Source organism: Stutzerimonas decontaminans, from assembly GCF_000661915.1.
GTDB lineage: Bacteria > Pseudomonadota > Gammaproteobacteria > Pseudomonadales > Pseudomonadaceae > Stutzerimonas > Stutzerimonas decontaminans.
The window spans coordinates 1,418,437-1,471,645 of the sequence record NZ_CP007509.1 but is presented as its reverse complement, the minus strand read 5'-3'; the positions used below and the strand labels follow the sequence as shown (position 1 = coordinate 1,471,645).

Annotated in this window: 65 protein-coding genes (2 of these 65 running past the window's edge); 31 read left to right on the top strand and 34 right to left on the bottom strand. The window is 61.5% G+C overall.

What is annotated here, in order from left to right; all coding sequences use genetic code 11:
- From queC to aspS, 14 genes are all read right to left on the bottom strand, one after another.
- Positions 1-442, bottom strand: the 5' portion of a protein-coding gene (queC, locus tag UIB01_RS06870) for a 7-cyano-7-deazaguanine synthase QueC (protein WP_038658086.1). 233 nt of this gene lie to the left of the window's left edge; only the first 442 of its 675 coding nucleotides appear in the window; its start codon is at positions 440-442; its stop codon lies off the left edge, out of view.
- 55 nt (positions 443-497) lie between these two features.
- A complete protein-coding gene (gene queE / locus UIB01_RS06865) occupies positions 498-1,139 on the bottom strand; it encodes a 7-carboxy-7-deazaguanine synthase QueE (protein WP_038665478.1) in 642 nt (213 codons plus the stop codon).
- Positions 1,140-1,259: 120 nt separating this feature from the next.
- Positions 1,260-2,075 (bottom strand): tol-pal system protein YbgF, encoded by an 816-nt coding sequence (gene ybgF / locus UIB01_RS06860; protein ID WP_038658084.1) that lies wholly within the window; start codon positions 2,073-2,075, stop codon positions 1,260-1,262.
- 6 nt (positions 2,076-2,081) lie between these two features.
- Positions 2,082-2,585, bottom strand: coding sequence for a peptidoglycan-associated lipoprotein Pal (gene pal / locus UIB01_RS06855; protein ID WP_003280313.1), 504 nt, complete (start codon positions 2,583-2,585; stop codon positions 2,082-2,084).
- Between the two features lie 47 nt (positions 2,586-2,632).
- Positions 2,633-3,934, bottom strand: coding sequence for a Tol-Pal system beta propeller repeat protein TolB (gene tolB, locus UIB01_RS06850; RefSeq protein ID WP_038658082.1), 1,302 nt, complete (start codon positions 3,932-3,934; stop codon positions 2,633-2,635).
- Positions 3,931-4,932, bottom strand: coding sequence for a cell envelope integrity protein TolA (tolA, locus tag UIB01_RS06845; protein WP_038658080.1), 1,002 nt, complete (start codon positions 4,930-4,932; stop codon positions 3,931-3,933). The genes tolB and tolA overlap by 4 nt, the downstream gene beginning before the upstream one ends.
- The gene (tolR, locus tag UIB01_RS06840; RefSeq protein ID WP_015276364.1) at positions 4,932-5,372 is read right to left on the bottom strand and encodes a protein TolR; all 441 of its coding nucleotides are present in this window, start codon (positions 5,370-5,372) and stop codon (positions 4,932-4,934) included. Before tolR ends, tolA begins: the two co-directional genes overlap by 1 nt.
- An 11-nt stretch (positions 5,373-5,383) precedes the next feature.
- Positions 5,384-6,076, bottom strand: coding sequence for a protein TolQ (gene tolQ / locus UIB01_RS06835; protein WP_015276363.1), 693 nt, complete (start codon positions 6,074-6,076; stop codon positions 5,384-5,386).
- A gap of 2 nt (positions 6,077-6,078) precedes the next feature.
- Positions 6,079-6,522: a tol-pal system-associated acyl-CoA thioesterase gene (gene ybgC / locus UIB01_RS06830; protein ID WP_038658078.1), complete on the bottom strand. Its 444-nt coding sequence runs from the start codon at positions 6,520-6,522 to the stop codon at positions 6,079-6,081.
- A 51-nt stretch (positions 6,523-6,573) separates the two neighbouring features.
- The gene (ruvB, locus tag UIB01_RS06825) at positions 6,574-7,626 is read right to left on the bottom strand and encodes a Holliday junction branch migration DNA helicase RuvB (RefSeq protein WP_003300681.1); all 1,053 of its coding nucleotides are present in this window, start codon (positions 7,624-7,626) and stop codon (positions 6,574-6,576) included.
- A 3-nt stretch (positions 7,627-7,629) separates the two neighbouring features.
- Complete coding sequence (ruvA, locus tag UIB01_RS06820) at positions 7,630-8,235, bottom strand: Holliday junction branch migration protein RuvA (protein ID WP_038658075.1); 606 nt, start codon at positions 8,233-8,235, stop codon at positions 7,630-7,632.
- Positions 8,236-8,311: 76 nt separating this feature from the next.
- The gene (ruvC, locus tag UIB01_RS06815; RefSeq protein WP_038658074.1) at positions 8,312-8,836 is read right to left on the bottom strand and encodes a crossover junction endodeoxyribonuclease RuvC; all 525 of its coding nucleotides are present in this window, start codon (positions 8,834-8,836) and stop codon (positions 8,312-8,314) included.
- A gap of 169 nt (positions 8,837-9,005) precedes the next feature.
- Complete coding sequence (locus tag UIB01_RS06810) at positions 9,006-9,755, bottom strand: YebC/PmpR family DNA-binding transcriptional regulator (protein ID WP_038658072.1); 750 nt, start codon at positions 9,753-9,755, stop codon at positions 9,006-9,008.
- 154 nt (positions 9,756-9,909) lie between these two features.
- Positions 9,910-11,685, bottom strand: coding sequence for an aspartate--tRNA ligase (gene aspS, locus UIB01_RS06805; RefSeq protein WP_038658070.1), 1,776 nt, complete (start codon positions 11,683-11,685; stop codon positions 9,910-9,912).
- Positions 11,686-12,026: 341 nt separating this feature from the next.
- Here aspS and UIB01_RS06800 point away from each other — a divergent pair, with 341 nt between their 5' ends.
- Together UIB01_RS06800 and UIB01_RS23565 are read left to right on the top strand one after the other, a co-directional pair.
- Positions 12,027-12,497, top strand: coding sequence for a Dps family protein (locus UIB01_RS06800; protein ID WP_038658068.1), 471 nt, complete (start codon positions 12,027-12,029; stop codon positions 12,495-12,497).
- Positions 12,498-12,769: 272 nt separating this feature from the next.
- Positions 12,770-13,384: a cold shock domain-containing protein gene (locus UIB01_RS23565; protein ID WP_038658066.1), complete on the top strand. Its 615-nt coding sequence runs from the start codon at positions 12,770-12,772 to the stop codon at positions 13,382-13,384.
- Between the two features lie 65 nt (positions 13,385-13,449).
- Here UIB01_RS23565 and UIB01_RS06790 read toward each other — a convergent pair whose 3' ends face one another.
- Complete coding sequence (locus UIB01_RS06790) at positions 13,450-13,659, bottom strand: SlyX family protein (protein WP_180983554.1); 210 nt, start codon at positions 13,657-13,659, stop codon at positions 13,450-13,452.
- Positions 13,656-14,078 carry an HIT family protein gene (locus tag UIB01_RS06785; RefSeq protein WP_038658063.1) on the bottom strand — a complete coding sequence of 141 codons (423 nt, stop codon included), beginning with the start codon at positions 14,076-14,078 and terminating at the stop codon, positions 13,656-13,658. Before UIB01_RS06785 ends, UIB01_RS06790 begins: the two co-directional genes overlap by 4 nt.
- A 434-nt stretch (positions 14,079-14,512) precedes the next feature.
- On the opposite strand from UIB01_RS06785, the gene UIB01_RS06780 reads away from it, so the two are divergent.
- From UIB01_RS06780 to UIB01_RS06765, 4 genes are all read left to right on the top strand, one after another.
- Entirely contained in the window at positions 14,513-15,808 is a 1,296-nt protein-coding gene (locus tag UIB01_RS06780) for an OprD family porin (protein WP_038658061.1), read from the top strand.
- A 159-nt stretch (positions 15,809-15,967) separates the two neighbouring features.
- The gene (locus tag UIB01_RS06775) at positions 15,968-17,683 is read left to right on the top strand and encodes a proline--tRNA ligase (protein WP_038658059.1); all 1,716 of its coding nucleotides are present in this window, start codon (positions 15,968-15,970) and stop codon (positions 17,681-17,683) included.
- Positions 17,684-17,692: 9 nt separating this feature from the next.
- Complete coding sequence (locus UIB01_RS06770; RefSeq protein WP_038658057.1) at positions 17,693-18,625, top strand: hypothetical protein; 933 nt, start codon at positions 17,693-17,695, stop codon at positions 18,623-18,625.
- A 5-nt stretch (positions 18,626-18,630) separates the two neighbouring features.
- The gene (locus tag UIB01_RS06765) at positions 18,631-19,203 is read left to right on the top strand and encodes a lytic transglycosylase domain-containing protein (RefSeq protein ID WP_038658055.1); all 573 of its coding nucleotides are present in this window, start codon (positions 18,631-18,633) and stop codon (positions 19,201-19,203) included.
- Between the two features lie 10 nt (positions 19,204-19,213).
- On the opposite strand, the gene UIB01_RS06760 is transcribed toward UIB01_RS06765, so the two are convergent.
- Positions 19,214-19,672, bottom strand: a complete 459-nt coding sequence (locus UIB01_RS06760; protein ID WP_038658053.1) for a TlpA family protein disulfide reductase — start codon at positions 19,670-19,672, stop codon at positions 19,214-19,216.
- A gap of 223 nt (positions 19,673-19,895) precedes the next feature.
- Between UIB01_RS06760 and UIB01_RS06755 the strand changes: the two genes are divergently transcribed.
- Entirely contained in the window at positions 19,896-20,288 is a 393-nt protein-coding gene (locus tag UIB01_RS06755) for a hypothetical protein (RefSeq protein WP_038658051.1), read from the top strand.
- Here UIB01_RS06755 and UIB01_RS23385 read toward each other — a convergent pair.
- Together UIB01_RS23385 and UIB01_RS06745 are read right to left on the bottom strand one after the other, a co-directional pair.
- On the bottom strand, positions 20,279-20,482 hold the full coding sequence (locus tag UIB01_RS23385) for a hypothetical protein (protein WP_038658049.1): 204 nt from the start codon (positions 20,480-20,482) through the stop codon (positions 20,279-20,281). The genes UIB01_RS06755 and UIB01_RS23385 overlap by 10 nt on opposite strands.
- Positions 20,483-20,630: 148 nt before the next feature.
- Positions 20,631-21,863, bottom strand: a complete 1,233-nt coding sequence (locus UIB01_RS06745) for a YihY family inner membrane protein (protein ID WP_038658047.1) — start codon at positions 21,861-21,863, stop codon at positions 20,631-20,633.
- Between the two features lie 161 nt (positions 21,864-22,024).
- Between UIB01_RS06745 and arsC the strand changes: the two genes are divergently transcribed.
- The 3 genes from arsC to UIB01_RS06730 are packed head-to-tail and all read left to right on the top strand — an operon-like array spanning position 22,025 to position 23,383.
- Positions 22,025-22,378, top strand: coding sequence for an arsenate reductase (glutaredoxin) (gene arsC / locus UIB01_RS06740; protein ID WP_038665475.1), 354 nt, complete (start codon positions 22,025-22,027; stop codon positions 22,376-22,378).
- Positions 22,375-22,980, top strand: a complete 606-nt coding sequence (gene wrbA / locus UIB01_RS06735; protein WP_038658045.1) for an NAD(P)H:quinone oxidoreductase — start codon at positions 22,375-22,377, stop codon at positions 22,978-22,980. Before arsC ends, wrbA begins: the two co-directional genes overlap by 4 nt.
- The gene (locus UIB01_RS06730) at positions 22,973-23,383 is read left to right on the top strand and encodes a DUF2069 domain-containing protein (RefSeq protein ID WP_038658043.1); all 411 of its coding nucleotides are present in this window, start codon (positions 22,973-22,975) and stop codon (positions 23,381-23,383) included. The genes wrbA and UIB01_RS06730 overlap by 8 nt, the downstream gene beginning before the upstream one ends.
- A gap of 51 nt (positions 23,384-23,434) precedes the next feature.
- Here the strand turns inward: UIB01_RS06730 and hda are convergent, their stop codons facing one another.
- From hda to UIB01_RS06715, 3 genes are read right to left on the bottom strand one after another with little or no spacing between them, the layout of a single operon-like run.
- Positions 23,435-24,139: a DnaA regulatory inactivator Hda gene (gene hda, locus UIB01_RS06725; protein WP_038658040.1), complete on the bottom strand. Its 705-nt coding sequence runs from the start codon at positions 24,137-24,139 to the stop codon at positions 23,435-23,437.
- The gene (locus tag UIB01_RS06720) at positions 24,136-25,233 is read right to left on the bottom strand and encodes an AI-2E family transporter (protein ID WP_080695054.1); all 1,098 of its coding nucleotides are present in this window, start codon (positions 25,231-25,233) and stop codon (positions 24,136-24,138) included. Before UIB01_RS06720 ends, hda begins: the two co-directional genes overlap by 4 nt.
- 57 nt (positions 25,234-25,290) lie before the next feature.
- Positions 25,291-26,352, bottom strand: a complete 1,062-nt coding sequence (locus UIB01_RS06715; RefSeq protein WP_038658038.1) for a DUF2066 domain-containing protein — start codon at positions 26,350-26,352, stop codon at positions 25,291-25,293.
- A gap of 368 nt (positions 26,353-26,720) precedes the next feature.
- On the opposite strand from UIB01_RS06715, the gene purM reads away from it, so the two are divergent.
- Genes purM through dapC form a run of 5 tightly spaced genes read left to right on the top strand, consistent with a single transcriptional unit; the run spans position 26,721 to position 31,112 of the window.
- Entirely contained in the window at positions 26,721-27,779 is a 1,059-nt protein-coding gene (gene purM, locus UIB01_RS06710; RefSeq protein ID WP_038658036.1) for a phosphoribosylformylglycinamidine cyclo-ligase, read from the top strand.
- Positions 27,779-28,426, top strand: coding sequence for a phosphoribosylglycinamide formyltransferase (gene purN, locus UIB01_RS06705; protein ID WP_038658034.1), 648 nt, complete (start codon positions 27,779-27,781; stop codon positions 28,424-28,426). The genes purM and purN overlap by 1 nt, the downstream gene beginning before the upstream one ends.
- A gap of 8 nt (positions 28,427-28,434) precedes the next feature.
- Positions 28,435-29,145 (top strand): DUF3108 domain-containing protein, encoded by a 711-nt coding sequence (locus UIB01_RS06700; protein ID WP_038658032.1) that lies wholly within the window; start codon positions 28,435-28,437, stop codon positions 29,143-29,145.
- Positions 29,146-29,198: 53 nt separating this feature from the next.
- Positions 29,199-29,864, top strand: a complete 666-nt coding sequence (locus UIB01_RS06695) for a COG3650 family protein (protein WP_038658030.1) — start codon at positions 29,199-29,201, stop codon at positions 29,862-29,864.
- Positions 29,865-29,915: 51 nt separating this feature from the next.
- Positions 29,916-31,112 carry a succinyldiaminopimelate transaminase gene (dapC, locus tag UIB01_RS06690; RefSeq protein ID WP_038658028.1) on the top strand — a complete coding sequence of 399 codons (1,197 nt, stop codon included), beginning with the start codon at positions 29,916-29,918 and terminating at the stop codon, positions 31,110-31,112.
- 43 nt (positions 31,113-31,155) lie between these two features.
- Here the strand turns inward: dapC and UIB01_RS23225 are convergent, their stop codons facing one another.
- Together UIB01_RS23225 and UIB01_RS06685 are read right to left on the bottom strand one after the other, a co-directional pair.
- Complete coding sequence (locus UIB01_RS23225; protein ID WP_180983553.1) at positions 31,156-31,317, bottom strand: hypothetical protein; 162 nt, start codon at positions 31,315-31,317, stop codon at positions 31,156-31,158.
- A gap of 14 nt (positions 31,318-31,331) precedes the next feature.
- The gene (locus UIB01_RS06685) at positions 31,332-31,577 is read right to left on the bottom strand and encodes a hypothetical protein (protein ID WP_038658026.1); all 246 of its coding nucleotides are present in this window, start codon (positions 31,575-31,577) and stop codon (positions 31,332-31,334) included.
- 127 nt (positions 31,578-31,704) lie between these two features.
- Between UIB01_RS06685 and UIB01_RS06680 the strand changes: the two genes are divergently transcribed.
- From UIB01_RS06680 to UIB01_RS06660, 5 genes are all read left to right on the top strand, one after another.
- Positions 31,705-32,034: a thioredoxin family protein gene (locus UIB01_RS06680; protein WP_038658024.1), complete on the top strand. Its 330-nt coding sequence runs from the start codon at positions 31,705-31,707 to the stop codon at positions 32,032-32,034.
- Positions 32,035-32,169: 135 nt separating this feature from the next.
- On the top strand, positions 32,170-32,541 hold the full coding sequence (locus UIB01_RS06675; protein WP_038658022.1) for an ArsC family reductase: 372 nt from the start codon (positions 32,170-32,172) through the stop codon (positions 32,539-32,541).
- Positions 32,542-32,586: 45 nt separating this feature from the next.
- The gene (dapD, locus tag UIB01_RS06670) at positions 32,587-33,621 is read left to right on the top strand and encodes a 2,3,4,5-tetrahydropyridine-2,6-dicarboxylate N-succinyltransferase (RefSeq protein WP_038658019.1); all 1,035 of its coding nucleotides are present in this window, start codon (positions 32,587-32,589) and stop codon (positions 33,619-33,621) included.
- Positions 33,622-33,695: 74 nt separating this feature from the next.
- Positions 33,696-34,901 carry an aminotransferase class V-fold PLP-dependent enzyme gene (locus tag UIB01_RS06665; protein WP_038658018.1) on the top strand — a complete coding sequence of 402 codons (1,206 nt, stop codon included), beginning with the start codon at positions 33,696-33,698 and terminating at the stop codon, positions 34,899-34,901.
- A complete protein-coding gene (locus UIB01_RS06660; protein WP_038658016.1) occupies positions 34,898-35,305 on the top strand; it encodes a SufE family protein in 408 nt (135 codons plus the stop codon). The genes UIB01_RS06665 and UIB01_RS06660 overlap by 4 nt, the downstream gene beginning before the upstream one ends.
- Before the next feature lie 18 nt (positions 35,306-35,323).
- Here the strand turns inward: UIB01_RS06660 and UIB01_RS06655 are convergent, their stop codons facing one another.
- The 3 genes from UIB01_RS06655 to UIB01_RS06645 form a co-directional block, all read right to left on the bottom strand.
- Positions 35,324-36,445 (bottom strand): beta-ketoacyl-ACP synthase III, encoded by a 1,122-nt coding sequence (locus tag UIB01_RS06655; protein WP_038658014.1) that lies wholly within the window; start codon positions 36,443-36,445, stop codon positions 35,324-35,326.
- Between the two features lie 254 nt (positions 36,446-36,699).
- Positions 36,700-37,623 (bottom strand): c-type cytochrome, encoded by a 924-nt coding sequence (locus UIB01_RS06650; RefSeq protein ID WP_038658012.1) that lies wholly within the window; start codon positions 37,621-37,623, stop codon positions 36,700-36,702.
- Positions 37,620-38,270: a c-type cytochrome gene (locus tag UIB01_RS06645; protein WP_038658010.1), complete on the bottom strand. Its 651-nt coding sequence runs from the start codon at positions 38,268-38,270 to the stop codon at positions 37,620-37,622. The genes UIB01_RS06650 and UIB01_RS06645 overlap by 4 nt, the downstream gene beginning before the upstream one ends.
- Before the next feature lie 251 nt (positions 38,271-38,521).
- Between UIB01_RS06645 and UIB01_RS06640 the strand changes: the two genes are divergently transcribed.
- Complete coding sequence (locus UIB01_RS06640) at positions 38,522-39,052, top strand: hypothetical protein (protein ID WP_038658007.1); 531 nt, start codon at positions 38,522-38,524, stop codon at positions 39,050-39,052.
- Positions 39,053-39,079: 27 nt separating this feature from the next.
- Here the strand turns inward: UIB01_RS06640 and UIB01_RS06635 are convergent, their stop codons facing one another.
- Positions 39,080-39,310, bottom strand: coding sequence for a DUF3820 family protein (locus UIB01_RS06635; RefSeq protein WP_038658005.1), 231 nt, complete (start codon positions 39,308-39,310; stop codon positions 39,080-39,082).
- 250 nt (positions 39,311-39,560) lie between these two features.
- On the opposite strand from UIB01_RS06635, the gene UIB01_RS06630 reads away from it, so the two are divergent.
- Entirely contained in the window at positions 39,561-40,085 is a 525-nt protein-coding gene (locus UIB01_RS06630) for an ankyrin repeat domain-containing protein (protein WP_038658002.1), read from the top strand.
- A 79-nt stretch (positions 40,086-40,164) separates the two neighbouring features.
- Positions 40,165-40,557, top strand: coding sequence for a YgaP family membrane protein (locus UIB01_RS06625; protein WP_038658001.1), 393 nt, complete (start codon positions 40,165-40,167; stop codon positions 40,555-40,557).
- Between the two features lie 39 nt (positions 40,558-40,596).
- On the opposite strand, the gene UIB01_RS06620 is transcribed toward UIB01_RS06625, so the two are convergent.
- Both UIB01_RS06620 and ybaK read right to left on the bottom strand, forming a co-directional pair.
- Positions 40,597-41,679, bottom strand: coding sequence for a diguanylate cyclase (locus UIB01_RS06620; RefSeq protein WP_051605046.1), 1,083 nt, complete (start codon positions 41,677-41,679; stop codon positions 40,597-40,599).
- Between the two features lie 133 nt (positions 41,680-41,812).
- Complete coding sequence (gene ybaK, locus UIB01_RS06615; RefSeq protein WP_038657999.1) at positions 41,813-42,283, bottom strand: Cys-tRNA(Pro) deacylase; 471 nt, start codon at positions 42,281-42,283, stop codon at positions 41,813-41,815.
- A gap of 72 nt (positions 42,284-42,355) precedes the next feature.
- Here ybaK and glpD point away from each other — a divergent pair, with 72 nt between their 5' ends.
- Positions 42,356-43,900 (top strand): glycerol-3-phosphate dehydrogenase, encoded by a 1,545-nt coding sequence (glpD, locus tag UIB01_RS06610; RefSeq protein ID WP_038657998.1) that lies wholly within the window; start codon positions 42,356-42,358, stop codon positions 43,898-43,900.
- A gap of 48 nt (positions 43,901-43,948) precedes the next feature.
- On the opposite strand, the gene metE is transcribed toward glpD, so the two are convergent.
- Positions 43,949-46,258 carry a 5-methyltetrahydropteroyltriglutamate--homocysteine S-methyltransferase gene (gene metE, locus UIB01_RS06605; RefSeq protein ID WP_038657996.1) on the bottom strand — a complete coding sequence of 770 codons (2,310 nt, stop codon included), beginning with the start codon at positions 46,256-46,258 and terminating at the stop codon, positions 43,949-43,951.
- 160 nt (positions 46,259-46,418) lie between these two features.
- On the opposite strand from metE, the gene UIB01_RS06600 reads away from it, so the two are divergent.
- Together UIB01_RS06600 and metR are read left to right on the top strand one after the other, a co-directional pair.
- The gene (locus UIB01_RS06600; RefSeq protein ID WP_038657994.1) at positions 46,419-47,009 is read left to right on the top strand and encodes an exopolysaccharide biosynthesis protein; all 591 of its coding nucleotides are present in this window, start codon (positions 46,419-46,421) and stop codon (positions 47,007-47,009) included.
- Positions 47,010-47,164: 155 nt separating this feature from the next.
- Positions 47,165-48,091, top strand: coding sequence for a transcriptional regulator MetR (gene metR / locus UIB01_RS06595; RefSeq protein ID WP_014821082.1), 927 nt, complete (start codon positions 47,165-47,167; stop codon positions 48,089-48,091).
- Positions 48,092-48,099: 8 nt separating this feature from the next.
- On the opposite strand, the gene UIB01_RS06590 is transcribed toward metR, so the two are convergent.
- The 3 genes from UIB01_RS06590 to UIB01_RS06580 all read right to left on the bottom strand — a co-directional run bounded on the left by UIB01_RS06590 (position 48,100) and on the right by UIB01_RS06580 (position 50,342).
- Positions 48,100-49,074, bottom strand: coding sequence for an SDR family oxidoreductase (locus tag UIB01_RS06590; protein ID WP_038657992.1), 975 nt, complete (start codon positions 49,072-49,074; stop codon positions 48,100-48,102).
- A gap of 102 nt (positions 49,075-49,176) precedes the next feature.
- Entirely contained in the window at positions 49,177-49,632 is a 456-nt protein-coding gene (locus UIB01_RS06585) for a VOC family protein (protein ID WP_038657991.1), read from the bottom strand.
- A gap of 74 nt (positions 49,633-49,706) precedes the next feature.
- Positions 49,707-50,342: a LysE family translocator gene (locus UIB01_RS06580; RefSeq protein ID WP_038657990.1), complete on the bottom strand. Its 636-nt coding sequence runs from the start codon at positions 50,340-50,342 to the stop codon at positions 49,707-49,709.
- 244 nt (positions 50,343-50,586) lie between these two features.
- Between UIB01_RS06580 and UIB01_RS06575 the strand changes: the two genes are divergently transcribed.
- The 5 genes from UIB01_RS06575 to UIB01_RS06555 form a co-directional block, all read left to right on the top strand.
- A complete protein-coding gene (locus tag UIB01_RS06575; RefSeq protein WP_038657988.1) occupies positions 50,587-51,237 on the top strand; it encodes a helix-turn-helix transcriptional regulator in 651 nt (216 codons plus the stop codon).
- Entirely contained in the window at positions 51,234-51,617 is a 384-nt protein-coding gene (gene csgE, locus UIB01_RS06570; protein ID WP_038657986.1) for a curli production assembly/transport protein CsgE, read from the top strand. The genes UIB01_RS06575 and csgE overlap by 4 nt, the downstream gene beginning before the upstream one ends.
- A complete protein-coding gene (locus UIB01_RS06565; protein ID WP_038657984.1) occupies positions 51,614-52,027 on the top strand; it encodes a curli assembly protein CsgF in 414 nt (137 codons plus the stop codon). Before csgE ends, UIB01_RS06565 begins: the two co-directional genes overlap by 4 nt.
- 22 nt (positions 52,028-52,049) lie before the next feature.
- Positions 52,050-52,880 (top strand): CsgG/HfaB family protein, encoded by an 831-nt coding sequence (locus tag UIB01_RS06560; protein ID WP_038657982.1) that lies wholly within the window; start codon positions 52,050-52,052, stop codon positions 52,878-52,880.
- 221 nt (positions 52,881-53,101) lie between these two features.
- Positions 53,102-53,209 carry the 5' end (the start) of a curli production assembly protein CsgB gene (locus UIB01_RS06555; protein WP_038657981.1) on the top strand. The gene runs 390 nt beyond the window's last position, so only the first 108 of its 498 coding nucleotides appear in the window; its start codon is at positions 53,102-53,104; the stop codon falls past the right edge of the window.

Genomic DNA, 53,209 nt, shown 5'->3' with positions numbered 1-53,209 from the left:
CCAGATTCGCCATGTGCTCGAAGGCTGCTACAAATTCCGGCCGGCAGTCCGGGTAGCCGGAATAGTCCACCGCATTGACGCCGATGAAGATATCGCGAGCCCCCAACACTTCCGCCCAACCCAGCGCGAGGGCAAGAAATACAGTGTTACGTGCCGGGACGTAGGTGACAGGTATCCCCTCACCTGGAACCTCAGGCACATCGATGCTTTCATCAGTCAGCGCCGAGCCGCCGATGCCATTGAGATTAAGCCCAATAACCTTGTGTTCGACCACACCCAGCTGCGCGGCGACTCGCTCGGCCGCCTGAAGTTCGGCACGATGACGTTGCCCGTAGTCGAAGCTCATGGTGTAGCAGGCGTAACCCTGATCTCGAGCCATAGCCACGACGGTGGCCGAATCAAGCCCACCCGAGAGCAGGATGACGGCTTTCTTCTCATTCATTTCGCATTACCTTCAAAACGGATAGGCGGGCCCGAATCTGCGCTGACGCCAAACCTTAATGGCCAGGCGCGTCGTGCCAGATGATCTTGTGCAGCTGCAGCTGCAAGCGTACAGGCAAATTGTCGGCGACGATCCAGTCGGCCAACGCACGCACATCGACCTGACCGTGGCTAGGCGAAAACAGCACTTCACCGGCACGCCGATCCAGCCCATATTCGATCAGCTTGCTGACAGCCCAGTCATAGTCTTCGCGAGAACAAATGACGAATTTCACCTGATCGTTACGAGTGAGGCAGGCAATATTCTCGTAGCGATTGCGTAAAACCTCTGCGGAACCTGGCGTCTTCAAATCGACCACGCGACTTACCCGCTCGTCCACCATCGAGATATCGAGCGCGCCACTGGTTTCAAGCGAAACCTCGTATCCGGCATCACACAAGCGCTGCAGCAAAGGCAAAGAGTTAGGCTGCGCCAGCGGCTCGCCGCCGGTCACACAGACGTAACGAGGGTTGTAGGAGGCAACACGCTCGACGATTGCGTCGACGCTCATCAGCTCTCCGCCACTGAACGCGTAGGCGGTATCGCAATATTGACAGCGCAGGGGACAGCCGGTCAGGCGAACGAACACAGTAGGCAAGCCACTGGTACGTGTTTCCCCCTGCAGCGAGTAGAAAATCTCGGTAATTCGCAGAGTCATATCAGCCACGGGCGTGACGGCTAAACAGGCCATCCGCCTCCGTTGCGGGAAATAGGGGCGGCGATTCTAACGAAAAAACCCGCACGATGGGCGGGTTTCGTTCGCTGTCGCCAATGTGATTTAGCGATTGAGCTGACGCTGTGCCAACTGCGCAGCCGATGTATTCGGATACTGGGCGATAACCTGGCGCAAAATGCCTTGAGCCTTGTCTCGATTACCCATACGAATTTCTACGTCAGCCAGCTTGTACAGCGAGTCCGGCACCTTGTTGTGCTGGGGATAAGCCTGGCTAACCCGGGCAAACGCCTGGCCGGCCCCCTGAAGGTCGCCCTTGGCCAGATTCACTTCCCCGAGCCAATACTGCGCATTGCCAGCGTATTGGCTATCCGGATACTTGCGCAAAAATGCAGCGAATGCCTGACTGGCCTTGTCGAAGTCCTTCGCCTTGATCAGGTCAAACGCGGCGTCGTAATAGAGCTTTTCCTGAGCAGGATCGCTCGACCCGCCCTGGGCCTGGCCTTGCGTGGCTGCGGGTGCGCTCGCATTGCCGGCGGTGGAAGGCATGTCGCGCGCGGGCGCCGTTTGATTGCCCGCCGAGACGGATCCGCTCGACATACGCCGATCCAGATCCTGATAACGTTCCAGCCCCTCTTGTTGCAGGCGCTGAAGCTGATTCTGTTGTTCCTCGAGCATGCCGCGCAGCTGCGCGATCTCTTCCTGCATCTGCTGCAGCTGCATGAAGAGCATGCCCTGTGCCGAAGATGGAGCAGCGGCTCCACCTCCGGCATAGGCACCGTCACCGCTCGGCACAGCCGTGGAATAGCCAGAGTTGCCGCTAGCGGCACCCCGTTCATAATCCACAACCGGCACTTGAGCTGCCGCCATGAGCGGCAGACCGAGCACTGTAAAAGTCAGAGCGTGGCGGTATTTGCGCATGACGAATTACTTACGCAGTTCGACGCGACGGTTCTGAGCCCAGGACTGCTCGTCGTTACCCATGGCAACCGGACGCTCTTCGCCGTAGGACACCAGCTCCAGCTGAGCCGGGGAAACGCCCTGCAGTACCAGGTAACGCTGTACTGCCTTGGAACGACGCTCGCCCAGAGCCATGTTGTATTCACGGGTACCGCGCTCGTCGGTGTGGCCTTCCAGAACGACGCGAGCGCCGTTGCCTTTCAGATCCTTGGCGTGAACGTCCAGAGCGCGCATGGCTTCCGGCTTCAGGTCGGAGCTGTCGTACTCAAAGTAGAAGGTGGTGATGGCGCGCAGAGCAGCTTCTTCGCTCATGCTGCTATCAACGGAACCGGAATCGGCACCGTAACCAGCGTTCGGATCGATCGCGCCCGAGCCTTCGCCCGAATCGTCGCCGCCCTTGGAGGAACAACCGACAGCAACAGCCATGGCCAGTGCCAGAGCGGTGAACTTACCGAATTTCAGCATTTCCATTTGTAACAACCCCAGGTGTGTTTTTGGTTAAAAGCGTTGATACCGCATCAGTTCAGGTAAGGGGACCAGGACGGCTCTCGGACTTCGCCTTGAGCTGTAGGAAGCGGGAGCCTAACGCGTCCATTGATGGACACGAGCATCAAGACTCCCCGGCCCTGCTGGCGGGTGGCGTAGATTAGCATGGTGCCATTAGGCGCAACAGTGGGCGACTCATCCAGACTGGTATCCGAAAGTATCCGCAGGTTGCCGCGCTGCAAATCTTGAGCAGCAACCTTAAAGTTTGTGTAGCCGTCCTGCCGATGAATCATGACCAGTGTCTTTTCATCAGCCGACAACTTCGGGTTGGCATTGTAGTTGCCAACGAATGTCACACGCTCGGCCGAATTGCTGCCCAACCGCTGTTTGTAGACCTGCGGCTTCCCAGCGCGGTCGGAGGTGAAGTAAATCGTCTGACCGTCCGCCCCCCAGAAGGGTTCGGTATCGATCGCATAGTGATTGGTCAGGCGCTGTATTTGGCGCGAGCCGAGATCCATGACGTAGACCTCGGGATTGCCGTCCTTCGACAGCACGAAGGCCAGACGATTGCCATCAGGAGAGAATGCAGGCGCGCCGTTCAGGCCTTCGAAGTTAGTGATCTGCTCGCGCCGGCCGGTGTCGATGTGCTGGATGAAGATGCGCGGACGCTTTTGCTCGAACGAAACGTAGGCAATACGGCGACCATCCGGCGAGTAACGCGGGGAGAGAATCGGCTCACGTGATTGCAGCAAGGTTACGGCGCGCGCGCCGTCATAGTCGGAGCGCTGCAGCGTGTAACGAGTGTTCGCACCACCCAGCCGCTCGACGGTGACATAAAGCAGACGAGTCGAAAACGCGCCCTTGATGCCGGTGAGTTTCTCGAACGACTGATCTGCTGCGTGGTGAGCCATGTCGCGCAGCTGATCCGGAGAGCCGCCGACCGTCCCGGTCATGACCTGCTGCTCGGTGGTCACGTTGAACACCTCGTAGCGGACCTGCAGTCGGCCACCCGCCGGCTCGATATTGCCGACCATGACGTACTGGGCGCCTAGGGCCTTCCAGTCGCGATAGATGATCTCGCTGCCGCGGGTCGGCATGCTGATCATGTTCTGCCGCGGAATCGGCTGAAAAATGCCGGAGTTGCGCAAATCGTTGCCGACGATCTCCGCCATATCTTCTGGCAGTACGGTGCCGCCCTGCCAGCCGAACGGCACCACCGCGATCGGAATCGCGCGGTCGGCGCCACTGGTTACGACAATATTTTTTTCCTGCGCCACCGCCATTCCTGCCAGGCAGCAGAGCAGGACAAGTAGACCTCGAAGGGAGTTGATCACAACGCAAGATCCTCAGGCGTGAATGTCATTTTGAAGGACCGGTAAGGCTGAAAGTCCTGCGGGCTCAGCCCCTGCATTTCTGTCAGCCGACCGATGTTCTTAACTGCGGCAACCGCAGAGTTGTCGAATGGCACGTCACCGCTGGAGCGCGACACGCTGACATTGGTAATGGTGCCATCTGGAAGCATGTTTACCTGCAGTTGCACGGTCATGTTGTTACGCGCCGAAGGCGGACGCGTCCAACCTTCTGCCGCGCGCAGCCTGATCAGATCATCGAAGTTGCCCGCAACCTGATCACCGTGGGTATCAGCCAGCGCCTGCTGACGCTCGGTTGTGTCCGAGAGCAGCTCGGCCAATGCTTGAGCCTTCTTGTCCTCTGCCGCCTTGCGCGCTGCATCGGCTGCCGCCTTCTTCTTAGCGTCTTCGGCTGCCTTTTTCTTGGCCGCTTCGGCTGCAGCTTTCTTCTTGGCGTCTTCCGCCGCTTTACGCTTGGCTTCTTCAGCGGCCTTCTTCTTCGCCTCCTCTGCCGCCTTTTGCTTGGCCAGCTCTTCGGCCGCTTTCTTCTTGGCGATATCGGCCTGCTTCTGCTGCTCGACCTTTTTTGCCTCTTCGGCCTTCTTCGCCGCAGCAGCTTTATCGGCTGCCGCTTTCGCCGCATCGGCCTTTCGAGCCTCTTCAGCCTTCTTTTGTTCCGCAGCGCGAGCGGCAGCGGCCTGCTTCTCCTGCTCGACCTTACGCTGCTCCATCTGCTCACTCTCGAACTGCTTGGCAGCGGTCTTCTTCGCTTCGCCCGCGATCTTCTGGTTGGTCTGCGTCGTTGCCTGACTCTGGGACTTCAACTGGTACAGGGTAGCCTGGACGATCGGCTTGGAAGGCGGCAGCTCGGGCGTCATCGAGAAGCTGACGAACAACATGCCGAAGATGATGGCGTGCAGGCCGACCGCCAGCACGGTCGGCCAGAAGTAGCTCTGCGAAGGCGACGAGTCACGCTGCTGCATCAAGGTGCCTCGGTGATCAGGCCGACATTACCGACGCCGGCTTCCTGCAGACCACCCATGGCAGCCATGACAGAGCCGTAATCCACGGCCCGATCGCCACGGATGAACACCTGGGTATCCGGGCGCTGACGCATGATGGCGACTACCGCCTGCGTCATGTCAGCCAACGCGACGGCTTCGTTACCTTTGCTCTCGGTGTCGACCTCGCTGCCGACGTTCCAGTAGTAGGTCTTGTCGGCCTTGATGGAGATGGTCAACACCTGCTTGTCGTTATCCTGCGGCAAGGCCTCGCTGCTGACCTTTGGCAGATCGACCTTGACACCCTGATTGAGCATCGGCGCCGTCACCATGAAGATGACCAGCAGTACCAGCATCACATCGATGTAAGGCACCACATTCATCTCGGCGACGGGCTTGCGTCTGTTGCGGATTCTGGCCATGGCCGTGGGCCTCAGTCTTCGGTGGTGTGAACTTTGCGGTGGAGAATGGCCTGGAACTCATCGGCAAAGGTGTAGTAACGACCGATGAGCATCTCGCCGCGCGCAGCGAAACGGTTGTAGGCGATCACCGCAGGAATCGCGGCAAACAAACCGATCGCCGTAGCGATCAGCGCTTCGGCGATACCCGGCGCCACGGTAGCCAACGTTGCCTGCTGAACCTGAGCAAGACCGCGGAAAGAGTTCATGATCCCCCAGACGGTGCCGAACAGGCCGATGTAAGGGCTGGTGGAACCGACGGTAGCGAGGAATGGCAAGCTCTGCTCGAGCTTTTCCTCTTCGCGGGAAATGGCCACGCGCATGGCGCGATTGACACCATCCATCACCGCATCAGGATCGACACCCTGCTGCTGGCGCAGGCGGGAGAACTCCTTGAAGCCTGCGCGAAAGATCTGCTCGACGCCCGAATCCGGGTCAGGATTGCTACCCGCCTGACGATAAAGCTTGGACAGATCGATACCCGACCAGAAGCGCTCCTCGAAGGTATCGAGCGCTCGTTTCGCTGCGCGCAGCATATTGCCGCGCTGGAAAATCAGGATCCATGAGGTCACCGAAGCGCCTACAAGTATCAGCATGACCAGCTGCACCACGAAGCTGGCGTTGCTGATCAGGCTCCACATGGACATGTGATCGACGTTGGCTTCCACGCTTACTCTCCTGCAGGGGATAGACCCGACCCCGCGAAGGCGGCACGCAGCGCTTCGGGAATGGCTCGGGGTTTCAAACTTTCGGCACGTACGCAGGCCACCAGCACCTGCCCCTCACAAAGCAGAACATCATCTACCGCACGCCGGACCTGCTGGCGAAAACGCAGACTGGCACGATTCAACTCAACCACCTCGGCCGTAACCAGCAACTCGTCATCCAGGCGAGCCGGGGCACGGTAGCGTGCCTCGACCGAATGCACGACGAACAGCAAGTCCTCACCAGCAAGCTGCGACTGGGCAAATCCCAGACTGCGCAACCGCTCGGTACGAGCTCGCTCCATGAATTTGAGGTAATTGACGTAGTAGACAATGCCGCCCGCATCGGTGTCCTCGTAATAGACTCGACAGCGGTGGGTGAAGATTTCAGCTCCGGCTTGCGCGCGCATACTAGTGCTCGGCCCTGTAAATGCCAATCGGGTAAGAGAACAATATTTTCTTCAAACTATGTCGCCATCGAAGAGATCCGGCGTCGGCGCGTCACTCATGCGCTTGGGCAAGTTGAGTCCGAAGTGCAGGTAGGCATGCCGGGTCACGACTCGGCCCCGCGGCGTACGCATGATGTAGCCCTGCTGAATCAGGTACGGCTCGAGCACGTCTTCGATGGTGTGGCGCTCTTCGCTGATCGCCGCGGCCAGGCTGTCGATGCCCACTGGACCACCATCGAACTTTTCGATCAGCGTCAGCAGCAGCCGGCGGTCCTGATGATCGAACCCTCGCTCGTCGACATCGAGCATGTTCAGCGCGAGATCGGCGATCTGTCGCGTGATCTCGCCGCGACCGCGCACCTCGGCGAAATCACGCACGCGACGTAGTAGGCGATTTGCAATTCGAGGGGTTCCTCGTGCCCGCCGAGCAATCTCGAACGCCCCCTCGGGCTCGGTCGGCAGACCCAGGATGCCAGCCGAGCGACTGACGATGGTGGCCAGATCTTCGGTGGAGTAGAACTCCAGACGCTGGACGATACCGAATCGATCGCGCAGCGGGTTAGTCAGCATGCCCGCACGGGTGGTCGCCCCGACCAGAGTGAACGGCGGCAAGTCCAGCTTGATCGAACGCGCCGCAGGGCCCTCGCCGATCATGATATCCAGCTGAAAATCCTCCATCGCCGGATACAGCACTTCTTCAACAATGGGCGAAAGGCGATGGATCTCGTCGACGAACAGCACATCGCCCGCTTCCAGATTGGTCAGCAGGGCAGCGAGGTCGCCAGGCCGCTCAAGCACGGGACCGGATGTGCTCTTGATCGACACACCCATCTCTTCAGCGATGATGTTTGCCAGCGTAGTCTTGCCCAAGCCGGGCGGGCCGAAGATGAGGGTGTGATCGAGCGCTTCCTGACGGCCCTTGGCGGCGCGAATGAACAGATCCATCTGCTCGCGCACGACAGGCTGCCCGATGTATTCGGCCAGCTTGAGCGGCCGAATGGCGCGATCCAGCTGCTCGTCGCGATCACGACTGCCCGCGGTGACGATACGATCCGCTTCGATCATGGTTTACACCATGCCCTTGAGGGCGCGGCGGATCATTTCTTCACTGCTCAAATCATCTTCCTGTATCGCGGACACCGCGCGGCTGGCTTCCTGCGGCTTGAAGCCCAGGGAGATCAACGCACTGACCGCATCATTCTCGGCGCTTGTGACTGCCGTTTTGCTTCCAGGTTCAACCACGAAGGTCGCAATGGCGGGCATGCTCTCCCACGCCTTGAAACGATCCTTCAACTCCACCAGCAGTCGCTCGGCGGTCTTCTTGCCAACGCCCGGGATACGCACCAGGACCGACGTATCCTGCGCCTGTACGCAGCGCACCAGCTCATCGACTTCCAGCCCTGACATCAACGCCAGCGCCAGCTTGGGACCCACGCCGTTCAAGCGGATCAGTTCGCGAAACAGCTCGCGCTCGCGCTTCTCGGAGAATCCATAAAGAAGCTGCGCGTCTTCGCGCACGACCAGATGGGTATGCAGGGTTACCGGCTCGCCGATCGCCGGCAGCCGATATAGCGTCGTCATTGGCACTTCAACCTCATAGCCGATGCCGTTGACGTCGAGAATCAGATGCGGCGGTTGTTTCTCCGCCAGCGTACCGCGTAAACGTCCGATCAAATCTGAGTCCTCCGTGGCTATCGCACTTACCGACGGCCAGTCGTTCTATTTGCCCAACAAGAAATGCTTGCAACGACTACAGACGCAGCCGCCCGCCCCGCCGCTTGGCCCCGATCAGGCCATGGGGAATAAGGCTTTGTCGATGATGCGCATGGCACAAGGCAATGGCCAACGCGTCAGAAGCATCGATCTGTGGTTTTTCCAGAAGCTTGAGCAGGTGCATGACCATCATCTGCACCTGTTGCTTGTCGGCTCCGCCCGTTCCGGCGATGGCTTGCTTGACCTGTGTCGCGGTGTACTCGGCAATCTGCAATCCCGCCTCCGCCCCAGCGACGATGGCCGCGCCACGGGCCTGACCGAGCTTGAGTGCCGAATCGGCATTACGCGCCATGAATACCTGCTCAATGCCCATCGTTACCGGGCCATAGGTTCGAATGACCTCGCTCACGCCACTGAACACAGCACGCAAGCGATCAGGCAGCTCGCCGGTGCCGGTGCGAATGCAACCGGAGGCGACGTATTCACAACCGCGACCGGTATCCCGTACTACGCCGTAACCGGTAATTCGAGAGCCGGGATCGATACCCAAAATCAGCGTCATGCCGTGCCGTGCTGTCTATTTATCCAGTGGCGAGTATACGGAGGCAGTTCCTGCTCCGCCACCGACAACAACACGCACAAGAAGCAGCTCATTACGCTGCCAGCGATGCGTCGGCCATAAAAAAGCCGGGAACCAATGATGCGGCTCCCGGCTGCAGATACCGCAACGCTTAGCCCAGCTGCTGCATGATCTCGTCGGAGATCTCCGCGTTGTGGTAAACGTTCTGCACGTCGTCCAGATCTTCCAGCGCATCGATCAAGCGAAGCACCTTCTGCGCGGTTTCGACGTCGGTGATCGGCGCCATGATCGATGGAATCATCGCCACTTCGGCCTCGTCTCCCTTGAAGCCCGCCTGCGTCAGCGCCTCATTGACCGAAAGGAAATCCGCGAAGCTGGTATAGATCTCGACCGACCCATCCTCCTGGCTGACCACGTCGTCGGCCCCCGCCTCCAGCGCCGCTTCCATCAACGCGTCTTCATCGACCCCGGGCGCATAGCTGATCTGACCCTTGCGATCGAACATGTAGGCGACCGAGCCGTCAGTGCCGAGGTTACCGCCGTTCTTGCTGAAGGCGTGACGCACTTCCGCCGCAGTGCGGTTGCGGTTATCGGTCATGGCCTCGACGATGATCGCCACGCCGCTCGGCGCATAACCCTCGTAGCTCAGCTCGGTCATGTTGTCCGCTTCGCTGGAGCCTGCACCCCGCGCGATGGCGCGATCAATGACGTCACGCGACATGTTGGCCGTCAGCGCCTTGTCCACAGCCAGACGCAGACGCGGATTGTCCGCCGGTACGCCACCGCCATGCTTGGCCGCCACGGTCAGCTCGCGGATCAGTTTGGTGAAGATCTTGCCCCGCTTGGCGTCCTGGCGCTCTTTGCGGTGCTTGATATTGGCCCATTTGGAATGACCAGCCATAACTCACTCCATTCTTCGACTGAATCAGAAAAACTCGATAACCGGTTGCGTCTTTCATTACTTGGTCAAGACAGCGGCCAGCTATCGCCGTAACGTCTCGCAACTCAGAGCCGCAAGACGAAGAAGCCTGGTAGAACCAGGCTTCGGGTAGCGCTTACTCCGCCTTTGGTTGCTCGCGCAAACGAATATGCAGATCGCGCAACGCCTTGTTGTCCACCGCACCCGGCGCCTGGGTCATCACGTCCGCCGCACTCTGGGTTTTCGGGAAAGCAATTACTTCACGAATGGACTGCGCACCGGTCATCAGCATCACCAGGCGATCTAGGCCGAAGGCCAGGCCGCCATGTGGCGGAGCACCAAATTTCAGCGCATCGAGGAGGAAGCCGAACTTCTCTTCCTGCTCGGCTTCATCGATGCCAAGAATGCGGAACACGGTCTGCTGCATTTCCTTGCGATGGATACGGATCGAACCGCCGCCCAGCTCGGTGCCATTGAGCACCATGTCGTAGGCACGCGATAGAGCCGCAGCCGGATTGGCCTCGAGCTCCTGCGGCGTGCACTTCGGCGCGGTAAACGGATGGTGCAGCGCGCTAAGCGAACCATCGTCGTTCTCTTCGAACATCGGGAAGTCGACCACCCACAGCGGCGCCCAGTCGCAGGTCAGCAGCTTGAGGTCGTGACCGATCTTGATGCGCAGCGCCCCCAGGGCCTCGGAAACGATCTTCGCTTTGTCGGCACCGAAGAAGACGATGTCGCCATCGACCGCACCGACGCGATCGAGGATCACGTTGAGATTGTCTTCCGGGATGAACTTGACGATCGGGGACTGCAGGCCCTCGACGCCCTTCGCGCGTTCATTGACCTTGATATAGGCCAGGCCCTTGGCCCCATAGATGCCAACGAACTTGGTGTAATCGTCGATCTGGCTGCGCGGCATGCTCGCCGCACCCGGGACGCGCAGCGCGGCAACGCGGCCTTTCGGGTCATTGGCCGGACCGGAGAACACCTTGAACTCAACGGCGTTGAGCTGATCGGCAACGTCCACCAGCTCCAGCGGGATGCGCAGGTCGGGCTTGTCCGAGCCGTAACGGCGCATGGCCTCCTCGAACGGCATGTGCGGAAACTCGCCGAATTCCAAGTCCAGCACTTCCTTGAACAACTTGCGGATCATGCCTTCGGTGATACCGATGATGTCCGCTTCGTCGAGGAAGCTGGTCTCGATGTCGATCTGGGTGAACTCGGGCTGGCGATCAGCGCGCAGGTCTTCGTCGCGGAAGCACTTGGCGATCTGGTAGTAGCGATCGAAGCCCGCAACCATCAGCAGCTGCTTGAATAGCTGCGGCGATTGCGGCAGAGCGAAGAAGTTGCCGGCGTGGGTACGGCTGGGAACCAGATAGTCACGCGCACCTTCGGGTGTCGGGCGACCAAGGATCGGGGTTTCCACATCCAGGAAGCCATTTTCGTCCAGGTAGCGGCGAATGCTGGTGGTGATACGCGAACGCAGCTTGAGCTTCTCGGCCATTTCCGGACGGCGCAGGTCGATGAAGCGATAGCGCAGACGCGTCTCTTCACCTACATCGCTGTACTCGTTAAGCGGGAACGGCGGTGTCTCCGCATCGTTCAGAACTTCCAGCTCGTAACCCAGGACTTCGATAGCACCAGAAGCGATGTTCGGGTTCACCGCGCCAGCCGGGCGCAGGCGCACCTTCCCGGTGATCTTCACCACATACTCGCTACGCACCTTGTCGGCTGTCGCGAAGGTTTCAGCGCGATCCGGATCGAAGACCACCTGAGCCAGGCCCTCACGGTCACGCACGTCGAGGAAGATCACCCCGCCGTGGTCACGACGGCGATGTACCCAGCCGCAAAGAGTGATTTCCTGGCCGTCCAGGCTTTCGTTCAGTTGGCCGCAATAGTGGCTGCGCATCATGGTGGAGTTCGCTTCTCGTATCTTGAATTCGATGGGGCGCTAGAGCCGCGACAGGCTGACAGCACTGCAGCTCTGCGCAAGCGGCTTTTGCCGCACGCGTTCTGCATATGGGCCGGGCGCTGCAGTTCGCGCAGGGGCGCCGGGCATAAGCGCGGGATTATATCCGCATAATCAGCGCGGCGCAGCCGTTGCCCCGAGCGATTGGACTTCGATCCGGAGATGGAACCCCGACTTGATCCGGGCCTTCAAACCCAGAGCCCCCAGTCATAAACGCATTGCTTCACAACATCGCGCGTTTTTCTGGCATAACTAACGACTGAACCATCCACCAGGAGAAAAAAATGGAAATCAACATCGGCATCGCCGAACAGGACCGGGCAGCCATCGCAGAGGGCCTGTCCCGACTGCTCGCCGACACCTACACCCTGTACCTGAAGACCCATAACTTTCACTGGAACGTTACTGGTCCGATGTTCAACACGCTGCATACCATGTTCGAAACCCAGTACACCGAACTCGCCATCGCGGTGGATGACATCGCTGAACGCATTCGCACCTTGGGCTTCCCGGCTCCCGGCACCTACGCAGCCTATGCTCGCCTAAGCTCGATCAAGGAAGAAGAAGGCGTACCTTCTGCCCAGGAAATGATCAAGCTGCTGGTGGAAGGCCAAGAAGCGGTCGTGCGCACCGCACGCGGTATCTTCCCACTGCTGGACAAGGTAAATGACGAACCAACAGCCGACCTGCTGACCCAGCGCATGCAGAGCCACGAAAAGACTGCCTGGATGCTGCGCAGCTTGCTGTCAGCCTAAGCGGCCTCTGGCCGGGGCGACATTTGTGCGCCCTGGCCAGCATCGCTGTTCGATCCTTGGCGAAACCTCCACGCCCTGCTCTTTCGCACTTTATCCCCGGCAGCGGCACGCATATTTGAGCGCCCCCCACCTTTACTGTTAAATACGCCGCGCTGCAACCCGGACCGCGCGGTTTCTCGAACAGTGTTCAGCCCTGGCCGACGAACGTTTTTCCAAGAGCTCCTGGCCTTGCGGCTTCTTCTGTCGTGTTATCAACCGTGAGTCATACAAGAATGCTGAAGATCGTCCATGTTCTAGCGGGCGTCATTGCCCTGTTACTGTCCTTTGCTCCCAGCCTGCGCGGCGCTTTGCCGCTTCTGCTGCAACCTGAGGCGCTGTGCCTGCTGATGCTCGGCCTGCTGAACGTTCAGTTTGCTCCCTCCGCCCAACTGATCGATGCCCGGACCCGACCTACACTCGTCGCCGCGTCCGCCTTACTGCTACTCTCCGTGGCCCTGCAGTCCTTCATCGTGCTCGCATCGCTGCCGCAGATTGCCGGCCAACCCGCTACGCTCGCCAGCCTGCTGCTCGCTCTGGTCGCAGTACTGCTGCACCTGGCCACACCTCGAGTGCAGCGCAAGCAGACTAAACCGATCCGCACGACTGCCGGCACGGCTAAGCCTTCGGCGCCAGGCCGCGAGGCCGGCACCGTTAAGTGGTTCAATACATCCAAGGGTTTCGGGTTTATCTCCAGAGATAGCGGAGATGATGTTTTCGTGCACTTCCGCGCCATCCGCGGAGAAGGACATCGCGTCCTGATCGAAGGCCAGCGCGTGGAATTCAGCATCATGATGCGTGACAAGGGGCTTCAGGCCGAGGATGTCGTCCCAGTAGAACCAGGCCGCTAAGCTCCAACTTCAACTCAGCGCCACTGGGGAAGAACGAAGCGACCTTCGCCCCGCCCCACTAACCATCAATAGTGCGGCGGCGCCTCGTCTTCGTCATTCCCCGTCGCGCCCTGCATTTCCTCCTGGCGCGTTGCCAGCGCTTGTAGCTGGAACTGCAAGCGCTCCACGACCCGCCGCTGCTCAACGAGAACATCGTTCAATGCCTGGATCGTGTCGTCCTGAAACGCCAGCCGTGTCTCCAGATCCATCACTCGCGACTCTAGATCCATGGTCATTCTCCGAAGCGGAAGTCGTTGGTCAGTACTAGCTTGAGCTTGTTTTTGATAGCGGCCACCTGTTCCTCAGTGTAAACCTTGGCAGGATGCCGCCCCCACACTGGAGCCGGCCACGCCACATCATCGCGCCGCCTCGCAATGACATGCATATGCAGCTGCCCGACCATATTGCCGAGCGTAGCGATGTTCATTTTGTCCGCACCAAAGGTGTCCTTGACCGTCTCAGCCAGCGAAGTGGTTTCCCTCCAAAGCGCCTGCTGATCTGCAGCATCAAGCTGGAACAGCTCGCTGACCTCTTCACGCCGAGGAACCAGAATAAACCAGGGGTACTGCGCATCATTCATCAGCAACAACCGACAGAGCGGGAAGTTACCAAGCAGCAAAGTATCCTGCTCCAAGCGTGAATCGAGAACGAACATAGGTCTACCTCTAGAAACGGAACCAGTGCAGAACGCACTACCTGTAGTGCCAGAAAGGATAGCCCAAGCAGAGCAGGGGCGGCCGACAAACAAACGCACTATGATGAGGCCAACCGCTGCCGCAGCGGCACCATAGCAGTGCAAGGTTGATGCAGCATCTGAACGGGCAAATGGAAATATCGGCTAAACGCCGGCTTGTGCACGATTTTTGCTGGCCCAACGAAGAGAACGCAGCAACGGCTACAAATCGCCGCAATCGCCGCCACGCTGCTTGCCCTAGCGCTGCACTAGAGCTACACAGTACATTCTCTGGATGGCTTTTCGCGAAAGCGGCCATTATTGGTCGAAAGCCTGATGCGGGACTAAGAAGTTGCACCCTTTGCGCCCAACTGCGGAAAGGTAAGCACCGTTTTTAAACCAAAGGAGCAATCACAATGAAAGTGATGAAGTGGAGCGTAATCGCCCTGGCCGTATCGGCGGGCACCTCCCAGATGGCGCTGGCCAGCCAGCAATCGGAGTCCAAGGGCTTCGTAGAGGACGCGAGCCTTGATCTGTTGCTGCGCAACACCTATTTCAATCGTGACTACAAGGACGGCGCCGGCGACGTTCGCAGCTGGGGCCAAGGCTTCATCACTACCTTCGAGTCCGGCTTCACCCAAGGAACAATCGGAGTAGGTGTGGATGCCTATGGGTTGCTGGGCGTTCGCCTTGATGGCGGCCGCGGCTACAACTATGGCGCCATGTTCGAGCGCGACTCCAATGGCGATCCGGAGCGCGACCTCTCGCAAGCTGGCGCAGCCATCAAAGCACAGTTCTCCAACACCGTGATCAAGTACGGCAACCAGTTCCCGTCCATGCCGGTTCTGGCTTATGACGATTCGCGCCTGCTGCCCGAGTCGTTCACCGGCACTTTAGTGACCAGCAACGAGATTGAAGGTCTGGAGCTGAACGCTGGCCGCTTCACAGCTGACAGCACCATGCAGTCCTCCAGCCGCGACGATGTAGGCCTGAAGAGCATCAACGTGGTCGGCGGTACCTATGCATTCAATGAAAATTTGAGCACGTCGCTGTATTTCGCTGACAACGAGGACGTTGCCAAGAAGAAATATGCCAACGTCAACTATGTGATGCCCTTCAGCAGCGACCAGTCGCTTAGCTTCGACTTCAACATTTACCGTTCCGATTACGACAAGGACTATGTCCAAGCCGCGGACACGACCTTCAACGACGACGGCTCGGTTGATGAGCTCGGCGCGCGCGAATCGCACGACAACACCATTTGGAGCCTGGCCGCCAAGTACTCTGTCGGCGCGCACGCTTTCATCCTGGCTCACCAACGTGTCAGCGGTGATCGTGGTTACGATTACGACATCGGCGACGGCGGCGGCTCCATCTGGGTAGCCAACTCCTACTACTCCGACTTCAATTCCAAGGACGAACGCTCCTGGCAGGCCAGCTATGAGCTGGACTTCAGCGGTTACGGCGTTCCAGGTCTGTTCTGGAAAACCGCCTATGTCTACGGCGACAACGTAGACACCGGCACCGGCGAAGGTAAGGAGCGCGAGTTCTTCAACCAGGTCCAATACGTCGTACAGAGCGGCCCGGCAAAAGACCTGTCGCTGAAACTGCGTAACTCGATCTATCGCTCCAACAGCGATATGCGCGAGTACTACAGCCCGGACCTGAACGAGATCCGTGCATTCGTCGAATACCCACTGAGCATCCTGTAACCCAGGCGTCAGTTCATTCGATGCAAAACGGAGCCCGGCGAAAGCCGGGCTCTTCGTTTTAACACCCAGCCCAGCGGCCATGTCGATCCTATACGCCGCATCCCGCGCGCCGTACAATGCCGAGCTAAATTCCAGCCTCTGCAAGGACATAACGGCCACATGCGCACCAGTCAGTTCCTGCTCTCGACCCTCAAAGAAACCCCATCTGATGCAGTGGTCATCAGCCACCAGCTGATGCTGCGTGCCGGAATGATCCGCAAGCTGGCTTCCGGCCTCTATACCTGGATGCCGATGGGACTGCGCGCGCTGCGCAAGGCCGAGGCCATCGTTCGCGAGGAAATGAATAAGGCTGGCGCCTTGGAAGTGCTTATGCCCGCTATCCAGCCAGCTGAGCTTTGGCAGGAATCCGGTCGCTGGGAACAGTACGGCCCGGAGCTGCTGCGACTGAAGGATCGCCACAACCGGGAGTTCTGTGTCGGCCCGACCCATGAAGAGGTCATTACCGACCTGGCACGCAATGAGCTCCACAGCTACAAGCAGTTGCCGATCAACTTCTTCCAGATTCAGACCAAGTTCCGCGACGAGATCCGCCCACGTTTCGGCCTTATGCGTGGTCGCGAATTCCTGATGAAGGATGCCTATTCCTTCCACCTGTCTCAGGAGTCGCTGCAGGAAACCTACGATCGCATGCATCAGGCGTACTGCAACGTCTTCACTCGCCTCGGCCTCGACTTCCGTCCCGTGCAGGCGGACACCGGCTCCATTGGCGGAACCGGCTCCCACGAATTTCACGTATTGGCAGAGTCTGGCGAGGATGACATCGCCTTCAGCGATACCTCCGACTACGCCGCCAATATCGAGAAGGCCGAAGCCATTCCGCGCGAAACCGAACGTGGAGCGGCCAGCGAGGAGCTGCGCTTGGTCGATACACCGAACGCCAAGACAATCATCGAGCTGGTTGAGCAGTTTGATCTGGCCATCGAGAAGACTGTTAAAACGCTGGTGGTCCATGGCGTCGAAAAGGGCCAGCTGATCGCCTTGATCGTGCGCGGCGACCATGAACTCAATGAAATCAAGGCCGCGAACCTCGAGCAGGTCGCTAGCCCACTGGTGTTCGCCTCCGAAGCGGAAATCCGCGCTGCCATCGGCGCCGGCCCCGGCTCGCTCGGACCACTGAACCTGCCAATCCCCTGCGTGATTGATCGCTCTGTCGCACTGATGAGCGATTTCGGCGCTGGCGCCAATGTCGACGACAGGCACTATTTCGGCCTGAACTGGGAACGCGATCTGCCGCTGCCGCAGATCGCTGATTTGCGCAACGTCGTGGCTGGCGATCCTAGCCCTGACGGCCAGGGCAGCCTGGTCATCAAGCGTGGCATCGAAGTCGGGCACATCTTCCAGCTGGGCACCAAGTACAGCGAGGCCATGAACTGCCAGGTGATGGGCGAGAACGGCAAGCCGGCCACGCTCATCATGGGCTGCTACGGCATCGGCGTCTCCCGTGTGGTGGCAGCGGCGATAGAGCAGAACTACGATGACCGCGGCATTCTCTGGCCCGACGCACTCGCACCGTTCCAGATCGCCCTGGTGCCCATGAAGTATGAAAACGAGGCGGTTCGCGAGGCCACCGACCGGCTGTACGCCGAGCTCACCGCAGCAGGTTACGAAGTGCTACTCGATGATCGTGACAAAAAGACCAGTCCCGGCGTCAAATTCGCCGACATGGAGCTGATCGGCATCCCCCATCGCATCGTAATCAGTGATCGCGGACTAGCCGACGGCGCCCTGGAGTACAAGCACCGTCGCGATGCCCAGCCTCAACCAGTCGCGACTGCTGACATTCTGTCTTTCATCAACTCGCGTGCTCATCGCTGATCGGAAATCATGCTCAACCGACGTGTTGTCGTTTCAACCAGCGTCGCCCTTGGTGCGGCGCTGCTCCTAGGTGGCTGCGCCAACCACTTGCCGCAACGCAGCGAGCACGAGGCGCGCACGGAGCGCAAACTGCTTGACCATAGCCTGCGTATCGAGCTCGGCGAGCCGCAGGTACTCGAGCTACCGCAACGACGTATCCGCGTACAGGAGCAGAAGACCTTCGAAGTTACCGACTTCGAAGTCACGCGTCGTTACGATCGCTACACGCCCTACCAACCCTGGCGCGAGCTTTACGAAATACCCATGGGTGTCGTCGCCGTGGTCGCCGGTGTCGGCGCTAACGTGCTCAACGTCGTGATGCTCGGCAACATACCCGAGAGCGCCACCCGGGGCTGGATCAGCTACGGCTTCGCGGGCATCAACCCATTCATGAACGTCGAGTCCAACGGGCGCTCGCAGCAGAACCTGACGAGCCTCAATGAACAGCGGCGGGATGCGCGACTCGAGTACACCAGCCTGCCCTGGGCCGAGCGACCGGTGGCAGTCATGGCTGGCCCGCATACCCACGAACTCTCGACTGATCGCCACGGAGTTCTGCGCCTGAATCTTCTCGACGGCCCGTTCGCCGATCAGGATATTGCGCACCTGGGCAAGCTGCAGTTAACGGTGGAGGACCGCCAAGACGGCACTCGCGCCGACGCTACGCTGCTGGTCAGCCATAAGCTGCGCGGCAAACTACAGGAAGCCCATGACCTGATCTTCGATGACCTCGAAGGCGACGATGTAGCGCAATGGGTGCATCGCGTCCGACGCCTGTCTGAATTGGGCCTGGAGGAGGAAGCCAGTGAGCTGGAGCAAAGTCTCATCGAGCTGACCCGCAATGACCCGGAGCTGCAGCAGCAGTTTCTGCAAAGCCTGATCGAAGGCAGCAGCGGGAACTGAAACCGATGAAGACGCCCGTTCTTCTACTCGCCCTGCTGCTTGCGTATGCCCTGCCGGTAACCGCCAACATCCGCCAAGCTCCGGAACCCGAGCTGCGTGACCTCATGCAACGAACCGTTGCCGAAGCGGACAGTTTCCAGGATCGCTTCGATGCGGAGGTCTGGCTGGTGGACATGTCTGGTCGCCTCAAGCGCTACGTACCAGACGCCGAAGAACGATTGTCGATTCTCCGACTTGTGCATCGCGAGGCAAGCAAGGCGGGGCTGAAGCCCGAGCTGGTGTTGGCGTTGATTCATGCCGAAAGCCTGTTCGATCGCTTCGCCATTTCCAGCGTCGGCGCCCAGGGCATGATGCAGGTAATGCCATTCTGGAAAGCCGAACTGGGGCGCCCGCAGGACAACCTTACCGACAATGCGACCAATCTTCGCTACGGCTGCACCATCCTTAGCTACTACCTGAAGAAGGAAAACGGCGACATCAACCGGGCACTGGCGCGCTATAACGGAAGCCTGGGCAAGAACCGCTACCCCGCCAAGGTGATCGGGTTCTGGCAGGACTTCTGGTACGTCAAACCTTAGGGCGCTCGCACTACTCGCCTTTCAGCCGAGCAAGATGCGCGAGTATTCCTTCGGAGGTCTGCTCGCCAACCAGGCGCTCTCGCACAACGCCTTTGTCGTCGACCAGATAGGTAACCGGCAGCACTTCGCTGCGCGAAAGCTGCAGTCGCTCGGCAGGGTCGTCGCTGAGCACGCGAAAGCGAATCCCCAGCGCCTCGGCAGCCTGAGCAAGCTCCTCGCCGCGCAGCTCATCAAAGTTCACACCAAGCACTGCCAGCCCCTGCTCGCTTTCTGCCAACGCATTCAGTTCCGGTATCTCGGTACGGCAGGGTCCGCACCATTCAGCCCAATAGTTGATCAACAGCCATTGTCCCTGCATTTGTGCTGCCGTGATTTCACGTCCGTGCTGATCGACGCCCCAGTCCTTCTCGCAGGCGGACAGAAGCAGACAGGCAGACAGGATCAAGAACGAAACAAGTGGTTTGGCCATGGGAATTTCTCTTATCGAAGCGCTCGGAGCATACCGCGTCCCCTGCGCCCGAGGCACGCCTGGCGAGCCATATCCTGACGCAACGGCAAGCAGCGCCAAGTAACCGTCGCGTTTTTGCTGTTCTGCGATTCTGATCACGTGCCGCGGCGCTCAAGTGCACAGTTTTGCCGCGTTAGCGCTGTCTATAATTCCGCACCTTTCACCGTATGCCAGTGACGAAATCATGCCCCAACTCCACGACAAACTGATCGGTAGCGTACCCTCGCGGATCGTCGAGCAAGCAGCCATTGCCCTCACCACATACGACGGCCGCGTCACGGAGTTCAATGTCGCCAGTTGGCTGCAACTGCAGGGGCACGCAGGGCTGGCAGTGTCACTTGTCGCCAAATACCGTGACGGCCAGCAACATCGCGAGGCTGCCATCGATCACGGGCGAACCGATGGGGCTGGAAAGATTCTGCTGTCGGGGATCGCGCGACTACCGGTCCGGCACAAGATCGAAGACCTCCAAGTTCACCTGCGACCAGCAGCAGCGGTCGCAGCGATCACGGTCGAAGAACTGTTCGTCCATCCGGTCGAACCCGCCGCCGCCGAGATGAACGCAATTCAGGCCTGAGTCAGCCGGACCTTTTTCGGTTCCGGCTGCACAGAGCCTGACGCGGGCGATATAGCGTCCTGCTTAGCGAGCCGATCCACAAGCGACTCGGGCCAGTGCGTGAATTGCAGGCCGGTAAGGCGATTCAACGCCTCGAGCGCTGCGTCTGGCGCTCGCTGATGCAAATATAGAATGATGCTGCGCTTGCCTTTCATCACGCCTTCCTCCCAACCATCCAGGCTATAGCCAAAAGCGTGCCAGCACTGAACTAGCGGCTCGCACGCGCAGCTATGTGTGGTTAAGCGCTTTGCGGGTCACCCTATCAAGAGCAATCGAGACTCCACGCTTGCGCAATCCCTTCCCTTACTGACGATTTTTGTCACCGCCGGCCTGCAGCCAGTCGGCCAGGCTGCCACCGAACAGATTGGCCTGCTCCTGCTGCAGCAACTCCAGAGAACGACGCAGCGTTGGATACCAGGGTTCGTCGAGCTGGTCGGGTAGCTCGACACGCGCCGACAGTGGCCAAGGGTTGCAACGCAGCAGCTGATCAAGACTGTAATGGTTCAGATCACGACAGAGCACCCAGCCTCCCGAACCAGTTCGGCAGACAAGCTGCTCCTGTTCGAAAAACCCAAGAATGTCGTCCCATTCATCTTCCGGCAGACGCAGGCCGGCCTTGTGCAGATCGCGCAAATGAAGCTCCCGTCCCTCCTGCTGACGACGATGCAGATTACGCAAGAGCATCAGCATCACCAGCAAGCGCGGCAGCGGTCGCCGCCGCCATTGCTGCGACGAGGAAAGACCACATACCAGCTCGGCACCGAAAAGCACGACCATCCAGGACAGATAGACCCACAGCAGGAACAACGGAACGGCGGCGAACGCGCCATAGATCAGCTGATAGCTAGGGAAATAACTGACATACACGCCGAATAGTTGCTTAGCCGCCTCTAACAAAACCGCAGTGAAGCCACCGCCCACGAGGGCGTGACGCAGCGGAACGCGGGTATTGGGCACGGCAGCATAAATCAGCGTGAAGGCCGCCACGCTGAGCAGCAGTGGCATCACCTTGATCAGCGTACCGACACCGATTAGCGCATATGGCCCGGAAATCAACGAGAGCGAAGCAATGTAGGTGCTAGTGGCAAAACCCGCGCCCAATAACAAAGGGCCTAAACTGAGAATCGCCCAGTACAGCAGAAAGCTGGACACCCCTCGGCGCGGCTGCCGAACACGCCAGATGGTGTTGAAAGCCTTCTCGATGGTGAGCAGCATCATCAAGGCGGTCGCCATGAGAAACCCCACACCGAACCAGGTGAGCTGCCGCGCCTGACTGGTGAAGGCGAGCAGGTATTCCTGAATGGTCGCACCGGTAGAGGGAATGAAGTTGTTGAAGATGTAGAACTGGATCTGTTCGCCGACCCCCTTGAACGCGGGGATTGCCGATAGCATGGCGAAGGTGACGGTCATCATCGGCACTACAGCGAATAGCGTGGTGTAGGTCAAAGCCGCAGCGCTTTGAGGCCCCTGATCCGTCAGAAATCGTCGGACCAGAAAACGGGCAAATTCAAGCATGTTGTCGATGCGCTGATGCATCCCCTCTCCTTACAGGACTGCCTTGTGCCATGGATTCGACAGCTTCACGAGCAAAAGGACCCGGATCGACCGATACACCCGAATCAACAGAGCGGCACATTTCGGCCAGCGCCCCGATGAGGGTTAGAATGGCCACCTCTTCCAGCGAGACGCAACTACAAATGACCGAACTCACGCTGTACCACAATCCTCGCTGCTCCAAATCGCGTGGCGCGCTGGAGCTGCTCGAAGCCCGCGGCCTGACACCTGAAATCGTGCGCTACCTGGAAACGCCCCCCAGCGCAGCCGAGCTCTGCGCCCTGCTGGACAAACTGGGGCTGCCGGCCAGGCAGCTCCTGCGCACAGGCGAGGAAGAATACAAGAGCCTCAACCTGGCCAACCCTGATCTCAGCGAAGCCGAGCTCATCGACGCCATGATCGAACACCCACGCCTGATCGAGCGCCCGATCCTTATCGCCGGTGACAAGGCGATTATCGGTCGACCACCGGAAAAAGTGCTGGAGATCCTGCCGTGAGCGCGCCCTATATCCTTGTGCTGTATTACAGCCGCCACGGTGCTACCGCCGAAATGGCCCGGCAGATCGCCCGCGGGGTTGAGATGACCGGGCTGGAAGCGCGCCTGCGCACCGTACCTGCTGTCTCCACCGAGTGCGAAACGGTTGCGCCAACCATTCCCGACTCGGGTGCACTGTATGCGACCCTCGAAGATCTTAAGAATTGCGCAGGCCTTGCGCTAGGCAGCCCCACTCGCTTCGGCAACATGGCGGCGCCCCTGAAGTACTTCCTCGACGGCACCAGCAGCCTGTGGCTGACCGGCGAACTGGTCGGCAAGCCGGCCGGCGTATTCACCTCGACCTCCAGCCTGCACGGGGGACAGGAAAGCACGTTGCTGTCGATGTTGCTGCCGCTGCTGCACCACGGAATGCTGGTGCTCGGCCTGCCATACAGCGAGAACGGGTTGCTGGAAACCCGCGGTGGTGGCACGCCTTACGGTCCTAGTCACCATGCAGGCGCAGACGGCAAACGCTTGCTGGACGAGCATGAAATCGCTCTCTGTCGCGCCCTTGGGCAGCGCCTGGCGCGCACGGCACAGCGGTTGGAGACGCCCCTTGGCTAAGAAGCGTAAACCACTGCCATCACTGGAATGGCTCACCCCTCGGGTGAAAGCCAGCCGTGCCATCAGCCTGGCCTGCTTTTTCGGCCTTGCCGCGCTGCTGACCGTATGGAACCTCGTATTTGCCGATCTGCACGGTGCCAGAATATGGGTCGTGCTTAGCATCCAGCTCGTTCCACTGCTACTGGTCGCCCCCGGGATGATCTCGGGCAGCCCGCGGGCACATGCCTGGACCTGCTTTATCGTCAACCTGTACTTCATTCAGGGCGTGCTGGCGGCGATCGATCCAGCGCGGATGGTCTACGGCTTGCTGCAGGCAGCCATCAGCCTGACCCTGTTCACTGCGGCGTTGCTGTATACCCGCTGGAGCTACCAGTACGAGCGCAAGGCGATGGGAGAGGCATGAAGAAAGGCGGCATCGGCGGGCGCCTAGAGGCGCTCCGCCAGCGCCAGCCGGCTACCAGCCGAGCGTTTCCTTGAGAAAGGGAATGGTCAGCTTGCGCTGTGCCTGCAGCGACGCTTGGTCCAACTGATCGAGCAGTTCGAACAGCGCATTCATGCTGCGCGAGCCGCGGGTCAGGATGAAGCGGCCAACATCGTCTGGAAGGTTCAGCCCACGACGTGAGGCACGCAGCTGCAGCGCGCGCAATTTGTCCTCGTCGGATAGCTGCTGGAGCTGGAACACCAGCGCCAGACTCAGGCGCGACTTGAGGTCAGGCAGATTGACTGCCACCTCGCGCGGTGAGGCACTCGCCGCCAGCAACAGCCGCCGACCAGCATCACGCAAGCGGTTGAACAGGTGAAACAGCGCCTCCTCCCAAACCGCGTCCCCCGCGACCGCGTCCAGATCATCCAAACAGACCAGCTCGCATTGCTCCAGGTTATCCAGCAAGGCCGGGCCGTATTCGACTACCTCGGCGAGCGGCAGATAAACGGCCTGCTCGCCGCGCTCCTCCACCCGCAGACAAGCAGCCTGCAACAGGTGGCTGCGGCCAACGCCGGCTTGCCCCCATAGGTAGATCAGCTCATCGGACCAGCCGGCGGCCGGCGAGCACAGCCGTTCCACATAGCCGAGCGCCGCGGCATTGGCGCCGGGATAGAAGTTGGCGAAGGTAGCGTCGTCGCGCAAGCGGACGCCTAGGGGAAGCTGGATGGGTTTCATGGCTGGCTGGGTGATTCGGCCGGTGCACCGGCGGGCTCGGCGTAAAGGTCCGAGAGTTTATAGAGATCGTGCACATGGCGCAGCAGAACCATGATCACGGCCGCCACGGGTAGCGCCAGCAGCACACCCGTGAAGCCGAACAGCTGACCACCAGCGAGCACGGCGAAGATCACTGCCACAGGGTGCAGCCCGATCCGATCGCCGACCAGCAACGGTGTCAGCAGCATACCTTCGAGCATTTGCCCCACCGTGAACACAGCCGCAACACCCAGCAACGGGTACGGTGCCAGCCCGAACTGGAACAGCACAGCCACCACGGCCGCGCCGATTCCGACGACGAAGCCCATGTACGGCACAATGCTGGCAAGTCCGGCGAGCACGCCGATGAGCAGCCCCAGCTCAAGCCCCACCAGCATCAGGCCGGACGCATAGATGACGGCCAGCGCGAGCATGACCAGCAACTGACCACGCAGGAACGCACCGATCACCTCATGGCACTCGCTCATCAATCGCACCACCATGCCCTCACGCTTGCGCGGTAGCAGACTGCGCAGCTTGAGCATGATCAGATCCCAGTCGCGTAGCAGATAAAAGCTCACCACCGGAATGAGCAGCAGATTGCCGATCCAGGCGAGCAGGGCCAGGCTCGACGCCGTGGCGTGGCTGAGGATCATCCCGAGCACATCGGTGGTGCTGCCCAGATGCGCGGAAAAGGCGGCCTTGAGCTGATCGAGGCGCCAGAAGTTCTCCTCCAGACCGAACTGGGCCTGCACCCATGGCAGCGCATGTTGCTGCAACCAGTCGAGGGTCAGCGGAGCCAGCTGGTAGAGCCGCACCAGCTGCTTGCCCAGCATGGGCAGCAGCACCAATAGCATCAACAGCATCAGCAGACTGAACAGGGCGAATACCGCGATCACACCCCAGGTTCGTGAAAGCCCCCAGCGCTCCAGACGATCGACCAAGGGATCGCCCAGATAGGCCAGCAGAATGCCGATCAGAAAGGGCGTGAGAATTGGCGTAAGCAGGTAGACCAGCCAGACGCACAGCAACAGGCCCGCCAGCCACAGCCAGCGGTTCGAATCATTCACGGTCATGCTCAATGCCTTCCCTGCAGGGCGATCGCCAAAAACATTTAAGTGGGTACTGCTGGGTCACCAGCGAAAACGCAACACTGTACCCGCCTCGGCCGCCTCAGGCGCGCTGGTAGATTCGCCTGTTTCACCACCGTGTTCGCCCATTGGCTGATTCGCATCCAGCGGCGGCTCGTCGTCCGGGACCTCTTGCAGCCGCGCCAGCGACAACTGCGCGCGCAGCTGCTCAGGACTGGCGTTTACTCGGTAAACCAAGCGATCACTTTCCACCCGCAACAGGCTGCCGCCGAACGGTTCGAGCAGCCGATCCAGCTCGGCAAAGCGGGCAACGTCGGCTCCGATGATTTCCAGGGTGATATCCGATGCCGCCCCCGGGGCCACCACATAGCGCGGTGCCAGATACTGACTGACAGCCAGCAGCACCGCATCGGCCAGCGCCTCGAGGGTCTCGGCTTCAGCCTTGCCGTCGCGCTCTTCGTCATCGAGCCAGACTCTCCATTGCGCTTGCCAGGCGGAATCGGTCTCCCGGGCAAGGACCGCCAGCAGAACATCCGCGTCATAGCGCTCGGAGGCATCGCCCAGGGCCTGGCGGCTATTGGCGCCGAAGGCGTTCGGCGTCGCCATTAGCTGCTCGGAAAGGTCAGCTAGCGGCAGGCGCAACGGCAGACCACGATGCTGCGCAGCGGCCCGCAACGGTGCCGCGCTGTCTTGCCCGTCCCCCAGGAGCTGCGTGCCCTCGACCCGCTCATTCAACCACCACGCCAGCAGCGTCGGTCGGTTGGTGCCCCATAGCGACACTCCGGCACGGCGCAGGCTTCGCTCGGTAGTGCCCGGATCGAACTCGACAACGATGTGCTCACCCTCGTAACCGTACTTGCTGATCAGTTGTTGCGGATCCTCCCGCAGCGCGGCGACGGCCTGGCGCTTGCCGGCCTCAGCATCGCCGGTCAAACGCAGCAGCAGCGTATCGAAAGCACGCTGCAGTGCTGCGGCACGCTCCTCGGCCTGCTGACCGGAGACAGGCTCGCGCACCTGGTACAGACCTCTGAGCTGTTCAGCCTGACTGGGCAAGGCCGCGCCCAGTGCGAGGCACAGGACAAGTAGTCGGTAGATAAGGCGCATGATGTTTCTCGCAGGCCACTGGGGCAGGAAGTAAAGGGAACAGAACGCTACACCTTAAACAGCCGCCCTAAACGCGGCAACCGCCTACCGCACAGAAGGCCAAGTCGTACCCACACTGGCCCCGCCTCATCGCGGCAGTCGGGATGGCCGCTGTGCGGCAAGCCTGATAAAATCGCGCGCTTTCCGCAGACCGGTTCCGGCGCTTGTCCGAGCGCGGCATCCAACACCTGTGGCAAACGCTACGCCGGCGTGCAAACCGGCGTTCAATCGGCCTCTGTGGTGGCAACACCAGATTGGCTAGTCGTTTGCGCAAACTTGGATGCAACTGACCGGTCGACACCCGCACTCCTTTCACAGGTCCGGATTCTATGAGCAAGCAACCCTCCCTCAGCTACAAGGACGCAGGCGTCGACATCGATGCAGGCGAAGCGCTGGTCGAACGCATCAAAGGCGTGGCCAAGCGCACCGCACGACCTGAGGTTATGGGTGGCCTTGGCGGCTTCGGCGCCCTGTGCGAAATCCCGGCCGGCTACAAGCAGCCGGTGCTGGTATCCGGCACCGACGGCGTCGGCACCAAGCTGCGTCTGGCGCTGAATCTGAACAAGCACGACAGCATCGGCCAGGACCTGGTCGCCATGTGCGTCAACGACCTGGTGGTGTGCGGCGCCGAGCCGCTGTTCTTCCTCGACTACTACGCCACCGGCAAGCTCAACGTCGACGTAGCCGCCACCGTGGTCACCGGCATCGGCGCCGGCTGTGAACTGGCCGGCTGCTCGCTGGTCGGCGGTGAAACCGCCGAGATGCCTGGCATGTACGAGGGCGAGGACTACGACCTCGCCGGCTTCTGCGTCGGTGTAGTGGAAAAGAGCGAGATCATCGACGGCTCGAAAGTCGCCGCCGGTGACGCGCTGATCGCGCTGCCCTCCTCCGGCCCGCATTCCAACGGCTACTCGCTGATCCGCAAGATCATCGAAGTCGCCGGCGTCGACATCGAGAGCACCCAGCTGGCCGGCAAGGACCTGACCGAACTGCTGATGGCCCCCACACGCATCTACGTCAAGCCGCTGCTCAAGCTGATCAAGGACACCGGCGCGGTCAAGGCCATGGCCCACATCACCGGCGGCGGTCTGCTCGACAACATCCCGCGCGTACTGCCCGATGGCGCCCAGGCGATCATCGACGTGGCCAGCTGGACCCGCCCGGCGGTGTTCGACTGGCTGCAGGAAAAGGGCAACGTCGACGAGCATGAAATGCACCGCGTGCTCAACTGTGGCGTCGGCATGATCATCTGCGTCGCTCAGGACCAGGTCGAATCCGCACTGGCCAACCTGCGCGCTTCCGGTGAATCGCCATGGGTAATCGGTGAGATCTCCAGCGCAGCGGAAGGTGCTGAACGCGTCGTGCTGAATAACCTGAAACAGCACTGATGACCGCAACCTGCAATGTGGTGGTATTGATTTCGGGGTCCGGCAGTAATCTGCAGGCCCTGATCGACAGCCAGGCCAAAGGCAATCCGGCACGCATCCGTGCCGTGATTTCCAACCGCGCCGATGCATTTGGCCTGATCCGGGCGCAAAGTGCTGGCCTCCCCACTGCGGTGCTCGATCACAAGGCGTTCGAGGGACGCGAATCGTTCGATGCTGCGCTGATAGAGGTGATCGATGGTTATGCACCGGACCTGGTGATTCTGGCCGGTTTCATGCGCATCCTTACGTCAGGTTTCGTCCGCCATTACCACGGTCGCCTGCTGAACATCCACCCTTCGTTACTGCCCAAGTACAAAGGCCTCGACACCCACCGACGAGCGCTCGAAGCGGGCGACAGCGAGCACGGATGCAGCGTGCACTTCGTCACGGAGGAGCTCGATGGTGGGCCGGTAGCGATCCAGGCCGCCCTTGCGGTTAGCCCCGGCGAGAACATTGAGGTGTTGACTCAGCGGGTGCACGCAGCAGAGCACCAGATCTACCCGCTGGCCATGCGTTGGTTCGCCGAGGGGCGCTTGCGCCTTGCCGAACAAGGCGCGATGCTGGATGGCGTCACCCTGCCGGCCTCCGGCTATCAGATCAGAATCTAGGAGATAACATGCGTCGCGCCTTGCTGCTCGCTCTCGCCGTGCTGGCCCTGCCGGTCCAAGCCCTGGAGCTCAAGCCCTTCTCCGCAAACTACACCGCCGACTGGAAACAGGTACCGGTCAGCGGCACCGCCCAGCGCAGCCTGGAGCGACTGGACGATGGCAGCTGGCGGCTGGATTTCGAGGCCTCCATGCTGGTTGCCAGTCTCAACGAACGCAGCACCTTCCGCACCGAAGGCGACACCTTCCTGCCGTTGAGCTATCGCCTCAAGCGCAGCGGCCTAGGCAAGGGCAAACGTGTCGAGCACCGTTTCGACTGGGACAACAAGCAAGTCGAAGGCAGTGACCGTGGCGATCCGGTGAAGCTGCCGCTGCATCGTGGGCTGCTGGACAAATCGACCTACCAGCTGGCCCTGCAGCACGAAGTGGCCGCCGGCAAGAAAAGCATGAGCTACCAGGTCGTCGACGGCGACGAGATCGAAACCTACGATTTCCGTGTACTGGGTGAAGAGAAGGTCAGCACCAAGGCCGGTCAGGTAGACGCGATCAAGGTAGAACGCGTGCGCGACCCCACGCAGAGCAAGCGCGAAACCATTCTCTGGTTCGCCACGAACTGGGACTACCTGCTGGTCCGCCTGCATCAGGTGGAAAAGGACGGCAAGGAATACCAGATCATGCTCGAAGAAGGCCGCGTCGACGGCAAGGTCGTCAAAGGCAATTGAACCGTTGCGGCAGCCCCAGGCTGCCGCCCCTCCGACACCTGCCGAGCCTCCTGATGACTCCTTCACGCCTGCTGCTGGCTTTATTGCTCCTGCCCCTGGCGGGCTGCCAGACCTTTTTCGCCGATCGCTCCACACCACAACCTGCAACCGAACGGCTGCAGGGCGAGGTTCGGCAGGTCAACGGCCAGCTGCAGCTGCAGAGCTGCCAGGGGCAACGGACGCTGAACCTTCTGGAAGGAAGCTCCGGTCTGCAGGATGAAGCCCAGGCATTGATGACCAGCGATCAGGACCTGTTGTTCGCCGACCTGCGCGGGACGCTCAGCCAGACGAAACCGAACGGTAAAGGCGAGCTAGCGTTAACCCGCATCTACCGCTTGCAGCGTGAGGGACACGGCTGCAACGAAGAGAATTTCAAGCAACTGATCCTTCGCGCCAGCGGGCATGAACCTGGCTGGATGCTCACCGTGACCACGCGCGGCATGTTGCTTGTGCGCCAAGGTGAGTCGCCGATCGCTCTGCCCTATCTAGAGGAGCAGCTGCCTGGCGGGCAGCTCAGCTTCACCAGCGAAGCTAATGAACATCGACTCGACCTCTGGGTCGCGCCGCAGCGTTGCGTCGACAGTGCCAGCGGCACCGTCAGCCACCTGAGCGCCGAACTCCGTCTCGATGGCCAGACATGGCGCGGCTGTGCCTACTACGGCGGCGCACGCGACGACTGATCTCCACGACTGCGGGGCGTTCGCCGCGCTCATCCTGAAAGAACTGCATCCATGAACAACGCCCTGAATCTGCTGCACCCCTACCCCTTCGAGAAACTGCGCGGCCTGTTGGCGGGCGCACAGCCTCCGGCTGACAAACGCGCCATCGCCTTGTCGATTGGCGAGCCGAAGCATCGCTCGCCGGACTTCGTTGCTCAGGCGCTGGCGGACAATCTCGATCAGCTGGCCGTGTACCCGACCACCCTAGGCATCCCGGCGCTGCGCGAAGCGATTGCACGCTGGTGCGAGCGGCGCTTCGGCCTCGCCGCAGACGCAGTGGACCCGGGGCAGCACGTACTGCCGGTAAATGGCACCCGCGAAGCCCTGTTCGCCTTCACCCAGGCCGTGGTCGATCGCAACACCAATGGACTGGTGGTCAGCCCCAACCCGTTCTATCAGATCTATGAAGGTGCAGCGCTGCTGGCTGGGGCCACACCGCATTACCTGCCATGTCTGGAGCAGAACGGCTTCAACCCGGACTTCGATGCCGTGCCGGCAGATGTCTGGCAGCGCTGCCAGATTCTCTTCCTCTGCTCGCCGGGCAACCCGACCGGCGCGCTGGTGCCACTAGAGACGCTGAAAAAGCTGATCGCCCTGGCCGACCAGTACGACTTCGTCATTGCCGCCGACGAGTGCTACAGCGAGCTGTACTTCGACGAGGCCAATCCGCCTGCAGGCCTGCTCACCGCATGCGCTGCACTGGGCCGCGACGATTACAAACGCTGCGTGGTATTTCATAGCCTGTCGAAGCGCTCGAACCTGCCGGGGCTGCGCTCAGGCTTCGTCGCCGGCGACGCCGAGATCCTCAAGGCTTTCCTGCTCTACCGCACCTACCATGGCTGCGCCATGCCCGTGCAGACCCAGCTGGCGAGTATTGCTGCCTGGAGCGACGAGATTCACGTGCGCGCCAACCGCGAGCTGTATCGCGCCAAGTTCGATGCCGTGCTGGAAATACTCGCGCCGGTCATGGACGTACAACGTCCGGACGGTGGTTTCTATCTGTGGCCGAAGACGCCAATGGATGACCAGCAGTTCACCCGCGAGCTGTTCGCGCGAGAACATGTGACGGTGGTGCCTGGCTCCTACCTGTCACGCGAAGTGGACGGCATCTCACCGGGCGCCGGCCGCGTCCGCATGGCATTGGTCGCCCCTCTGGCCGAATGCATCGAAGCGGCGCAACGCATTCGCCACTTCATCGAGTCGCTCTGATCACAACGCCGGGCGGCGGCCAAACCGCCCGGCTCGCCCAAGCTCAGGCGACCCCTGGCGGGATCGCATCCTTGCCGTAGTTACGCAGCTTTTCCAGGTTTTCCGGCTTCATGTGCTCCGGCACGTCTGCGCTCGGATGTTCGTCACGGGGCTCTGGATGCGCCTGCTCATTGGTCGGTCCGGTTCGCTCGTCGTGGTCGCTCATACGTTGCCTCCTGTTCAGATGGCATGTTCTTCCCAGATCAGCTCACCTTCGTCGCTGACCTCTATCACTTTAGTCAATGCCGCCTCGGCGATCGCATCGGCTTCGGAGGCCAGGTCGTAGCGGCGGCCATCGGCAACCTTGAACACCTGCAGATGCTCGTCGCTGTCGCGTCGCTTGATAGCTATAACCGCTTCGAACGCATCCTCGGCGGGCACCGCCGAAGATATCGCCTCGAAATTCTCGAAATGCTTGCGTGCCATTACTCTTCACCTCACCGTTGCGATTGTCATCAATGGACAACACCATCGCTGTAAAAGGTCGAGATCAGTGGCTGAACGACAGTCCGGCAGCAGGCTCGAAGCTGAACGGGTAGCTGGAGAACTCACCATGAAAATAACTGAACACTATGCGCAAACCGAACCCAGCCGCGAGGCGGTGGATGCCATGCACGGACCGGTGCTGCTGGAGTTCGGCACCGCCTGGTGCGGACATTGCCGTGCCGCCCAGCCACGGATCGCCGAGGCACTGGCCGACCGGTCGGGCATCAGTCACCTGAAGATCGAGGACGGTCCGGGCCGCCCGTTGGGGCGGTCGTTTCGGGTGAAGCTCTGGCCAACCCTGATCCTGCTGCAGAACGGCCAGGAGCTGGGACGCGTCGTGCGACCGGAGCACAAGCATGCAATCGATCAAGCGCTGGGCGAAGCAGGAAAGGCCTGAACGTCGCGTCTCCATGGCATCCGTAGCACCACCTCCCGGAATGCTTGACCTGCCGGGCGCGCTCCGCGGTCCATCATCCGACGAGGCATGGCATAATCCGCCGTCCAGTTTTGCAGGAGCCTTGGAGAGTCGTTTATGTCCGAATCAGATCAGCGGTTGTGCCTATACGGAATCAAAGCCTGCGACACGATGAAAAAGGCCCGTACCTGGCTCGACGAACACGGACTGGACTACGACTTCCACGACTACAAGAGCGTCGGCATAGACCGCGCCCATCTGGAAGCCTGGTGCAATGAACACGGCTGGCAGACCATTCTCAACCGTGCAGGCACCACCTTCCGCAAACTGGACGACGCTGCCAAGGCCGATTTTGACCAGGCCCGGGCCATCGAGCTGATGTTGGCCCAACCGTCGATGATAAAACGCCCGGTACTCGACCTGGGCGGTAAGACCCTGATTGGCTTCAAGCCCGATCTTTACGCTGCCCAGGTGGCAGCGCCGAACTGAATAGCCGCCCACCAGACGGCGCGGCCGACAAAAAAAGGAAATCCTATGTCCGCAACCCTATTCAGCCTCGCCTTTGGCGTTGGCACCCAGAACCGCCAGGGCGACTGGTTGGAAGTCTTCTATGCACAGCCGCTGCTGCAGCCAGCCGGCGAGCTGGTTGCCGCGGTTACTCCGCTGCTTGGCTATGCCGGTGGCAACCAGGCGATCACTATCACCACCAGCCAGGCCGCCCAGCTGGCCGATGCACTCAAGCCGCTCGATGCCACACAGTACGCCCTGCTGACCCGTCTGGCCGAGAGCCAGCGCCCGCTGGTCGCCACTCTACTGGCTGACGACGCGCCACTGAGCTCAACCCCCGAGGCTTACCTCAAGCTGCACCTGCTCTCCCACCGCCTGGCCAAGCCACATGGTCTGAATCTGACCGGCATCTTCCCGCTGCTGCCCAATGTCGCCTGGACCAACCAAGGTGCCGTGGATCTTGGCGAGCTGGCCGAGCGCCAGCTGGAAGCGCGCCTGAAGGGCGATCTGCTGGAAGTCTTCTCGGTGGACAAGTTCCCGAAGATGACCGACTACGTAGTGCCGGCTGGCGTGCGCATCGCCGATACCGCCCGTGTGCGCCTCGGCGCCTACGTCGGTGAAGGCACCACCGTAATGCACGAAGGCTTCATCAACTTCAATGCCGGTACCCAGGGTCCAGGCATGATCGAAGGCCGCGTCTCGGCCGGCGTGTTCGTCGGCAAGGGCTCGGACCTGGGTGGCGGCTGCTCGACCATGGGTACCCTGTCCGGCGGCGGCAACATCGTCATTTCCGTTGGCGAAGGCTGCCTGATTGGCGCCAATGCCGGCATCGGCATTCCGCTGGGCGATCGCAACACCGTGGAGTCCGGTCTGTACATCACTGCCGGCACCAAGGTCAGCCTGCTCGATGAAAACGATCAGCTGGTCAAAGTCGTCAAGGCCCGCGAACTGGCCGGTCAGAGCGACCTGCTGTTCCGGCGCAACTCGCAGACCGGCGCAGTGGAGTGCAAGACCCACAAGTCGGCGATTGAGTTGAACGAGGCGCTGCACGCGCATAACTGAGCAGGAGCAGCGGCAAGCTGCGAGCCATGAGCGCCTGCCTTGCCGCATCCCCTGCAGCTGGAGGTTTGCCGCTTATGGCCCTGTTCTCTCCCTGGCGCGCTGACTTCCCTGCCCTGGCGGTACTCGAAGCGCAAGGCCAGACCTATCTCGACAGCGCCGCCACGGCCCAGAAGCCGCAGGCGCTGATCGATGCCCTCAGCGGCTATTACACCTGCGGTGCGGCCAACGTGCACCGCGCCCAGCATCAGCCCGCCGAACGCGCCACTCGTGCCTACGAGGCCGCGCGCATCAAGGTCGCCAAGTGGCTGCATGCGGCTTGCCCTACCGAAATCGTCTTCACCCGCGGTGCCACCGAAGCGCTCAACCTGCTTGCCTACGGGCTGGAACATCTGATCGGAGCCGGTGACGAGATCGTCATCAGCGCCCTCGAACATCACGCCAACCTGCTGCCCTGGCAACAGCTGGCCAAACGGCGCAATGCCAGGCTTCAGGTGCTACCAATCGATAGCGCCGGCCGCATCGATCTGGCCGCGGCTGCCGAGCTGATCGGGCCGCGTACGCGCCTGTTGGCAGTGAGCCAGCTGTCCAACGTTCTCGGCTGCTGGCAGCCGCTCGACGAGCTGCTGCGTCTGGCCAAGGCGCAGGGTGCGTTGACCGTCGTCGACGGTGCCCAAGGCGTGGTTCATGGGCGCCACGACATGACCACGCTGGGTTGCGATTTCTACGTGCTGTCGAGCCACAAGCTCTACGGGCCGGATGGTGTCGGCGCACTGTATGGCCGCGGCGAATCATTGCTGCAGCTGCGCCACTGGCAGTTCGGCGGCGAGATGGTGCGCATCGCCGACTATCAGAGTGCCGAATTCCATGCCGCGCCACTGGGTTTCGAGGCCGGCACGCCGCCAATCTCTGGCGCCATTGGCCTCGGCGCGACGCTGGACTATCTTGCCGCGCTCGACCTCACTGCTATCGACCGTCATGAACAGGCGCTGCACGATCAGCTGCTCGCCGGCCTCTCCGAACGCAGCGGCATTCGCCTGCTCGGCTCGCCGCAGCTCGCCCTGGCCAGCTTCGTTGTCGACGGCGTGCACCACTCCGACCTCGGCCATTTGCTCACCGAGCAGGGCATTGCCGTGCGCAGCGGCAATCACTGCGCCATGCCGCTGATGAAGCACCTCGGTCTGGATGGTGCAACCCGCGTCTCGCTCGGGTTGTACAACGATGGCACTGATCTCGAGCGGTTCTTCAGCGCCCTGGATCAGTCTCTGGAGCTGCTGCGATGACTGATTTGCCGCAGGCCGCCGTCGAGGCGCTGGACGCATTCACTCAGGCATCCGGCTGGGAGCAGCGCGCGCGCCTGCTGATGCAGTGGGGTGAGCGGCTGGAGCCGCTGAGCGAGAGTGAGCGCAGCGATGCCAATCTGGTATCGGGCTGCGAAAGTCACGTGTGGCTGGTCGGTGTGCCACATGCGGGTCGATGGCATTTTCGCGCGACCAGTGATGCCCGACTCATTCGAGGGCTGTTGGCCGTACTGCTGGCGAGGGTGAACGGTCTGGATGCGGGCGAGCTGGCGGCGGTGGACATGGCCGACTGGTTCAGCCGCCTCGGCCTTTCGCGGCAACTGTCACCATCGCGCAGCAACGGCATGACCGCCGTGCTGCGCCGAATGCGTGAGCTGACCGGCTGATCCGGTCAGGAGTGGGAATCAGCGCTTGCGCAGGATCACGCTACCGATCGAGTAACCCGCGCCGAATGAGCTGAGCACACCGAGGCTGCCGCTCGGCAGATCGTCCTGATGCTTGTGGAAGGCGATCACCGAGCCAGCCGAACTGGTGTTGGCATAGGTATCGAGGATCACCGGAGCCTCGTCCTCGGAGGCATCGCGGCCGAGCAGCTTGCGCACGATCAGGTGATTCATGTTCAGGTTGGCCTGGTGCAGCCAGAAGCGCTTCACCGATTCCACAGCGATGCCGTTCTCGCCCAGGTGCTCGCCGATCAGCTCCGCCACCATCGGGCAGACTTCCTTGAACACCTTGCGCCCTTCCTGGATGAACAGCTTGTCCGGGTCGTTCATGTGCTCTTCAGCGGCGCGATTGAGAAAGCCGAAGTTGTTGCGGATGTTGTTGGAAAACTCAGTCACCAGCTTGGTGCTGAGCACTTCCCACTGATGCTCGGAGGTTGCCAGATCTTCGCGCTCGATGATTACCGCTGTGCAGGCGTCGCCGAAAATGAAATGGCTGTCACGATCGCGGAAGTTCATATGCCCGGTGCAGATTTCCGGGTTGACCATCAGAATCGCGCGCGCCTGACCCAGCTTGATGCTGTTGACCGCGTTCTGGATGCCGAAGGTAGCCGACGAGCAGGCGACGTTCATGTCGAAGCCGAAGCCTTTGATGCCCAATGCGGCCTGCACCTCGATGGCAATGGCGGGATAGGCGCGCTGCAAGTTGGAGCAGGCGACGATCACGCCGTCGATGTCGGCTGCCGTCTTGCCGGCACGGGCCAACGCTTCTTCTGCCGCCTTGACCGACATTTCGCAGAGAATCGACCACTCGTTGTTGCTGCGCTCGGGAATCCGCGGAACCATGCGCTCGGGGTCGAGAATCCCGGCTTTGTCGGTGACGTAACGGCTCCTGATGCCGGAGGCCTTTTCGATGAATGCCGAACTCGACTCGGGCAGCGGCTGGATCTCGCCGGCCTCGATGGCGGCGGCGTTCTCGCTGTTGAAGCGGTGAACGTAGGTGTTGAAGGACTCCACCAGTTCATCGTTGGAAATACTGTTGGCAGGGGTGTAAAGGCCGGTACCGCTGATGACGACGTTATACACAGTCGTTCCTCTCGAATTAGGCTTGATCGTTCTGACGTTGGGACGGTGCAGCGACGAGCCTCGGCCAGCCACGATCATTCCAGCGCCTCTTATGGCGGCTATTGTGCATGAAAAGCTGAAAGAATCCGTAACATTGCGCTGATTCCGGACGCGGAATTAATCCATTCGACCTATTGATCCGTGACTGACCGGTCCAGATATGAAGAGGGCGCCGAATGGCGCCCTCTTCCGTTCAAACACGTCACTCGTCAGTTCTACTTGATGCCCTGGCCGAGCACGACGCCCTCAACCTCCTGACCATATAGGTTGACGCCATCGTTGGCGTGGTAGCGAACCCGCGTCTTTTCCACTGAACCCTCGACCAGCCGGGGGTCCTGCGGTCGCTCATGGCTGTTCATATAGGCCGCGACATGCCAAGCATCGTCGTCACTGAGGGAGCCGCCCTTGCCCAGCGGCATGCTCTCCTTGATGAATGCCGCCGCGGTATTGATCCGATGCATGCCTGCACCCCAGTTGAACGAGTCCTTGCCCCATAGCGGAGGAAAGACATACCGGTCGCCCGCCTTTTGCCCCTGGCCGTTGTCGCCGTGGCATATCGAGCATTGCTCGGCATAGACCTGCTTGCCCTTGGCGATATCGAAACCGCCCTTGGGCTGCGGTATTTCAGGATAGGCCCGCCCCGGCAACTCCTGGCCCGTCGGAGCACCGGTGGAGAGCCAATAGGAATAGGCCGTGAGCGCATTCATTACATGACTGTCCGCGGCCGGCGGCTTGCCATTCATGCTGAACTGGAAGCACCCCTGTACCCGCTCGGCGTAGCTGTTGACCTTGTCGTTCTTCTTCCGATAAGCGGGGTACATCGGGTAGGCGCCCCACAGCGGTGCGGAATTGGCCTTGCGCCCCTGTTCGATGTGGCAATTGGTGCAATTCATACCATTGCCGACGTACTCGGCTGCGTATTTCTGCGTGTCAACGAAAATCGCCCGGCCTTGCTGAACGAGCTCGCCGAAAGCATTGGCTGGCAGTTCACTCTCCTTCGGGGGCTGGAAATATTGCTCGCCAGCGGCCTTGGTGCTCTGCTGGGTCAGTTGCGACTGATCGTCCATCTTGATATCGGCGGCATGCAGAGAGCCACCAACGGCCATGGCCAGCAGGCCGAGCATCAGCTGCGTGTTCATTGGCTGGCCCCCTTGTGCGCCAGGCTGGCGAAGTATTCGGATACCGCCTGGACCTCAGCGTCGCTCATCGAGCGGGCGATATGACCCATCAGATCGTTCGGATCGTTCTTACGCGTGCCCTGACGCCAGGCATTGAGCTGGCCACTGAGGTACTGCACGGACTGCCCGGCCAAAGGCGGGAAGCTCTCACCCACGCCCAGGCCGCCTGGGCCGTGACAGGCCACGCACTCAGGAATGTTGCGCCCCCACGCACCACGCAACGCCAGCGTGGCGCCAACGCCCTCGGCTTTCTCCGCACGACCGACAGCGGCGTACGACGGTGCAGGCATTGCCTCCAGCGTCGCCGCGATTGCCTGGATTTCGTCATCGCTCAGTGATGCAGCAATCGGCTGCATGATCGGATTGGCTCTGGCCCCAGAGCGGAAGTCGGCGAGTTGCTTGCGGGTATAACCGGCGTTGATCCCGGCCAGGCGCGGAAAACCTGCCGCAGCCATCCCCATCGCATCCGCACCATGGCATGTGCCACACGCCATCGCCGCAGGGTTGGCGCCCCCTTGCGCATAGATCTTTTGCCCATCGGCAGCCTGTGCCTGCATCGTCACCAACAACGCAGTCACACCGGCCAGGGGCCAGCGAGTAAATTTCATGAAAGGCCTCATCAGCTGTTGTAGTTATGCTGTCGCCCACCGGCATCGTTTGCTTCGACGCTCTGATACTTGTGCGGCAGCTTGTCGCATGCAGAACGCTAACACAGCGCGGCCGCTATCCTCCAGAAACAGAATAAGCTTAGAACTGCTTTGCATATGCCTAACGCAGCGGTCTGCTCAGGGCGCCCGGCAGGCGCGCACGATGCGATCAGCTTGGTTATCCTTGCGCGCTCACTACCGCAGGATCGCCCATGAAAGCTCAACTTGCCGAACTGATCACGCTCATCAGCTCGGGCTGCATGACCGATGAGGAAATCGCCCGCGTGGCTGACGAAGCCTCCCAGGCCTACGCTGACCCGCAGGCTTTTCTCGACGCCAATCCGGACATCATTTACGACGAAAGCTTCCCGATCCCGCTGGGCGAATGGGTCGTGGTGGGCAGTCTGCCGGAGACGGTGCTGTTCCAGGCGGACGATTACCAGACGCTGTTCAACGAAATCGTCGCGTCCTTCGGCGACAGCGTGACCTTTGTCCTGAAGCCCAAGCAGCTTGCCAAGACCGAGCCACTAACGGCGCTGAATCGCATCCAGGTGCAGCTGAGCAGCCTTTATCCCGAGAAAGGCGGCTACGTGCTGGTGGACTTCAGCGAGCCGCTGGACGACGAACTGCAAGCAGTATTGGTCTATACCTGCGATGTGCCGCGCCTGATGGAGCTTGCGGTGGAAGTGGGTATCTACGCAGCACCTTCGCTGGAAGCCCTGCGCCATAAACTCGAGCAGTAGCGGCCGCGACCTGCGTTGCGCCGAGTGCTAGCCGCGCGACGAGCCGTGGCGACGGCGTAACGGTTCCAGCAGCGCCGACAGCCCGTTGTGATCGATCTCGTGCATCAATGCGAGCAACTGACCGAGACTGCCGGGCGGGAAGCCGACGCGGGCAAACCAGTTGAGGTAATGGCCAGGCAGGTCGGCGATCAGCCGGCCTTTGTACTTGCCGTACGGCATCGTCTGCGTGACCAGGCGTTCGAGGTCTTCGGGTTTCATGCTTCGGCCGATCGAGTCGCGGGGCGGCTGATACTGCCATATCCGACAAGGTCACGCGTAGACCAGAACTGGAAACCCGCACCAAGCCACGACCGGCAAAAGTGCCGCAAATCGCGGCTCCCGCTACGGCCCGCATATAGAACCACTATCCGCGACATAGAAAGGGTTGGCTGGCACCGCTTGTTCGTCGCTCGGAAAATGGCGCACGAGTCGGCAAACCAAGCCGCCAGGCTACGCACGGAGAATCATGATGTCGCACCCGACAGAGCCACTACCCGAACTGGATGACGCCACCCTCGCCTTCGCCGAGCAGGTATTCGATTGCGCGCGCAATGGCGATGGCGCACGCCTTGGCGAGCTTCTGGACCAGGGCATGCCCGCCAACCTGTGCAACCACGCGGGCGACAGCCTGCTCATGCTGGCCAGTTACCACGGCCATATCGTCGCCAGCCGGATACTGCTCGAGCACGGTGCCGATCCGCAGCTACGCAACCGCCGTGGGCATTCGCCACTTGCTGGAGCAGCCTTCAAGGGTGACCTGGCGATGATCAAGCTGCTGCTCGAACACGGCGCTGACGTGGAAGGCCGCTGCGAGGACGGCAAGACCGCGCTGATGATGGCAGCCATGTTCAACCGTACGGCGATTATCGAATACCTCGCCAGTCAGGGCGCCGACCCACTGGCCAGCGACGCCAGCGGTGCGACGGCGCTGGCTGCTGCACGCATGATGGGCGCGGCTGACGCCGAGACGCTGCTGCAGCGGATCAGCGCCTGACCTGATTGAACGAGGCATGCTGATCGCCACCTAATGCACTGAAGTCATTCGAGACGACACTGCGAAAGGAGGTGATTACATGGCACTGCCCTCGACCGTGAATAGAGTCCCCGCGCACACCGACGAACGCGTCAATCAGCAGATACGCATGCGCACCCAGCGCTCGGTGGATTACCACCGGCAGAACCCGCAGCTGATCGAGCGGCGCTTGGCGGAGCTGGATAAGGAATGGGACATCGAGCGCACCTTGGAAGCGAATGCGGCGACGCTGATCGTTGCCGGATCAGCGCTTGGCCTGACCGCAAGCCGCAGGTTCTTGGCCATTCCGCTGGTCGTTGGCGGATTTCTGCTACAGCACGCGCTGCAGGGCTGGTGCCCCCCGCTGCCAGTGTTCCGCCGACTGGGGATACGCACAGCTGCGGAAATCCAGGCCGAACGCTCGGCGCTCGAGGAAATTCGCGACCAGGCCTAGTCGGCGGTTGGCCTCGGCTATTCTGCCGCTGAACAGACGTCAGTCGGCAACAACAGCCGCAGCATCCTCGTGCTTCATAGGTTGGGCCAGCGATATCCGGTTGCGACCGAGGCGCTTGGCGTCGTATAGCGCCAAGTCCGCCGCCTGCACCCAGGCGAGCACGTCGTGCATGCTCGGCTCGCACTCCGCAATGCCGATGCTCAGGCTGGCGCTCAGCTTTGGCGCTAGCGGAAAGTCCAGCCCGGCAATTTCCGAGCGCAGCCGCTCGAGCACTTCCCATGCGTCCTGCCCACGCGCGCCGGGCAGCACCACGCAGAATTCATCTCCACCGTAACGTCCCGGCATGTCAGCGGCGCGCAAGTTGCGCCGGATGCATTGGCCGACTTGGCGCAGCAGCTCATCACCGACTACATGCCCATGACGGTCGTTGACCAGCTTGAAGTTGTCCAGATCGATCAACGCGAGACTGGCAACACCGCCGGTTGTCTTGCAATGAGAGAACTCCAGCTGCAACAACTCGTTCCAGTAGCCGCGGTTGAACAGCCCGGTCAGGCTGTCAGCACGGCTCAGACTGCGCAGTGCCCGCTTGTTCTCACCCAGCTGATAAGCCAGGCGATAGAGCACCATACCGATGGTGAGCGGGTGCACGATGAGCATCGGCAGGCAGGCATACATCTGCAGCTGGCTGGTCTGTGGCGAAAACTCGAAGCCCAGCACCAGCACTGAAAGGGCCGCCCCGGCGGCCTGGGCCACCAGGCCAAGCAGAACGAAGCGCGCACCGCCGGTCGCGGTGTTGTTCATGGCCATCATCGAAATCAGCACCGCCGAAGGCAGTACGTTGAACCCCATCGTGGCGACCCAGAAACCACCCATCAGCGAGTCGAACAAGACGAATCGACGCTCGCTAAGCGTCGCCGAACGTGCACGGCGGGACAGGCCTAGCGCCAGCAATGGCCAGACGAAACAGAAGCCGACCAGCAGCCCCCATACCCACGCGGATGTTTTCCCGTCCAGTAATACGGCGGCCACGCAGATGAAACCGACCGCCAGTCCAATGGCCCGGGGGAAAAAGGCGCGCACCGCGAAGGAAGGGCCTGGCCTCGCAACCACGGATGAATTCAAGAAAGATCTCGTTTTGGCGACCCGCGAAGCACTCAATATAGCTCGATGCCATCACAGTATGCGAAGAAAAGACTTGCCTCTCGCCGACTGAACCAATCAGGCGGGCTGCGCCCGATATGCGCACCAGCTTTTTTCAGCCACGCCCGATCGCAGCGAATAGCGCGTTGGTGTGCTCGGCCAGGAGCGCGGGCGCCAGCTCTACTTCCAGCCCACGACGCCCGGCGCTCACATAGATGCTCGGCTGCGCCTGTGCGGAACTGTCGATAAAGGTACGCAGACGCTTCTTCTGCCCCAGCGGACTGATACCTCCGACCAGATAGCCGGTAGCCCGCTGGGCAGCCATAGGGTCTGCCATCTCGACCTTCTTCACGCCGGCCGCCTGAGCCAGCGCCTTGAGATCCAGGGTGCCGGCGACAGGCACCACGGCGACCAGCAGCTCGTTCTTCTCGCTGCAAGCGAGCAGCGTCTTGAATACCCGCGCCGGCTCCAGCCCGAGCTTTTCCGCTGCTTCCAGACCGTAGGAAGCGGATTTCGGATCGTGCTCGTAGCTGTGTACGGCATGTTCGGCGCGGGCTTTTTTCAACAGGTCGATGGCAGGTGTCATGGCTTTGTAGTGCTATTGGTTAATGAATGGCGGTAACGTAACGCAACAAAGAATCGGTAGTTATAAGCGCCCATGAATCATCCTCTTCTTGCACCGCTCGCGGAAGTCTACGACCTGGCCGTGGTGGGCGGCGGTATCAATGGCGCAGGGATCGCCGCGGATGCCGCCGGGCGCGGCCTGTCGGTGTTTCTCTGCGAACAGGGCGACCTGGCAGAACACACCTCTTCCGCCAGCAGCAAGCTGGTGCACGGTGGGCTGCGCTACCTCGAACATTACGAGTTGCGCCTGGTTCGCGAAGCGCTGGCCGAGCGCGAAGTGTTGCTGGCCAAGGCGCCGCACATCATCACCCCACTGCGCTTCGTGCTGCCCTACCGTCCGCATCTGCGGCCGTCGTGGATGATCCGCACCGGGCTGTTTCTTTACGATCACCTCGGCAAACGCGAAAAGCTCGGTGGTTCGCGCAGCCTGCGTTTCGGTGCCGACAGCCCGCTGAAAGACGAAATCACCCACGGCTTCGAATATTCCGATTGCTGGGTCGACGACGCGCGGCTGGTGGTACTCAATGCCATGGCCGCACGCGAGCTGGGCGCACATATCCACACCCGCACTCGCTGCGTCAGCGCGCGCAGCAGCAAGGCGCTCTGGCACCTGCATCTGGAGCGCCAGGATGGCAGCCGCTTTTCGATCCGCGCCCGCGCCTTGGTCAACGCGACCGGCCCTTGGGTGGCCTCGTTCATCCAGGAGCAACTGCGGCAGACCTCGCCTCACGGCATGCGCCTGATCCAGGGCAGCCATATCATCGTGCCGAAACTCTACGAGGGTGATCACGCCTGCATCCTGCAGAACGAGGATCGGCGCATCGTATTCGTCACGCCGTACCTTGGGCAGTTCAGCCTGATCGGCACCACCGACCACGAGTACCACGGCGACCCGACCCAGGTGCGGATTACCGATGACGAGATCGATTACCTGCTAGCCATCGTCAACACGCACTTCAAGCATCAGCTGAGCCGCACCGACATCCGCTACAGCTATGCAGGCGTCAGGCCGCTGTGCGATGACGAGTCAGACCAGCCCTCGGCTATCACCCGCGACTACACGCTGACGCTCAGCGACAGCCCCGGCGAGGGGCCGTTGCTCTCGGTATTCGGCGGCAAGCTGACCACCTATCGCAAGCTCGCCGAAGCGGCACTGGCGCAGCTAACGACGCTGTTTCCCGAAATGAAAAGACCCTGGACCCACGACGCGGCGCTGCCTGGCGGTGAGCACCTGGAGGAGCCATCAGCGCTGGCCCATGCCCTCTGCGCCAGCTACCCGTGGCTGCCCGGTCCGATTGCCCGACGCTGGGCACGCACCTACGGCAGCCGCAGCTGGCTGCTGCTCAAGGGCACCGATTCACTGCACGACCTTGGCGAGTGTTTTGGCGCCGGCCTGCACGCGCGCGAGGTGGACTACCTGATGGTCGAGGAATGGGCGCAGACGGCAGAAGACATCCTCTGGCGCCGCACCAAGCTCGGCCTGTTCATGCAACCCGCGGAGGTCGCGCTTCTCCAGCTGTACCTGGACAGCCGAACCGCCGAGCGACTGCCCCACTTCGACCACGTCGCCCAGGGCTGACGCACCACGGCGCAGCGCCCGCACTGGAGCGCTGCGCCCGCGTCGACCTCAGGCGACCTTGGCGTTGCGCGACGCACGCAGCTGACGGGCCGCGGCCACCATGTTCACCAGCGCCGCCTCGGTCTCCGGCCAGCCGCGGGTCTTCAGCCCGCAATCAGGGTTCACCCAGAGCCGCTCGGCAGGGATGCACTCGGCGGCCTTCTCCAGCAGCTGCACCATTTCGGCGGTATCCGGCACGCGTGGCGAGTGGATATCGTAGACCCCCGGGCCGATATCGTTGGGATAGTCGAAGGCGCGGAAGGCTTCGAGCAGCTCCATCTGCGAACGCGAGGTCTCGATGGTGATGACATCGGCATCCATCGCCGCGATGGACTCGATGACGTCGTTGAACTCGCTGTAGCACATGTGCGTGTGGATCTGCGTCTCGTCACGCACGCCACTGGCGCACAGACGGAACGCCTCGACCGCCCAGTCCAGATAGTGTTGCCACTGCGCGCGGCGCAGCGGCAAGCCCTCGCGAAACGCTGCCTCGTCGATCTGGATGATGCGGATGCCGGCGGCTTCCAGATCGCAGACCTCGTCGCGGATCGCCAGCGCCAGCTGCCGTGCCTGCACCTCACGCGACACGTCCTCGCGAGCGAACGACCACATCAGCATGGTCACCGGGCCGGTGAGCATGCCCTTCATCACGCGGTCGGTCTGCTGCTGGGCGTAGCGAATCCAGTCGACGGTCATCGGCTGCGGGCGGCTGAGGTCGCCGTAGATCACCGCCGGTTTCACGCAACGCGATCCATAGCTCTGCACCCAGCCGAAACGGGTGAAGGCATAGCCATCGAGCTGCTCGGCGAAGTATTCGACCATGTCGTTGCGCTCCGCTTCGCCATGCACCAGCACATCCAGGCCGATCTGCTCCTGCACCGCCACCGCATGGCGGATCTCGGCCTGCATCGCCTCGGTGTAATCGCCAAGCGACAGCCTGCCCTGCTTATAGGCCTGCCGCGCCAGGCGGATCGCCGGCGTCTGCGGGAACGAGCCGATAGTCGTGGTCGGGAACGCCGGTAAATCGAGCCGCGCGCGCTGCTGTTCGATTCGCGCGGCGAACACCGACGTGCGCTGGCTGTCCTGTGGCTGGATCGCGTCCAGGCGTGCCTGAACCTGCGGCTTGTGGATGCGTGGCGAGTGCTGACGTGCCGCCTGCACGGTACGGCTGCGTGCCAGTTCGACCACCACATCGTCATTCGCCGGATCGTCGATGGCGCGGGCCAGCGTCGCCACTTCAGCGCATTTCTGTACGGCAAAGGCCAGCCAGCCTTTCAGCTCATGATCGAGTCGGTCTTCCCGCCCAAGGTCCACCGGGCTGTGCAGCAGCGAGCAGGATGGCGCCAGCCAGAGACGATCACCCAGCCGCTCTGCGGCATGTCGTGCCACTTCCAGGGCCTTGTCCAGATCGCAGCGCCAGACGTTGCGTCCATTGACGAGCCCCAGTGACAGCACCTTGTAGGTCGGCAACCAGTCGAGAATCAGCGGGTATTGTTCCGGCGCACGCACCAGATCGATATGCAGGCCGTCCACCGGCAGCGCGGCGGCCAGGCTGAGGTTGTCCTCCAACCCGCCAAAGTAGGTGGCGACCAGCTTCTTCAGCGGGGCCCGCTGCAGCAGGTTGTAGGCGCGTTCGAAGGCATTCTTCCAGTCCTGCGGCAGGTCGAGGGCAAGAATCGGCTCGTCGATCTGCACCCACTCGACGCCCAGCGCCGCCAGCCGGTCGAGCACCTCGCCATAGACCGGCAGGAGTCGCTCGAGCAGTTCCAACTTGTCGAAGCCCTCGGCGTCTTCGCCCTTGAGCTTGCCCAGCCAGAGATAGGTCAGCGGTCCGACCAGCACCGGCTTGATCGCGTGGCCCAGCGCCTGCGCCTCCTCGACTTCCTCGAACAGTTGCGTCCAGGACAGCTGGAACTGCTGATCGACGCTGAACTCCGGCACCAGGTAGTGATAGTTGGTATCGAACCACTTGGTCATCTCTTGGGCCTGGCCGCCACCGCAACAGCTGTTGGTCACGCCACGGGCCATGGCGAACAGTGTGTCCAGCGTCGGCTGGCCATCGGTCGGGCGGAAGCGCTGCGGCACCACGCCGAACATCAGCGAGTGGCTGAGCACGTGGTCGTACCAAGCGAAGTCGCCGACTGGCAGCAACTGGATGCCAGCGTCGGCCTGGGCTTGCCAATGCTGCGCACGGAGCTGGCGGCCGACCTGGCGCAGGCCCTGCTCATCCAATTCACCCTTCCAGTATGCCTCGAGGGCTTTCTTTAGTTCGCGGTCCGCACCGATGCGTGGAAAACCGAGGTTATGCGCTTCAGCCATGTCTCACTCCAAATGTCGTTCTGCATGAATGCGCTGATTGTCCGCGCCACGGCCACGTGAAACAAACTCACGTAATTACATTTGAAGTATAGAAATATTCATGCAGGAGCATTTTGGGGTGACTGGGCTCTAAAGGAAATCTTCTCTTCAAGGCGCCTCCATGAATCCTGAACAGCCACCGCAGAATCTCGAAAGCCTGCTGCAGCGCCTGGATCAGGCCGGTGAGGCGGACCAGCCGGTGACCATCGAGTGCATGCTGCAAGCGACCGATGAGCGCAGCTTTGGCGCCCTGCTGCTGGTGCCTGGCCTGCTGGTGCTATCTCCGCTGTCGGGGATTCCTGGACTGCCCAGCGTGTTCGCGGTGATGGTTTCGCTGATCGCGGTGCAGCTGCTGATCGGGCGCAAACATTTCTGGCTGCCCAAATGGCTGCTGCGGCGTAGCGCCTCGCGCAGCAAGTACGACAAGGCCATGGCCTTCCTGCATCGCATTTCCGGCTTCGTCGACCGCCTGCTCAAGCGGCGGCTGACCTTCCTTACCAACGGCCTGGCGAATCGCTTGAATGCCGTGCTGTGTCTGGCAATCGCAGCCACCATGCCGCCCCTGGAGCTGATCCCGTTCGGCAACTCCACTGCCGGTGCGGCATTGAGCGTGCTCGGGCTGGGCATGATGGCCCGCGACGGCGCGATGATCGTTGCTGCGCTGCTGTTCTTCTTTGGCCTGGCCTATATGGTTTCGCGGCTCTGGTTCTAAAAGGTGCCTGGCCCCAACGCATAGCGGCGACTCGACAGCATCGGGATGCTAAGACACACTTGCGGCGGATGAGCGTTGCTCATTTGCATATCCATTCCGGGGCGCCGCGCCTGTCATTCAGCTGCGCAACGTCCCGCTTCGCAAGGTAGTTCGGCATGCTGGAAATTCGTCACCTGAAGACGCTTCATGCACTTCGGGAAACCGACAGTCTCGTCGAAGCCGCCGAACGCCTGCACCTGACGCAATCGGCGCTGTCGCATCAATTCAAGGAACTGGAAGAACGCCTCGGCCTGCAGCTTTTCGTGCGCAAGACCCGCCCAGTGCGTTTCACCAGCGCCGGTCTGCGTCTGCTGCAACTGGCGGATCTGATGCTGCCGCAGCTACGCAGCGCGGAGCGTGACCTCGCCCGCCTGGCCGGCGGCACAGCCGGGCGGCTGCACATGGCGATCGAATGCCACAGCTGCTTCCAGTGGCTGATGCCGACCATTGACCAGTTCCGCGATGCCTGGCCCGAGGTCGAGCTGGATCTGGCCTCGGGCTTCTCCTTCGCCCCGCTGCCGGCCCTGGCGCGTGGTGATCTCGATCTGGTGGTCACCTCCGACCCACTGGAGCTGCCCGGCATCACCTATGTGCCGCTATTCACCTACGAAGCGCTGCTGGCGGTGGCGAACCAGCACGCACTGGCGGCACGGCCGTACATCCGCCCGGAAGATCTGGCCAGCGAAACGCTGATCACCTACCCCATCGAACGCGACCGCCTGGATATCTTCACCCGCTTTCTCGAACCGGCCGACATCGAGCCGGCGCAGGTGCGCACCTCGGAACTCACGGTGATGATGATGCAGCTGGTGGCATCCGGGCGCGGTGTCTGCTCGCTGCCGAACTGGGCACTGCACGAGTACAGCTCGCGCGGCTACGTCACCGCCAAACGGCTGGGCGACAAGGGGCTGTTCGCCACGCTGTACGCCGGCATCCGCGCCGACATGCTCGATTCACCTTTCATGCGCGACTTCCTGCTGACCGCCAAGGACACCTCCTTCGCCACGCTCGAAGGCGTCAGTGCCGCGCCGAAGGTGCGTTGACAGCGCGGTCAGCGACGCCGCGCCAGGCACATACCCAGACCGATCAATCCGGCTGCGACGCCGCCGATCAACAGCCAGCGCTTGTCATCATCCGCCGACGAGCGCCAGCCTCCATCAATGCGCCGCTGGCCCAGCGGTGGATGAAAGAGATTGCCTGACGAAGGCGCTACCCGCTGTGCACGCCCCAGGGCAAAACCGGTCAGCAGGCCATTGAGGCGATCGAAGCCTGGCGTGAGGAAATGCGCCAGCCGCAGCAATGTCGCGGTTGCACCGACCGAGGTGGTATGCCGCGGATGCAGCGCCAGGCTGACCATCGCGTTGGCCACGTCACGGGGATCGAGCAACGGTGGCGGTGGCTGCAGAGAGCGCCCGGCATAGTTGCCGCCGTCACGAAAACCGGGGGTGTCGACGATACCTGGGTATACGTCGCAGATATGAATGCCCGGCCAAGCCCCCAGTTCGCCGCGCAGCGCCTGGGAAAGGCCGCGCAGGCCGAACTTGCTGGCCGAATAGGCCGCCGCGAACGGTTGCGCCACCCAGCTGCCGACCGACAGCGTATTGATCAACACACCGCTCTGCTGCTGCTTGAAATACGGCAGCACCACATGGGCGCCGCGCAGGTAGCCGAGCAGATCGGTCTGCACCACCTGTTCGTGGGCATCCAATGGCGTCTCGTCGAACGCGCCGACCGCGCCGATGCCGGCATTGTTGATCCACACATCAATGCGCCCCTGGCCGAACTCCGCCGCAGCGCTAGCCAGTGCTTCGACCTCGTCGCTGTGGGTGACATCGGTGGGCACCACCAGGACTTCGCCACCGAGCGCGCGGCATTCATCGGCGGTTTCCGTCAGCGCTTCGACGTCGCGCGCGGCAAGCACCAGCCGCGCGCCCTGGCGGGCGAAAGCCTGGGCAGCGGCGCGACCGATGCCGCTGGACGCACCGGTCAGCACCACCAGGGCGCCGTAGAGTTTTCCGTAGGCCATCGTCGTTCCTCCGCAGTCTGCTGTCGTAGTTAAGCTGACAGCGACGTCGCGCCGAACATTCCCCCCGATGGTCGGCGTGATACCCCGCGCGCTGGGGCCTACTCAAGCCTGGGCGACGCTTCCCGCCGCTTCGTCCGCCCAGGGGTCGTAGGTGCCGAAGCTCCACAGATGCCCTTCGATATCGCGGCAGGTGAAGCCGCGACCGCCGTAATCCTCGTCTTTGAGTTCGACGACGATCTGCGCCCCGGCCGCCTTGGCCTGGGCGTACAGCGCATCGGCGCTGTTGACGATCACGTAGATGCCCTGGGTGGATTTGCCGCCAATCTCGTCGGGCTGGCGAAGCTGCTGGCCGTACTCGGAATCCACTACTGGTCCGACCATCAGCATGCCGTTGCCGAAAGCCAGTTGTGCATGGGTGATGCCGACCTGTTCGTCGCGGTACTGGCGCCGGCACTCGAAACCGAAGGCGTGGCCCAACCAGTCGATGGCGGCGGCCACATCGCGATAGCGCAGGCAGGGAATCAGGCTGGCCGAAGTGTTCTTGCTCTGCAGTGACATACGCAGCTCCCATCATGGGCTGCCGACACGCAGCCCTTCTTTATGAGAGCCGCACGAGGACGATCAATTCCCCTTCAGATGCGCTCACTCAAGCCCAGGCGAATCCCAAGTGCGATGAGCACCGAGCCCAGCGCCCGGTCGAGCCACTGGCTGATGGCCGGATTGTTGCGCAGCGTCTGCGTGGCACGGGCCGCCAGCAAAACCAACGCGCTTTCGACAATGATCGCCACCACAACCACCAGCACGCCGAGCACCAGCAACTGCAGCGGCACCGCACCATGCTCGGGACGAACGAACTGCGGCAGGAATGCCATAAAGAAGATTGCGGCCTTGGGGTTCAACAAGTCGACCAGCACCCCCTGACGATAGGCCTTCCAGGCAGACGCTCGCGGCGCGGCCTTGAGTGCCAGCATCGTTCCGCTGCCGGCCGAACGCAGCGCCTGATAGCCGAGGTAGAGCAGATAGGCGGCACCGACATACTTGACCACGGTGAAGGCGAGCGCCGAAGCGGCAAGGATTGCCGATATACCCAACGCAGCGAAGGCGACATGAACCAGCGCGCCGCTGCACACCCCGCAGGCGGAGATGATGCCGATCCGACGACCGCCACTCAGGGTTCGCGAAAACACGTAGAGCAGATCCGGCCCAGGCGACAGATTCAGTGCCAGCGCAGCCGAAAAGAACACCAGCCAAAAGATGGGATCGTCCATCACTCCTCCCCGTCCGAGCCCCGCAAGCGAAAGCTTTCCTATGCAAAAACGGGACTCTAGACGCAATGCCGCTGCCTCGCCAGCTGAATCGTCGCAGGGCTTTTCGTCGGAATGCCGTCACCCAATTCAACTTTTGACTTTTTTTTGTCGCAAAGCTGAACTACTTTCTATTGCCAGACGGGACCGCTCACTGCGCGTCACGCAATCAAGGACTGCCCATCAACATTCTGCAAAGGACATGCGAATGAAAGACGATGTCGTGCCGGCTTTCCAGCCCGGTCAACTCCGCATAGCACTTCTCTCTGCCAGCAAGCTGCTCGACAGCTCGCTGCGTCAGAACTTGTACGACTGCCCCAACTGCACACTGATCCATATGGTCACGCCGGGACCCGAGCAGATCGACGCCGCGCTGGTGCTGCTCGATGTCGCCAGCTACGACCGAAACGATTGCGTGCACCTGCTCCGGGAGCTCGGCGATACACCCGTCGCCCTGATCAATGCTCAGCCAGATCAGGCACGCAGATTGGTCGAAACCCATCCTTGGATTCGCGGGGTCTTCTATCGCGCAACGCCCCGCGCCATGTTGGTCCGCGGCATTCAGACCATGCTCGCAGGCGGCGACTGGTTACCGAGAGAGCTGATGGAGGCCCTGCTGGGTCGCTACCGCCAGCTCAGCAATGCGCACCAGATGATCGACGAGCTGACCCTGCGCGAAAAGCAGATTCTCGCCCTCGCAGGCCAAGGCCTGTCCAACGCCGCTATCGGTGAAAAGCTGCACCTGAGCATCCACACCATCAAGAGCCATGTGCACAACGCCCTACGCAAACTCGGCGCCAGCAATCGCGCGCAGGGCGCCTCGCTGGTGCTGGCGCATGTTGGCGAGGCGGTATCGTGAAACGCACCGCCGCGCTGCTTCTGCTGCTGTTGGGCCTAACCGCCCACGCCGGCGAAGCCGAGCTGCAGGGGTTCATCACCGACAACACGATTTCCCGCTCCGGTCACGAGTTCTACGTGCGCTTCTGCGAGCGCTTGAACGATATCAGCGGCCTGGACTTCAACCTTGCCGTCAAGGAGAGGCCCTCTGCTCGCTGGGGCGTTCTGGTCTGGGTAGAGCACGAGAACCAGACGCTGTATCGCCGTTTTCTGCAGCCCAACGTGGCAGATATGAAGGAGCCGGCCTACGAGGCCGCGGATTTCGTGGTGCAGGAGATCAACCGGCGCAAGATCGAAGCGCTGTTTGAAGACAACATTGACATGGCCAAGGACGAACTATGAAACAGCACACCCGCAAGGCGCTCGGCACGCTGCTCGGCAGCCTGCTGCTCAGCGCTGGCGCCAGCGCCACCGAGCTGGTCTACACCCCGATCAACCCATCCTTCGGCGGCAGCCCGCTCAACGGTGCCTGGCTGCTGGGTAACGCCCAGGCGCAGAACAACAAGAAGGACCCCGACGCCCTGGATCGCTCGTCGCTGCTGGGCAACCAGTCTGCGCTGGACCGCTTTACCAGCCAACTGGAGTCCCGTCTGCTGGGCGACCTGCTCAGCGGCGTGTCCAATGGCAAGACAGGCACCGTAACCACCGACGATTTCATCGTGCGCGTCTACAACGGCGACGCCGGCATGCTGATCGTCGAAATCACCGACCGACTCACCGGAGAAATGTCCGAAATCATCGTCGGCAACTGACCCCCAAGGAGAAACAAAGGCCATGAGAAGCCTATTCGTAGCCATAGGGATGATGGCTGTACTACAGGGTTGCGCTGTACGCGAGCCCATGTCTGCCGATCAACACCCGCCAACCCTGACCCCGCGCACATCGACCTATCAGGACCTGCTGGCGCTGCCCCGCCCGAAAGGCCCCTTGGTGGCCGCCGTGTACGGTTTTCGCGACCAGACCGGCCAGTACAAGCCAACGCCGGCCAGTTCGTTCTCAACTGCAGTGACGCAAGGCGCCGCCAGCATGCTGGTCGACGCCATGCAGGCCAGCGGCTGGTTCGTGGTGCTCGAACGCGAAGGTCTGCAGAACGTGCTGACCGAACGCAAGATCATCCGCGCCTCGCAGGCCAAGCCGGACGTGGCACCGAACATCCAGTCCGAACTGCCGTCGCTGCTGGCGGCCAACATCATCATGGAAGGCGCCATAGTCGCCTATGAGACCAACGTGCGCAGCGGCGGCCAGGGTGCGCGCTACCTCGGTATCGGGCTGTCGCAGGAATACCGCGTCGATCAGGTCACGGTGAACCTGCGCGCTATCGATGTGCGCAGCGGCAGGGTGCTGTCGAACGTGATGACCACCAAGACGATCTTCTCCATCGGCCGTAGCGCCAACGTCTACAAGTTCATCGAGTTCAAGGAACTGCTCGAAGCGGAGGCGGGCTACACCACCAACGAGCCAGCGCAGCTCTGCGTGCTTTCCGCGATCGAGGCCGCCGTCGCGCATCTGATCGCCCAAGGGGTCGATCGACGCCTCTGGCATACCGCCGAAGGTAGCGGCAGCGAGCATCCGGAACTGAGCAAGTATCTGAGCAAACTGGACTAAGCGAACCGGCGGCCCTGCGCCGACCGAAACCAACCTCACCTTCGGCAGCCGCAACGGCTGCCGAGGGCGCTTGAGTTTCAGATTCATGAAAATCTCGACGAATCCTCCATGTTAGAAGCACGTACGCTGCCGATCGCTAATTTTCAATCATTGGATGGATGTTCATCGCGGTCATTCAGGGCAACCATAGTGACATCAGAGCCCGACCAGGATAGGACGCAATGAAAAGCTCGCAACGGATTGCACGAGACCTGCTGCTGCCCCTCTGCCTGGCGCTGCTGGCAGCCCCTGCCAGCCACGCCGACATCCAGACTGATCTTGCCCCCAGC

Excerpts from the sequence above, each read along its gene's own strand:
- UIB01_RS06580 (WP_038657990.1), bottom strand. The coding sequence starts at position 50,342 with ATGGACGATCCCATCTTTTGGCTGGTGTTCTTTTCGGCTGCGCTGGCA.
- UIB01_RS06625 (WP_038658001.1), top strand. The coding sequence starts at position 40,165 with ATGGCACTGCCCTCGACCGTGAATAGAGTCCCCGCGCACACCGACGAA.
- UIB01_RS06560 (WP_038657982.1), top strand. The coding sequence starts at position 52,050 with ATGAGAAGCCTATTCGTAGCCATAGGGATGATGGCTGTACTACAGGGT.
- ybgF (WP_038658084.1), bottom strand. The coding sequence starts at position 2,075 with ATGCGCAAATACCGCCACGCTCTGACTTTTACAGTGCTCGGTCTGCCG.
- ruvC (WP_038658074.1), bottom strand. The coding sequence starts at position 8,836 with ATGACGCTGATTTTGGGTATCGATCCCGGCTCTCGAATTACCGGTTAC.
- UIB01_RS06575 (WP_038657988.1), top strand. The coding sequence starts at position 50,587 with ATGAAAGACGATGTCGTGCCGGCTTTCCAGCCCGGTCAACTCCGCATA.
- pal (WP_003280313.1), bottom strand. The coding sequence starts at position 2,585 with ATGGAAATGCTGAAATTCGGTAAGTTCACCGCTCTGGCACTGGCCATG.
- purN (WP_038658034.1), top strand. The coding sequence starts at position 27,779 with ATGACCGCAACCTGCAATGTGGTGGTATTGATTTCGGGGTCCGGCAGT.
- UIB01_RS06565 (WP_038657984.1), top strand. The coding sequence starts at position 51,614 with ATGAAACAGCACACCCGCAAGGCGCTCGGCACGCTGCTCGGCAGCCTG.
- UIB01_RS23385 (WP_038658049.1), bottom strand. The coding sequence starts at position 20,482 with ATGAAAGGCAAGCGCAGCATCATTCTATATTTGCATCAGCGAGCGCCA.
- UIB01_RS06585 (WP_038657991.1), bottom strand. The coding sequence starts at position 49,632 with ATGTCACTGCAGAGCAAGAACACTTCGGCCAGCCTGATTCCCTGCCTG.
- UIB01_RS06755 (WP_038658051.1), top strand. The coding sequence starts at position 19,896 with ATGCCCCAACTCCACGACAAACTGATCGGTAGCGTACCCTCGCGGATC.
- UIB01_RS06810 (WP_038658072.1), bottom strand. The coding sequence starts at position 9,755 with ATGGCTGGTCATTCCAAATGGGCCAATATCAAGCACCGCAAAGAGCGC.
- UIB01_RS06775 (WP_038658059.1), top strand. The coding sequence starts at position 15,968 with ATGCGCACCAGTCAGTTCCTGCTCTCGACCCTCAAAGAAACCCCATCT.
- UIB01_RS06695 (WP_038658030.1), top strand. The coding sequence starts at position 29,199 with ATGACTCCTTCACGCCTGCTGCTGGCTTTATTGCTCCTGCCCCTGGCG.
- UIB01_RS06665 (WP_038658018.1), top strand. The coding sequence starts at position 33,696 with ATGGCCCTGTTCTCTCCCTGGCGCGCTGACTTCCCTGCCCTGGCGGTA.
- glpD (WP_038657998.1), top strand. The coding sequence starts at position 42,356 with ATGAATCATCCTCTTCTTGCACCGCTCGCGGAAGTCTACGACCTGGCC.
- UIB01_RS23225 (WP_180983553.1), bottom strand. The coding sequence starts at position 31,317 with ATGAGCGACCACGACGAGCGAACCGGACCGACCAATGAGCAGGCGCAT.
- UIB01_RS06765 (WP_038658055.1), top strand. The coding sequence starts at position 18,631 with ATGAAGACGCCCGTTCTTCTACTCGCCCTGCTGCTTGCGTATGCCCTG.
- UIB01_RS06800 (WP_038658068.1), top strand. The coding sequence starts at position 12,027 with ATGGAAATCAACATCGGCATCGCCGAACAGGACCGGGCAGCCATCGCA.
- UIB01_RS06780 (WP_038658061.1), top strand. The coding sequence starts at position 14,513 with ATGAAAGTGATGAAGTGGAGCGTAATCGCCCTGGCCGTATCGGCGGGC.
- aspS (WP_038658070.1), bottom strand. The coding sequence starts at position 11,685 with ATGATGCGCAGCCACTATTGCGGCCAACTGAACGAAAGCCTGGACGGC.
- UIB01_RS06675 (WP_038658022.1), top strand. The coding sequence starts at position 32,170 with ATGTCCGAATCAGATCAGCGGTTGTGCCTATACGGAATCAAAGCCTGC.
- metR (WP_014821082.1), top strand. The coding sequence starts at position 47,165 with ATGCTGGAAATTCGTCACCTGAAGACGCTTCATGCACTTCGGGAAACC.
- dapC (WP_038658028.1), top strand. The coding sequence starts at position 29,916 with ATGAACAACGCCCTGAATCTGCTGCACCCCTACCCCTTCGAGAAACTG.
- UIB01_RS06790 (WP_180983554.1), bottom strand. The coding sequence starts at position 13,659 with ATGACCATGGATCTAGAGTCGCGAGTGATGGATCTGGAGACACGGCTG.
- UIB01_RS06760 (WP_038658053.1), bottom strand. The coding sequence starts at position 19,672 with ATGGCCAAACCACTTGTTTCGTTCTTGATCCTGTCTGCCTGTCTGCTT.
- UIB01_RS06590 (WP_038657992.1), bottom strand. The coding sequence starts at position 49,074 with ATGGCCTACGGAAAACTCTACGGCGCCCTGGTGGTGCTGACCGGTGCG.
- ybaK (WP_038657999.1), bottom strand. The coding sequence starts at position 42,283 with ATGACACCTGCCATCGACCTGTTGAAAAAAGCCCGCGCCGAACATGCC.
- UIB01_RS23565 (WP_038658066.1), top strand. The coding sequence starts at position 12,770 with ATGCTGAAGATCGTCCATGTTCTAGCGGGCGTCATTGCCCTGTTACTG.
- UIB01_RS06685 (WP_038658026.1), bottom strand. The coding sequence starts at position 31,577 with ATGGCACGCAAGCATTTCGAGAATTTCGAGGCGATATCTTCGGCGGTG.
- UIB01_RS06630 (WP_038658002.1), top strand. The coding sequence starts at position 39,561 with ATGTCGCACCCGACAGAGCCACTACCCGAACTGGATGACGCCACCCTC.
- UIB01_RS06700 (WP_038658032.1), top strand. The coding sequence starts at position 28,435 with ATGCGTCGCGCCTTGCTGCTCGCTCTCGCCGTGCTGGCCCTGCCGGTC.
- UIB01_RS06660 (WP_038658016.1), top strand. The coding sequence starts at position 34,898 with ATGACTGATTTGCCGCAGGCCGCCGTCGAGGCGCTGGACGCATTCACT.
- metE (WP_038657996.1), bottom strand. The coding sequence starts at position 46,258 with ATGGCTGAAGCGCATAACCTCGGTTTTCCACGCATCGGTGCGGACCGC.
- UIB01_RS06745 (WP_038658047.1), bottom strand. The coding sequence starts at position 21,863 with ATGCATCAGCGCATCGACAACATGCTTGAATTTGCCCGTTTTCTGGTC.
- UIB01_RS06715 (WP_038658038.1), bottom strand. The coding sequence starts at position 26,352 with ATGCGCCTTATCTACCGACTACTTGTCCTGTGCCTCGCACTGGGCGCG.
- dapD (WP_038658019.1), top strand. The coding sequence starts at position 32,587 with ATGTCCGCAACCCTATTCAGCCTCGCCTTTGGCGTTGGCACCCAGAAC.
- UIB01_RS06635 (WP_038658005.1), bottom strand. The coding sequence starts at position 39,310 with ATGAAACCCGAAGACCTCGAACGCCTGGTCACGCAGACGATGCCGTAC.
- UIB01_RS06645 (WP_038658010.1), bottom strand. The coding sequence starts at position 38,270 with ATGAAATTTACTCGCTGGCCCCTGGCCGGTGTGACTGCGTTGTTGGTG.
- hda (WP_038658040.1), bottom strand. The coding sequence starts at position 24,139 with ATGAAACCCATCCAGCTTCCCCTAGGCGTCCGCTTGCGCGACGACGCT.
- UIB01_RS06720 (WP_080695054.1), bottom strand. The coding sequence starts at position 25,233 with ATGACCGTGAATGATTCGAACCGCTGGCTGTGGCTGGCGGGCCTGTTG.
- tolR (WP_015276364.1), bottom strand. The coding sequence starts at position 5,372 with ATGGCCAGAATCCGCAACAGACGCAAGCCCGTCGCCGAGATGAATGTG.
- queE (WP_038665478.1), bottom strand. The coding sequence starts at position 1,139 with ATGACTCTGCGAATTACCGAGATTTTCTACTCGCTGCAGGGGGAAACA.
- UIB01_RS06770 (WP_038658057.1), top strand. The coding sequence starts at position 17,693 with ATGCTCAACCGACGTGTTGTCGTTTCAACCAGCGTCGCCCTTGGTGCG.
- UIB01_RS06785 (WP_038658063.1), bottom strand. The coding sequence starts at position 14,078 with ATGTTCGTTCTCGATTCACGCTTGGAGCAGGATACTTTGCTGCTTGGT.
- purM (WP_038658036.1), top strand. The coding sequence starts at position 26,721 with ATGAGCAAGCAACCCTCCCTCAGCTACAAGGACGCAGGCGTCGACATC.
- UIB01_RS06600 (WP_038657994.1), top strand. The coding sequence starts at position 46,419 with ATGAATCCTGAACAGCCACCGCAGAATCTCGAAAGCCTGCTGCAGCGC.
- UIB01_RS06640 (WP_038658007.1), top strand. The coding sequence starts at position 38,522 with ATGAAAGCTCAACTTGCCGAACTGATCACGCTCATCAGCTCGGGCTGC.
- ybgC (WP_038658078.1), bottom strand. The coding sequence starts at position 6,522 with ATGCGCGCGCAAGCCGGAGCTGAAATCTTCACCCACCGCTGTCGAGTC.
- arsC (WP_038665475.1), top strand. The coding sequence starts at position 22,025 with ATGACCGAACTCACGCTGTACCACAATCCTCGCTGCTCCAAATCGCGT.
- UIB01_RS06650 (WP_038658012.1), bottom strand. The coding sequence starts at position 37,623 with ATGAACACGCAGCTGATGCTCGGCCTGCTGGCCATGGCCGTTGGTGGC.
- ruvB (WP_003300681.1), bottom strand. The coding sequence starts at position 7,626 with ATGATCGAAGCGGATCGTATCGTCACCGCGGGCAGTCGTGATCGCGAC.
- tolA (WP_038658080.1), bottom strand. The coding sequence starts at position 4,932 with ATGCAGCAGCGTGACTCGTCGCCTTCGCAGAGCTACTTCTGGCCGACC.
- UIB01_RS06680 (WP_038658024.1), top strand. The coding sequence starts at position 31,705 with ATGAAAATAACTGAACACTATGCGCAAACCGAACCCAGCCGCGAGGCG.